We start from the raw sequence: 57,671 nt of genomic DNA, 5'->3' as shown, positions 1-57,671 counted from the left end.
CTGCCAGCCCGAGGTCCTTGGCCATCAGGGGTGCGGCGAAGCCTGGCCGGTAGTCGCGGCCCGCCGGGCTGGTGGGGACCGGGCCCGGCACGGGACAGTTGGTGGTCAGAGCCCAGCACTGGCCGGACGCGGTGGAGGCCACGTCGAACAGTGCCTGATGGGTGAGGCCGAGGCGCTCGCCGAGCACGAACGCCTCGCTGACGGCGATCATCGAGACACCCAGGATCATGTTGTTGCAGATCTTCGCGGCCTGCCCGGCGCCGGCGGCCCCGCAGTGCACGGTCTTCTTGCCCATGGCGGCGAACAGTGGCCCGGCGGCCGTGTACGCGTCGGCGTCGCCCCCGACCATGAAGGTCAGGGTGGCTGCCTCGGCTCCGGGGACGCCGCCGGAGACCGGTGCGTCCAGGGCCCGGTGGCCGGCGGCGGTCGCAGCCTCGTGTGCATGGCGTGCGTCGGCGACGTCGATGGTGGAGCAGTCGATGAACAGCGTTCCCGGCCGGGCCGCAGCCAGCGCCCCTTCCTCCCGGTAGAGGGCGAGCACCTGGCGGCCGGCCGGCAGCATGGTGATCACGACGTCTGCGCCGGCGACGGCGGCGGGCGCGGAGGTCGCCGCGCGAACGCCGGCCGCGGTCGCCGCGGCCAGGCTGGCTGCCGACAGGTCGAAGCCGGTCACCCGGTGTCCGGCCGCGACCAGGTTGGCGGCCATCGGGCCGCCCATATGGCCGAGCCCGATGAAGGCGATGTCCAGGCTCAGCTCGTCCAGGCCGCTCACCACGGCACCTCCTCGGTCTGCGGGTCGGCGGCGAGGCCGAGTTCCTGGTCGCCGAGCGGCGCGAAGTAGCGGGCCACGTCCGTCTCGGTCACCTCGGCGAGCGTTTCCGGACGCCAGTGCGGGGTGCGGTCCTTGTCGATGACCTGCGCCCGGATGCCTTCCACCAGGTCGTGCGAGGCCAGCGCCGCGCAAGAGACCCGGTACTCCTGGTCGAGCACCGCCTCCAGGGAGCCGAGGCCACGCGCCCGGCGCAGCGCCGCCAGGGTGACGGTCAGTGCGGTGGGCGACTTGGTGAGCAGCACCTCGGCGGTCTCTTTGGCCTCCGGGGCGCCGTGGGAGAGCAGCAGGTCGAGGATGTCGGGCACGGTCGGCGCGCCGTAGCAGGCGTCGATCCAGTGCCGCTGCGCGTCGAGCTCGCCGGGCGGGGCGTCCTGTACGTGCTGGGCGAGTACGTCGCGTACGGGGGCTTCGGCGAGTTGGTCGACGAGGGTGGGGAGGGCGGCGGCGGGTACGAAGTGGTCGGCGAGGCCACAGCGCAGTGCGTCGCCCGCGCCCAGTGCGGTGCCGGTGAGTGCCAGGTGGGTGCCGAGTTCGCCGGGGGCCAGGCCCAGCAGGTGGGTGCCGCCGACGTCGGGTACGAAGCCGATGCCGGTCTCCGGCATGGCCACCCGTGAACGTTCGGTCACCAGGCGAACGCTGCCGTGGGCGGCGATGCCGACGCCGCCGCCCATCACGATGCCGTCCAGGATCGCGACGTAGGGCTTGGGGTAGCGGGCGATGCGCGCGTTGAGGTGGTACTCGTCGCGCCAGAACGCCCGGGATGCCGCGCCGCCGGTGCGGGCGTCCGCGTGGATGGCCCGGATGTCGCCGCCGGCGCAGAGGCCGCGCTCGCCGGCTCCGGTGAGGACGACGGTCTCCACCGCGGGGTCGTCCTGCCAGTTCTGTAGGGCCAGGTCGATGGCGCGCACCATGGCGTGGGTGAGGGCGTTGAGCGCCTTGGGCCGGTTGAGGTGGATGTGGGCCGCCCGTCCATGGGTGCGCAGCAGGACGGCGGGCTCGGAGGCGGTCACCTGAGGGCTCCGGTCAGCTCTCGCGCCACGATCACGCGCATGATCTCGTTGGTTCCTTCCAGGATCTGGTGGACCCGGAGGTCCCGGACGATCTTTTCGATGCCGTACTCGCTGAGGTAGCCGTATCCGCCGTGGAGCTGGAGGGCCCGGTCGGCGACGGAGTATCCGGTGTCGGTGGCGAACTGCTTGGCCATGGCGCACAGTTGAGGAGCCGACGGGTCGGCCCGGTCGAGTGCGGCGGCTGCCTGGCGCACCAGGGCGCGGGCCGCGGCGAGTTCGGTGGCCATGTCCGCGAGGCGGAACTGGAGGGCCTGCGCTTCGATGAGCGGTTTGCCGAACGCCTGCCGGTCGGCGAGGTGGGTCAGGGCGCGGTGGAGTGCGTTCTGGGCGCCGCCGAGCGAGCAGGCGGCGATGCCGAGTCGGCCGCCGTTGAGGCCGTTCATGGCGATGCGGAAGCCCTCGCCCGGCGCGCCGATGAGCCGGTCGGCCGGCACTCGTACGCCGTCGAGTACGACCTGCCGGGTGGGTTGGGCGTTCCAGCCCATCTTCTGTTCGTTGGCGCCGAACGACAGCCCGGGGTCGTCCCGTTCGACCACGAAGGCGGAGACGCCGCCGGGCCCGGCGCCGCCGGTGCGGGCCATGACGAGGTAGAGGTGGCTGGCGCCGGCCCCGGAGATGAACTGTTTGACGCCGGTCAGCACGTAGTGGTCGCCGTCGCGGGTGGCCCGGGTGGTGAGCGCGGCTGCGTCCGAGCCGGCCGCGGGCTCGGTCAGGCAGTAGCTGCCCAGCGCCTGGGCGGTGCACAGGTCCGGCAGCCAGCGGGCGCGCTGGGTGTCGTCGCCGTACCGGTCGATCATCCAGCCGACCATGTTGTGGATCGACAGGTAGGCGGCGATGGAGGGGCAGCCGGTGGCCAGGGCCTCGAAGACCAGGACGCCGTCGGCGCGGCTGAGCGCCGAGCCGCCCCATTCCTCGCGTACGTACGCGCCGGCGAGGCCGACGGCGGCGGCCTTGCGGAGTACGTCGACGGGGAAGTGCTTGTCGCGGTCCCAGGCCAGGGCATGCGGGGTGAGGTGCTCCTCGGCGAAGTCCAATGTCACTTCTGCCAGGGCGAGTTGGTCCTTGGTGAGGGTGCCGTCCACGCCGCTCATCCCATCGTCGGGATCGTGAAGCTCGCGCCCTCCTTGGCCCCGGAGGGCCAGCGCGAGGTGACGGTCTTAGTGCGGGTGTAGAAGCGGACGGAGTCGGGCCCGTGCTGGCCGAGGTCGCCGAAGCCGGAGCGCTTCCAGCCGCCGAAGGTGTGGTAGGCGACGGGGACCGGGATCGGCACGTTGACGCCGACCATGCCGGTGTTCACGCGGCGGGTGAAGTCGCGTGCGGTGTCGCCGTCGCGGGTGAAGATCGCGACGCCGTTGCCGTACGGGTGCTCGCTGGGCAGCCGCAGCGCCTCGGCGTAGTCGGCGGCGCGCACCACGGTGAGGACGGGCCCGAAGATCTCCTCGCGGTAGATCCGCATGCGCGGGCTGACCCGGTCGAAGAGGGTGGCGCCGGCGAAGAACCCGTTCTCGTGGCCGGGAAGGGTGAAGTCACGCCCGTCGACGACGAGTTCGGCGCCTTCTCCGACGCCGATGTCCACATAGCGGCGGACCCGGTCGAGCGCGTCCCGGCTGACCAGCGGGCCGAAGTCGGCCTCGGGGTCGTCCGAGCGGCCGATGCGCAAGGTGGCGATGCGTTCCTTGAGGCGGGCCACGAGGGCGTCTGCGGTCTGTTCGCCCACCGGTACGGCGACCGCGATCGCCATGCAGCGTTCGCCTGCTGAACCGTATCCGGCGCCGATCAACGCGTCGACGGCCTGGTCGAGGTCGGCGTCGGGCATCACGATCATGTGGTTCTTGGCGCCGCCGAAGCACTGGGCGCGCTTGCCGTGGGCGGCTGCGGTGGCGTAGACGTGGGCGGCGATCGGGCTGGAGCCGACGAAGCCGAGCGCCTGTACCCGGGGGTCCTCAAGGAGGGTGGTCACCGCCTCCTCGCCGCCGTTGACGACGTTGAGAACGCCGGCCGGCAGTCCTGCCTCGTGGAAGAGTTCGGCGAGCCGCAGCGGTACGGACGGGTCGCGTTCGGACGGTTTGAGGATGAAGGCGTTACCGCAGGCGATGGCCGGGGCCGCCTTCCACAGCGGAATCATGGCGGGGAAGTTGAACGGGGTGATGCCGGCCACCACGCCGAGTGGCGAGCGCAGCGAGTGCACGTCGATGCCGCTGCCCGCGTTGTCGGTGAACTCGCCCTTGAGCAGGTGGGGGATGCCGGCGGCGAACTCGACTACGTCCAGGCCGCGTTGGAGGTCGCCGTGGGCGTCGGCGACTGTCTTGCCGTGTTCGGCGGAGAGGGTGCGGGCGAGCGAGTCGCGTTCCGCGTCGACGAGCTGGAGGAACTTGAGCAGGACGCGGGCGCGCCGCTGCGGGTTCCATTCGCCCCAGACGCGCTGTGCCTGTTCAGCGTCGGCGATGGCCGCTTCGGTCTCCGTGCGCCCGGCCAGTGGGACGCGGGACTGCACGGTGCCGGTGTTGGGGTCGTGGACGTCGGCAAACAGGCCGGAGGTGCCGGGTGTGCGCTTGCCGCCGATGAAGTGGGTGAGTTCGTGGACCATGGGAGGGTGCTCTCCTCAGGTGGGAACCGGGATGGCACGGCAGGCCGACCGACCGCCACCGGATGGGTGTGCGGCGTCGGATGCCGTGGGACGCGAAGGCCGAAGAGCCGTCACGGAACGTCAGGAAGTGGCGTGTCTACGCCGTGCGTTCCGCCGATTCGCCTGGGTCATGGGTAGCGACCGGTGCCATGCGTGTCTGCTCCATCCTCGTGGAAACACGGACCATCCCGCGGCCGGTATCCTGACTCCCGGATCAGCGCGCGCACCCCGCCTTCCCGACGGACGGTCCGTCAGTGGCGTTCCATCTGCTTGAGCACGCACTCCCCGGTCACAGTGGCGGGACCGCGCCGGAATCGCACCGGCTTCCCTGACACCGCGGGCCTTGGCCACGAACATATAGTTGGACGTCCAAGTAAGTCCACCCCCTACTCCCCCGGTTGCCGACCGGCTCACCCTGCCGGCCCACCCGGTGGCCCAGCCCCGCCCGGCCAACAGTTGGCGCGCCGCGCCAGGCCGTCGACCGTTCCTTGCCCGCCCCCGATGTACGGCTCTGACCTGCGCGGGCACCGAGTCCGACGGGTCTGCACGGGCCACCGGGGCACCCAGGCGGGAGGCGTCAGGCACCGCGGGGTGTGCCGGTCCGGCGCACCAGCCAGCGCCTCACCACAGGTGGCCCACCTCACCCACGCCGGCTGGATCACCCGTCCCACCGGCCGGCGTCTGCGGTTAGGCTGACCGGCGCAGCAGGTTCGCCCCGTCCGCCAGGCGGGAGGCGTCGCAAGAGGGAACCCGGTGGGAATCCGGGACTGCCCCGCAGCGGTGAGTGGGAACGACAGTCGTCATACGCACTGGGTCCAGGTGGCCCGGGAAGCGACGGCCAGTAGGTGTCTCGTACGTCAGGGACGCGCCCGCGAGTCCGAAGACCTGCCCGCTGCCCGCGCCCGGGCCACCGTGCGCGGTCGTTTCGGTGACCTCGCGGGAAGGTCGGCGTGCCCACCGGGTGAGCGGTTGTGCTGTCGTGGCGCAGGCGCGGCCATCCGGCTGTTCACTCCTTCGCCCGCCCGGTCTGCCGGGACCTCAGGGATTCATCTCGCGAAGGAGATCTCCGTGACAGCGAAGTCCGCAGCCGCGGCAGCACGGGCCACCGTGTACGGCTACCCCCGACAGGGGCAGGGCCGGGAGTTGAAGAAGGCGATCGAGGGTTACTGGAAGGGTCGGGTGGACGCCGACGCCCTCGCGGTCACCGGCGCCGGCCTGCGCGCCGACGCCTGGCGCCAACTCGCCGCAGCCGGCATCCACGAGGTGCCCACCGGCGACTTCTCGTACTACGACCACGTCCTGGACACCACCGTCATGCTCGGCGCGATCCCCGAGCGGCACCGGGCGGCCGTCGCGGCGCATCCGCTGGACGGCTACTTCGCCATGGCCCGCGGCACCCAGCAGGTGGCGCCGCTGGAGATGACGAAGTGGTTCGACACCAACTACCACTACCTCGTACCGGAGTTGGGGCCGGACACGGTCTTCTCCGCCGACTCGACCAAGCAGGTCGGCGAGTTGAAGGAAGCTCTTGCGCTCGGCCTGGCCGCCCGGCCGGTACTGGTGGGGCCCGTCACCTACCTGCTGCTGGCCAAGCCGGCGCCGGGGGTGGCGGCCGACTTCGAGCCGCTGACCCTGTTGGACCGGCTGCTGCCGGTGTACGCCGAGGTGATCGCCGACCTGCGGGCGGCCGGTGCCGAGTGGGTGCAGTTGGACGAGCCGGCCCTGGCGCAGGACCGGACGCCGGCCGAACTGAACGCGGCCGAGCGCGCCTACCGGGACCTCGGGGCCCTCACCGACCGGCCCAAGCTGCTCGTCGCCTCGTACTTCGACCGGCTCGGCGACGCCCTGCCCGTGCTGGCCAAGGCGCCCGTCGAGGGGCTGGCGTTGGACTTCACCGAGGCCGCCGCCGCCAACCTCGACGCGCTCGCCGCGGTCGGTGGGCTGCCCGGCAAGCGCCTGGTCGCCGGTGTCGTCAACGGCCGCAACATCTGGATCAACGACCTACAGAAGTCGCTGTCCACCCTCGGCACCCTGCTCGGGCTCGCCGACCGCGTCGACGTCGCCGCCTCCTGTTCGCTGCTGCACGTGCCACTGGACGCCGGCGCCGAACGCGACGTCGACCCGCAGATCCTGCGTTGGCTGGCGTTCGCGCGGCAGAAGACCGCCGAGGTCGTCACCCTCACCAAGGGGATCGCCCGGGGAACCGATGCCATCGCCGGCGAACTCGCCGCGAACCGGGCTGACTTGGCATCTCGCGTGAGCTCGCCGATCACCCGCGACCCGGCGGTACGGGCCCGTGCCGCGGCCGTGACGGACGCCGACGCGCGCCGCTCCCAGTCGTACGCCGAACGGACCGCAGCCCAGCGCGCCCACCTCGGGCTGCCGCTGCTGCCCACGACGACCATCGGTTCGTTCCCGCAGACCGCCGAACTGCGCACGGCCCGTGCTGACCTGCGGGCCGGGCGCATCGACCCGGGCGGGTACGAGGAGCGCATCAGGGCGGAGATCCAGCAGGTCATCTCCTTCCAGGAGCAGGCCGGCATCGACGTCCTGGTGCACGGCGAGGCCGAGCGCAACGACATGGTGCAGTACTTCGCCGAGCAACTCACCGGCTACCTCGCCACCCAGCACGGCTGGGTCCAGTCGTACGGCACCCGGTACGTGCGTCCACCGATCCTGGCCGGTGACATCTCGCGCCCCGAGCCGATGACGGTGCGCTGGACGACGTACGCACAGTCGCTGACCGGCCGCCCGGTCAAGGGCATGCTGACCGGCCCGGTGACGATGCTGGCCTGGTCCTTCGTCCGCGACGACCAGCCGCTGGGTGACACGGCCCGACAGGTGGCGCTGGCGTTGCGGGACGAGGTGGCCGACCTGGAGGCGGCCGGCACCGCGGTCATCCAGGTCGACGAGCCGGCGCTGCGCGAGACGCTGCCGCTGCGCGCCACCGACCACGCCGCCTACCTGGCGTGGGCGACCGAGGCGTTCCGCCTCACCACCTCCGGCGTGCGGCCCGGCACTCAGATCCACACCCACATGTGCTACGCGGAGTTCGGCGACATCGTGCAGGCCATCGACGACCTCGACGCTGACGTCATCTCGCTGGAGGCGGCCCGCTCGCACATGCAGGTGGCGCACGAGTTGGCCGCGCACGGCTATCCGCGGGAGGCGGGCCCCGGCGTGTACGACATCCACTCGCCACGGGTGCCGAGTGCCGATGAGGCCGCCGCGCTGCTGCGGACGGGCCTCGCGGCCATCCCCGCCGAGCGGCTGTGGGTCAACCCGGACTGCGGGCTGAAGACCCGGGGTTGGCCGGAGACCCGGGAATCGCTGGCGAACCTGGTCGCGGCGGCCCGTACGGTCCGCACTGAGCTCGCCGGTTCCTGAATCCTGAGCTCACCGCAGGTCAGCGGGGCGGGATCGTAGCCGCCGGGTCCGCGGCGGCGGTGATCGCCACCCGGGTGCGCCGAGCGCGCCCGGGTGTGCGGCCCCGGTGGGTGGCGGGCCGCCGGGGCCGTCGCGGAAGGCCGGGCGGCCGGGCCGGCGGCTCAGGCGTGTGGGCGTTCGGCTGCGCCGGTCGCGAGGGCGCGAAGGCAGGCGGCTGCGGGCCCGGGGCGCGGGAGGTTGGGGCTGGCGACGACGAGCCGTCGGGGTCGCGGAACCGCACCGGTTGACCGTCCGGGGACGCGGGGCCGGTGCCCCGTCAGGCGGCCGGTCAGGCGGGGCGGCGGTCCAGTGCGGTTTCCTTGGCGAAGGCGCCGGGCGTCCGGCCGAAGTGGCGGCGGAAGGCCAGGATGTAGCCGTTGGTGCTGACGAACCCCACCCGGGCGGCCACCACTCCCACCAGGTGACCCTGTTCCAGCAGGCCCAGTGAGTAATTGAGCCGCATTCTGGTGCGCCACTCCGAGAAGGCCATGCCGGTCTCGGCGCGGAAGGCCCGCCGCAGGCTGGTCGAGCTGGTGTAGAGAGCGGCGGCCCACTCGGTAGCGGTGCGCGCGTCGCTGGGGGCATGCGCCAACTCCCTGGCCACCGCCGCCGCGGCATGGCTGGTCGGCTGTGGCAACGGCAAGGCCGCCGGGTGCCCCGAGCGCAACGCCGCGAACACCTGCGGGTCGTTCTCCGGGACGTCGGCCGCGCGCATCCGGGCGAGCAGCAGCCGGCGCTGCGCGTCGGTGACGTTCAAGGTGGCGGCGTCGGAGTGCGGCAGCGCGAAGAGGTCGGCGTCGAAGGACTCGGCGAGGATCAGCGAGTCGCTGTCGAACCGGGCACTGTGCCACAGGCCCGCCGGTATCCACAGCGCGACCGAGGACGACAGTTCGTGCTCGCGCCCCTGGGCCGAGACCACGATCCGCCCCACCGGTACGTACAGGAACTGGTGGTAGTCGTGCACGTGGGGCGGGTGCCCGCCGGCGGCCACGAAGTCGTCGCCGGTCAGGGACACGACCCGGCTCGGGGCCTCGTCCTCACACACACGCCTCAGCGTCATCTCGGCCACAGCGTCCTCCCCTGGCCAGCCTGCGCACCTGACCCCTGATTGTGAACGGTTCGCCTCCGGCCTTGGACCGAGAGCATGCAGGTAAGGCTAGCCTAACTTTTGCGCTTGCCCAGGTGAGGAGCCCGGAAACACCCATGACACAGATCGCCCCGCCGCCCGTACCACCCCCGACGACCGCCAGGACGAAGTCCGCCCGGGCCGTTCCGGTCGTGGTGGTGGCCGGCCTGACCCTGATCGTTCTGCTGATCGCGAGCATCGGACTCGGTGCCCGCGACATCGCACCGCCGGAGGTCGTCAAGATCCTGCTGCACCCGAACGGGAGCGGCTACAACAGCGACGTCCTGTGGACCGAACGCATCCCGCGCACCTTCCTCGGCCTCGCCGTCGGGGCCGCGCTCGGCGCGTCCGGGCTGATCATGCAGGCGCTGACGATGAACCCGCTGTCCGACCCGGGCGTCCTCGGCGTCGAGCAGGGCGCCGCCCTCTTCGTCGTCCTCGGCATCCTGTACCTGGACGTGACGGGCGTCGCGGGCTACTTCTGGACGGCGCTGGTCGGGGCCGCGGTGACCGCCGCGCTGGTGTACCTCATCGGCACCCGCAGCAACGCGGGCAGTTCCACCATCGGGCTGGTCCTGGCCGGGGTCGCGGTCGCCGCCGCGATGTCGTCCGTCATCACGCTGCTTGTGGTGCGTGACGAGGCCGTCTACGCGCACCTGCGGTTCTGGTCGGTGGGGCAACTCACGGGCCGGGCCGGTGTCCTCGACGAGGTCGCCCCGTTCGCGGTCGTCGGCCTGCTGCTGGCGCTGCCGCTGGGGCGCACCCTGAACGTGCTGGGCCTGGGCGAAGAGACCGCGCTCGGGCTCGGGGTGCGCGTCGCGCGGGCCCGGCTGGTGTGCGCGGCCGTCGCCGTACTGCTGTGCGCCGCGGCGACCGCGGCCGTGGGCCCGGTGGCCTTCGTCGGGCTGGTCGCCGCGCACACCGCACGGCTTCTGGTGGGCGCCGACCACCGCTGGTCGCTGCCGCTTTCCATGGTCTGCGGGGCGGTGCTGCTGATCGGCGCGGACACCGCGGGCCGGCTGGTCCTGGACCACGGCGAGATCCAGGTGTCGGTGATGACCGCCGTCGTGGGCACCCCGTTCTTCGTGTGGCTGGCACGCCGCCGCGATCTGGTACGGGTGTGAGCCAGGTGACCCGTACTCCTGCCGTGTCACCCACCAGCGACTCGGGCACCACCGGCGGCCCCGGCACCGCCGGCCCGGGTGGAGCCACCCTGGTTGCCGCCAGCCCCCCGGACGCAACCACCACCAGCCTGAGCACAACCACCGACCCCGCCCTCACCGCACAGGCTGTGGCCGCCCGGCTGCGCGCCACGCACCGGGCCCGCGGCCGGCGCGCCGTGCTGGTCACGGCCGTCCTGGTGGTGCTGCTCGTGGCGCTGCTCGCGGCCTCGCTCCTGCTTGACCTGGGGGGCCGGATTCCGCCGGGCGAAGTGCTGCCCGCGGCGTTCGGGCTGCGCGACGGGCTGCCCGACTACGTCATCCACCGCATCCGACTGCCCAGGGCGCTGACCGCGCTGCTCGCCGGTGGCCTGTTCGGGCTCTCCGGTGCGCTCTACCAGCGCCTGATCCGCAACCCACTGGCCACCCCGGACATCGTGGGCATCTCGGCGGGCGCCGGAGCGGGGGCCGCGACCGTCCTGTTGTTCGTGCCGGCCTTTGCCTACGGCGTGCAGGTCGCGGCGGTGGGCGGGGCGGTCACGATGGTGACCCTGGTACTGGTGCTCAGCCGCACCCGCGACGGGGTCGACACCTACCGTCTGGTGCTCGTCGGCATCGGCATGAGCGCGGTGTGCGTCGCGTACGTCAACTACCTGTTCACCCTCGCCGGGCAGCAGAGCATCGCCCAGGTGATGCGCTGGCTGGTGGGCAGCACCAACGACGCGACCTGGGACGGCGTGCACGTCCTCACGGCCTCGTTGGCCGGCTGCGCGCTCTGTGCCGCGCTGCTCGGCAGGTCGCTGAACGGGCTGGCCCTCGGCGACCAGTTGGCCGCGGGCCTCGGCAACCGCGTGGCGTTCACCCGCACCGCGACGCTGTTGCTCGGCGCCGCAGCGGCTGCGCTGGCCACCAGCGTCACCGGCCCCATCGGCTTCGTCTCGCTGATCAGCGGTCCGATCGCGGTCCGATTGGTGGGGGCGGACCGGGCGGTGGCGCTCGCCGTGCCGACGGGTGCGGTCATCGTGCTCGGCGCCGACGTGTTGGCCCAGCACGCGCCGCTGGTCAGCCCGGTGCCGACCGGGGTCCTCACCGCGCTCATCGGCACCCCCTCCTTCATCTGGTTGCTCCTGCGCCGCCCGCGCGGAGCCCGTACCACTCCGGGAACCCGTCCATGAAGACCGTACGAGCGGCCTCCGACTCCGCCGCCACCACTGTCCCCGCCGTTGCCGCTGCCGCTGCCGAGGACGCCACAGCCGAGGCTGAGGCTGCCGCCGGCCGGGGGGCGCGGCTCGAAGCGCAGGGCATCACCGTCGGGTACGGCACCGATCCGGTCATCCGCGATCTGTCGCTCGCCGTCGAGCCCGGGCGGATCACCGCCCTGGTGGGTCCGAACGCCTGCGGCAAGTCGACGCTGCTCAAGTCGATCGCCCGGCTGCTGCCCCTCGCCTCCGGCTCGGTCCTCCTGGCGGGCCGGGACATCCATGCGCTGCCCACCCGCGAGGTCGCCCGCCGGCTCGGCATCCTGCCGCAGTCGCCGATCGCACCCGAGGGCATCACCGTGGGCGACCTGGTGTGGCGCGGCCGGCATCCGCACCGGCAGTTCGGGCAGCGCCGTACCGCCGCCGATGACGAGGTGATCGCCGCCGCGCTGCTGTCAACGGGAACGGCTGAACTCATCGACCGGCCCGTCGACCAGTTGTCGGGCGGGCAGCGGCAGCGGGTGTGGATCGCGCTGGCCCTGGCTCAGGACACCCCCACACTGCTGCTCGACGAGCCCACCACCTATCTCGACGTCGCCCACCAGATCGAAGTGCTCGACCTGCTCGCCGACCTCAACGAGCAGTCAGGCAAGACCATCGTGCTCGTCTCGCACGACCTCAACCAGGCCGCGCTCTACGCCTCCACGATCGTCGCGATGCGCGACGGACGCATCGTGCGCCAGGGCCCGCCCGAGGACGTGCTCACCGAGCAGACCGTGGCCGAAGTGTTCGGCCTGGCCTGCCTCGTCGTCCCCCATCCCCACACCGATCGGCCCCAGATCTTCCCCCTGGGCCGCCGTCACCGTCCGTAGGAGAGAACCGATGCACCACCCGACCACGTCTCGCCGTCCGGCCCGTGCCCTGGCCACCGTCGCCGCACTCGCCGCCTGTCTGGGACTGCTCACCGCCTGCGGCGGGGACGACACGAAGGACGACAAGGGCTCGCCCGCGGCCAGCGGCGGGCCGGCCACCGCCGGCTTCCCGGTCAAGCTGCCCAACGCCTGGGGCAGCACCGAGGTCAAGGAGAAGCCGGTGAAGGTCGCCACCGTCTCCGACGGTGACACCGCCATCGCCCTCGCGCTCGGCATTGTCCCGGTGATCACCCCGGACGTGGAGGACGGCGGCGAGGTCGCCGCGTTCAAGCAGCGCGCCATCGACAAGCTCGGCGCGGGCAAGCTCAAGACGTACGACGACACGGACGGCACCGCGTACGAGGACATCGCCGCCGAGGAGCCGGACGTCATCCTCGGCATGGGTTCCTGGTCGATGCAGGCCGACTACGCCAAGCTCACCCCCATCGCCCCGGTGGTCACCTTCACCGACAAGAAGCACGCGGACACCCTGACCTGGGAGGAGCGGCTGCGGATCGCGGCCAAGGCGCTGGGCCGTACCGGGGAGGCGGAGAAGGTGATCGCCGACAACGACAAGGCGACGAAGGCCGCCGCCGCGGCGCACCCCGAGTTCAAGGGCAAGACGTACACCTACGCGGTGGTCCACCCGGAGCAGGTCAGCTTCATGTCCTACGCCGACCAGGACCCGGGCCCCTTCGAGCGGCTTGGCTTCACCAAGACCACCAAGGCGCGCGGCTACGGACCGGACAAGAACGGCGTCAGCCTGGAGAACCTGGACCAGCTCGACGCCGACGTGCTGCTGGTGACGTACCCGTTCGGCGACAAGGGTGTGCTCAGCCCGAAGGAGTTGGAGGGCAACAAGCTCTTCCGCTCGCTGGGGGCGGTCAAGAACAAGCACTTCGCCGTCATTCCGTCCGAAAACTCGCTGGCCACGGCCATCGCCTACCCGGACGCGCTGAGCGCCCCGTGGGTCACCGAGCAGCTCACGCCGATCCTGGCGAAGGCGGTGGCGGGCGAATAGCGGCACACCCTGGTGGTCCGGCCGATGCGGCCGGACCACCACGGACACAGGACGGTGCGGGCCCGCCCGGAGGGGGGCGGGTCCGCACCGTCCTGTGTGCCCGGGGATGCGGAGGACACGGGGGGGGGCGCCGGCGGGACGCAGGGGATGCTGGGGACGCCGGCCCGGGGGCGGATCAGGCTGGGTCAGGTTGGGCCTGGGGCGGGTGGGGCTGGGTACGGCGTCCGGCCGGCCGGGGCGGGTGTCCGGTCGGCTGCGTGATGCGTCCCGTCGGCAAGGTCAGCAGGCGGTGGCCGCGGGCGATGGTGTCCGCCCGGTGGGCGATCACCACCAGGGCGCGGTCCTGTGCCGTCGCGGCGAGTGCCTCCTCGATCCGGGCCGCCGTGGCGTGGTCCACGCCGGCCGTCGCCTCGTCCAGGATGAGCACCGCCGGGTCGGTGAGCGCGGCCCGGGCGATGGCCACCAACTGCCGCTCCCCCGCCGACAGGCCCCGCGGCCCCACCGGGGTGTCCAACCCGCGCGGCAGCGAGTCGACCCACCCGGCGAGGCCGAGCCGGTCCAGGGTGTGGGTGAGACGGGCCCGGTCCGGGCGGCCGGCCACCAGGGCGAGGTTCTGCGCGAGGGTGGCGCGGACCAACACGACCTCCTGGGGAACGAGGACGATCCGGGCCCGCAATCGGGCCTCGTCGAGCGTGGCGAGGTCGTGGCCCGCGTAGCTGACGGTGCCCGCGTCCGGCCGGTAGAGCCCGGCCAGCAACTTGCCCAGGGTGGACTTCCCCGAGCCGGTCTCCCCGACGACGGCCAACCGGTCCCCGCGTTCCACGGTCAGCGACAGCCCGCCGATGACCGGCCGCCCGGCCCGGTAGCCGAACTCCAGCCCGGAGACCACGAGTTGACCGCGGCTTGGCAGGTCCGGGTGAGGTTGGGGACGAAGTTGGGCTTGGGGCTGGGAGCCGCGCTGGGGCTGGCCTTGCGATCGACGCCGGGTTTGGGCGGCTCGGGTCGGCGAGAAGCGCACGGGGAGCGGGGTGGCCGCTGGCATCGGGGTGGCCGCGGCGGGCGGAGCCGCTGTCGCGGGGGTGACTGCGGCCGGCGGGGTGGCCACTGCCCCGGGGGCGGTCGCGGCGGGCGAGGTGGTCGGGGTGGTCGGGGCGGTCGCGGCAATCAGGTCGAGCAGCCTGGCCAGCCGCACCTGGGCCTCACGCGCGTCGCCCAGCGCGCCCGCCAGGTCTTCGAACCGGTGCAGCACGTCCCGGGTGGCGAGCACGAACACCACGGCCACACCGACGGTCAGCGTGCCGCGCCCGACCAGTGCCGCGCTCACCACCAACAGCAGGGCCACGCACCCCGCCTGGAGGAGGGTGAGCCGGTTCAGGCGCAGTTCGGCGCGCACCTGGGCCTCGCGCGCGTGCAGCAGCCGCTCGTTGTCCCCGGCGAACAGCGCCAGCCAGCGCGGTACGGCCCCCGACGTCCGCAACTCCTCCTGCGCGGGTAGCGATTCGGTGAACCGCGCCGCCACCGCCGACTCGGCGGCGGCGACGGCCGCGTACGCCGGCCCGGCGCCACGGTGGAACCCCCGCACGATCACGTACGCGGCCGGCGCGAACGCCACGGTCAGCAGCAGCATCAGCGGCCACGCGTAGCCGGCCAGCATGACGGCCGTCAGGCCCAGTACGGCCACCGCGGTGACCAGGTCGGGCAGCGTGCCGCCGACGAACGCGGCGAGCCCTGCGACCTCGCCGGTCAGCCGGCGCAGCAGGTCACCGCCGCGGTGCGCCTCCACGAAGCGCAGCGGGGCGGCCCCGACCGCGGCCGTCGCCCGCTCCCGCAATCCGGCGAGCACCCGCTCGCCAACCCGCACCAGGCAGTAGCGCGACGCCCAGGCGGTGCCCCCGCTGACCACGACGCAGCACAGCAACAGCACCATCCAACGGACCAACCCAGCCCGGTCACCGCCGCCCGCCGCGTCGACGACCTGCCCGATGCAGGCCGTCACGCCGACCGCGAGCGCGGCGGCGGTGAGGTTGAGCAGGACGGTCAGCGCGAGCGCCATCCGGTGCCCCACCAGGAAGGGCAGCGCACGGCCGAACACACCTCGCCCGTCGGGCAGTTCGGCGAGCAGTACGGGCGACTGGGGGGTGTGCGGACGGCCGGTGGCCGGCCCTTCAGACGCGTACGGCGCGTCCGCTGCTGGAGCCTCACACGCGTACGGGCGATCCGCGACGGGCGCTCCGGGCACCTGCGGAACGTCGGGGACGGGCGCAGCGGGCACCGCGGACTCAGCAGACGCGGCGGGCGCAGCGGGCGCGTCGAGACGGTCAGCGGTCGAGGCAGGCCGGGCGTTCGGCCGCGGGTGGGTGGGGTCAGGCATGCCGGGGCTCCAGGGTGGGGTGGCTGGGTCGGGCGGCCGGGCCCGCGAGGGTGATCTCACGGTCGGCCAGGGCACGGACCGCGGGCGAGTGCGAGGCGAACACGACGACGTGGCCCGTGGTGGCGTCACGCAGCCGGGCCAGTACCTGCGCCTCGGTCGCGGCGTCCAGCGCCGAGGTCACGTCGTCGAGCAGCAGGACCGGGCAGCCGCGCAGCAACGTCCTTGTGAGGGCGACGAGTTGGCGCTGTCCGCCGGACAGGGCGCCGCCCCGCTCGCCCACCGGGGTGTCCAGGCCAGCCGGCAGCCCGGCCAGGGCCAGGTCGAGCCCGGCGACCTCGCAGGCCGCGGCCAACTCCTCGGCGTCCCGGTCCCCGCCGAGCAGCAGGTTGTCGACGACGGTGCCGTCAAGCAGCAGCGGGTGTTCGGGGACGAACCCCACCGTGCGGTACAGCGCGTCGGGATGGGGTGCGGCCAGGTCGTGCCCGCCGAAGTCGACCGTGCCCGCGGCCGGGACGAGGCGGGCCAGTGCACGCAGCAGGGTGCTCTTGCCGCAGCCGGTGGGCCCCGTCAGCACGATCCACTCGCCGGGCTCGGCCGTCAGGTCGAGCGGGCCGATCGGGGCCCGGCCCGCCCGGTGCACGGTGAGGCCGGTGGCGACCAACGTGCCCCGCCGCGGCAGCGTGGCCGAACCGTCGCCGGTGGGCGCCGGCAGGTCGAGCACCTCGCTGATCCGGCCGGCGGCGACCAGGGCATCGGCGCGGTCACCGAGCCGGTCGACCGTGACGCCGACGGCCACCGAGACCGTGCCCATCCACAGGGCGAAGGTGGTGAGCTGGCCGACGGTGATCCGGCCGTCGATCGCCGCGTGCCCGCCGAGGAGCAGCCCGGCGACCACGGCCAGCAGCGGCACCACGAAGGCGATCGCCTCCCAGGCCGCGCCGACCGAGGCGAGCCGCAGGGTACGCCGGGTGATCTGGGCGCTGTGCCGGTGGTGCCGTTCGACCAGCAGGTGGTCGGCGCCCACGCCACGCAGCGGCAGCAGCGCGGCGAGGAGTTCTTCGACGGTGCTGCCGCGCCGGCCGTGGGCCCGCGAAAGCGCCTCGGCCCGCCGCGCGTACAGCGGCGGGAAGACCCGGTTGACCAGCAGCAGTACGGGCACCGTGGCGAGTGCGACGAGTAGCAGGAGTGGATCGAGGCCGAACAGTGCGGGGCCGAGCAGCAGCCCGGTGAGGCCGATGACCACCCAGGTGGTCAGACCGTGCACCCAGGCCAGGACGGCGTCGACGTCGCGGGTGGCGCGCACCGCGAGGTCGCCGGTGCGGTCGGCGCCGCGCTCCAGGGTGTCGGTGTCGACGGTGAGCACGGACCCGAGCAACCGGGTGCGCAGCCGGGCGCCGGCGTGGGCCTCGGCGAGGTTGCTCCACTTCTGCCAGCCGCGCATGCCCGCGTACTCGGCGGTTGCGGCGCACAGGAAAACGGCCGCGTAGCCGGCGGCTGCGGTGGTGTCGCCGTCCTTGACGCCGTTGTCGACGGCGCGACCGAGCAGCCAGGGCAGGGCGAGGAAGGCGAGCTGACGGAGCGCCGCCCAGCAGGCGGAGCGCGCGAGGTACGGGCGGGCGTCGGCCAGGCACTGCCGCAGGAGCCGCGTGGCGGGGGTGGGGTTGGACACCGTGGTGACCGTAGGCGCGGGGCGGGGCGCGGCGTCGAAACGGGCGGGCCGGATCGTCGAACGCGGCGCCCGGATCGTACGCCGGGACCCCGCACCCGGGCCGTACGCCGAGACCGTGCACCGAGGCCCTACGCCGAGGCCGCATGTCCGGGCCACACCTGGACCGCCATCGGGGCCGGCGCACCGCATCGGACGTCCCCGTGCGGGGGAGCAGGCAGTGGCCAGCGCCGCAGCGGGTACCCCGCGCGCCGCGCCCCCGGGAGTGCCGCCTGTCCGGGGGCGCCGTCCGTCCGGAGTCGTCGCCCGGGGTGTCACCCGATGGGCCGCGCAGTGGGCAGGTCCTGATCCGCGGGTTGGATGCGCGGGGCGGTCGCCGCCCTAGCCTGGCCGGACCCGGCCGACCGAAGGAGTTCCGCAGATGTCCCGCCGCAGTCCCCGCACCGTCGTCACCTTCCCCATCGTGCTGCGGGAGTTGACGGTCCTACGGGCCTTCGACGTCACGCCGGGGATGCGCCGGGTGACGCTGGGCGGCCCACAGCTGCGGGCGTTCCACCGGGACGGTCTCGACCTGCCGGCGCTGCGTACCGACGGTTTTGACGACCACGTCAAGTTCTTCTTCGCCGAGCGACCCGGGCAGCCTCCGGCGCTCCCCGGGCAGAACGTGAGCAGCCTCGACTGGCCCACCGACGCACGGCCGCTGGCCAAGGACTACACGCCGGTCAGGTTCGACCCGGAGGCCGGCGAGATCGACTTCGACTTCGTACGCCACCCCGGCGGCGTCGCCTCCTCCTGGGCCGCGCGGGCCAGGCCCGGCGACCCCACCTGGATCGCCGGGCCGAAGATGTCGCACAGCGCGCCCGAAGGCGCGGACTGGCTGCTGGCCATCGGTGACGAGACCGCGTTGCCGGCGATCGGGCGCTGGCTGGCGGAGATGCCGGCCGGTACCCGCGCCCGGGTGTTCATCGAGGTCGGCGAGGAGAGCCACCGCCAGGAGCTGCCGACCGCCGCCGACGCCGAGGTCACGTGGCTGGTGCGGGACGGGGCGCCCGCCGGCAGCACCGACCTGTTGGAGCAGGCGGTGCGCGCCATGACGTGGCTCCCCGGCACGGTCTTCGTCTGGGCCGCAGGTGAGGCCGGCGTCCTCAAGGGCATCCGGCGCCACCTCGCGGTGGACCGCCAAGTGCCGCGGGAACACACCCACATCACCGGCTACTGGCGCCGCACCGACGCCCCGCACGGCGAGCACGTAGCGCCGGCCGCGCCGGCCCTTGCGGAAGAGCGGGCGGAAGAGCAGCAGGACGCCCACGACCGACTGCACGAACTGACCGACCTGGCGCCCGGCCTCGCCATCCGCACCGCCGTCACCCTGGGCCTGATCGACCTCGTCTACCAGGGGGTGGGTGACGGGGCGGAGTTGGCCCGGCGCTGCGGTGCGGACCTGCGCTCCCTGACCGCGCTCCTTGACTATCTGGTCGCCCTTGAGGTGTGTGCGAAGGACGCCGGTGGCTACCGGCTCGCCCCGGTGGGCGAGGAACTCGTCGAGGACGACCACTCCCTCCAGGAGTACGACCTGCGGGGCGCGCAAGCGGCGTTCGATCTGTCGCTCGCGGGCCTGGCACACACGGTGCGCACCGGCAGGCCGGCGGCGCGCACCCCGGCGGGCGAGCCGCTGGCCGACGCGTTGCGCACCGACGCGGCGGTCGGCGGCTCGGCCCGCTGGGCGGTGGAGGAGGAGGCCAGGTGGATCGCGTCGGGCGCGGTGCAGGCGTACGACTGGTCGCGGGTGCCAACGCTGACCGCGGCCGGACCCGGCGCGGGCACAGTGGTGAACGCCCTGGTGAAGGCGTTTCCCTCGCTACGGGTGCGGCTCGGCGCGCTCCCCTCGGAGCTGGCCGTGGTCGGCGAGCGGGTGCTCGACGCGGACGTGCTGCCCCGGGTGGAACTCCTCCCCCATGCGGGCCCGGTACCGCCCGGCGCCCAGGCGCTGTTGCTGTGCCGTCTGCTGGAGCGGCTGCCCGCGGCGGACGCCGTGCTGACGCTGCGCGACGCGGCGGCCGGGCTGGCGGCCGGCGGCGGGCTGGTGCTGGTGGAGCGGGTCGGGCGGATGGCGGGAGCGGGAGCCGCGGAGGCGGGGGCCGCCGGGGCGGGGGCCGTGGCGCCGGAGGGGTTCGCCGACCTCGATGACGCGCTGCACCATCTGCACTTGACGGCCGCGTTCGGCTCGGGGCTCCGTACCGAGGCGGAGGTGGCCGCGCTGGCGGCGGACGCGGGTTGCGCGGTCACGGACTGCCGCGACATCGGTTGGGACCACCGCCTGTGGGTGCTCGCGCCGACCCCCTGACACCCGCGCCGGGCCCACCTGGCCGTGTGACGCCGTCCGCCGGCGCGTACGACACCGTGCGCCGCCGGCCTGGTGGGCCCGGCACGCCCAGTGAGCCCGATGGGACCGGTGAGCCCCGCGCCTCCGGCGGACGCGGCGCGTCCCACGCATCCAAGGCGTCCAGTACATCCCGTACGTCCCATGCAGCCGGCGCGCCCGGTCGCCACGGCGCGTCGTGGTTCCGGCGCGCCAGGTAGCCCAGCCAAACCCCGTAGATCCGCACGAAAGCCCACGTCAGCACCGCGGTGGTAGCGTCGTTGCATGACCCCGGAAGAGCTCGCCGACCTGGCCCATCTGCGGCGCGCCCGGGACCTGATCGACCGGGAGTACGCCCGCCCGCTGGACGTGCCGACGATGGCGCGCCAGGCGCTGATGTCGCCCGCGCACTTCTCGCGCCGGTTCCGTGCGGCGTACGGCGAGACGCCGTACGGCTATCTCATGACCCGCCGGATCGAGCGGGCGATGGCGCTGCTGCGCGCCGGGATGAGCGTGACCGACGCGTGTCTGGCGGTGGGTGCCACCTCGCTCGGGTCCTTCAGCTCGCGATTCACCGAGATCGTGGGTGAGACACCCAGCGCGTACCGCAGTCGGGAACACCGGGCGGTGGTGGCGATGCCGGCCTGTGTGGCGAAGGTGACCACCAGGCCGCTGCGCGGCGCATCGAGCAGGATTCGAGAAGCGGGTCATGCGGCCCGCGCCTAGCGTGGGCCGCATGACCATCGCACTTCAGTACTGCCACATCACCGTCAACGACCCGGACGCTTCGCTCGGCTTCTACCGGGACGCGCTCGGCCTGGTCGTGCGCAACGACGTCGCATCGGACGGCTTCCGCTGGGTCACCCTCAGCAGCGACGACCAACCCGACCTCCAGATCGTGCTCTCGGAGCCGCACGCCGGCCGCTCCCAGGCGGACGGCGACACCTTGCAGGAGTTGCTCACCAAGGGTGTGCTGCCGATGACCGTGTTCCGCACCGACGACCTGGACGCCACCTTCGAACGGGTCCGGGCCTCGGGCGCCGAGGTGCTCCAGGAACCCATCGACCAACCCTGGGGGCCGCGCGACTGCGCGTTCCGCGACCCGTCGGGCAACATGATCCGCATCCAGCAGGCCGGCTAGCGCTCAGCCACCGGCCGGCAGGTCGGTGACCACCGCTCCGATCTGCCCCAACCGCTGGACCGCGTACTCCGGGTCGATCAGTGACTCGGGCGTGTGGAGGCCGGGCGGGGCGGCCGGGCCGCGCAGCCCCAGCAGGCGTTCGACGCCGAGGGCGATGCCGAGGGCGGTCAGCGGGCGCTGTCCTTCGGGGTGGACGAGCGCGCGGCTGACCCGCAGCGGCGCACCGCCCCGGCCCGCCCCGACGAGGTCGATCCGCACCTCGATGGACGGGCCCCCGCCGCCGCGCCGCCCGGCGGACTCGCCGACGGCGAAGGCGAAGCGGACGTCCGCGGCCCCGGTGGCCAGCGCGAGGCTCGGCACATCGAGGATGGCGACGTTCTGCCCGGTCAGTACGGTGCCGTCGATGCTGGTCAAAGGCGTTTGCGCGGCGTCTTCCGGGAGCCAGGTGAAGATGCCGTCGCGGCGCACCAGGCCCGCCGAGGTGGCGGTCGACCAGCGGGCCAGGTCGGCGATGCCGGCGGGCCCGCCGGTGTCCGCCTCGTCGAGTACGGCCCCGATGCGGACGCTGTCGACCCGCTCGAACGCGTCCGCCCATGCCAACGCTGCCAGCACGACGGTGCCCGCGCACCAGTGGCTGGCCAGCAGCAGCGGCGCGCCCGCTCCCTGAGCAGCGGCGACGACCTCGGGGGCGATGTCCGTCAGGCCGCTGGAGATGCTGAGGTAGGGCACCCGGTGGCGCTGTGCGTAGCGCAGGCCGTGCAGCCGGTCGTCCCACAGTGCGGCGACCACCGCCGTGTGTCCGCCGCCCGGCGGGGCAGCCGGCAGGCCCAGGTCGCCGCGGGTCAGGTCGACGGCGACCGCGGTGGCGGCCCCGAGCCCGGCCGCGACCCGCTCGGCGCGGGCCAGGTCGCGGCCCGCGATCGTCAGCGGCAGGTGTGGGTGCCAGCTCCGCAGCAGCGCGGCGGTGGCCGCGCCGGCCTGACCCGAGCCGCCCAGGATCAATACCGATGGTGCCTGTGTCACGCCGAGTTCCTCCCCTGACCATCAAGCTACATTTTGTAGCCTACGTTTTGTAGCATAACCTTGGCCGGTAGCCGCAGGGACGCCGCACCAGGGAGGACACACCAGCCGTGGCCCGCACCCCCACCCGCCTGTCCAGGCAGGCCAGGCGCGAGCAACTGCTCGACGCCGCCGCCGCGATCGTCCGTGCGCAGGGCGCCGACGGGCTGACCCTGGTCACCCTCGCCGAGGCAGCCGGAGTCAGCCGGCCCATCGCCTACGACCACTTCGGCACCCGCCCCGCGCTCCTGCTCGCGCTGCACCAACGGCTTGACGCCCGCCACCGCGCCGCGATCACCGAGGCCGTACGGGCCGCCCCGGCGACCGCGGGCGAGGTGGCCCGGGTGATCAGCACCGCGTACTTCGACTGTGCCACCGCCATGCCGGAGTTGGGCGCCGTCTCGGCCGCGCTGCGGGCCGGCCCCAAACCGGCCGCGGGCCCGCCCGAGACGCTGACCGGCTATCTGGACCTGCTGGTCACCAGCCTCCGCCCGTACGCCGAACTCCCCGCCGACGAACTGCGTTTGCGCTGCGTCGGGTTACTCGGCGCGGCTGAGGCGATCGCCGCCGAACGGCAGCGCGGGCAGCTCACGGACGCCGCGGCGGTGGCCGCGCTCAGCGCCCTGATCCTCGGGGCGCTGGCCGGCGCGGCCACGGCGGCGGAGTAACCCACCCGGGGCCGCGTCAGGCCCCGCTCCCGCCTGCCCGTGGGCCGCAGCCCGCCCGGGCCGGTTGCCCCCGCGCTGGTCCAGTTGGCGGGTGTCGGGGTTTGGGTGGGTGGGGGGTGAGTGATTCATGGAGGCGGAGACCGGTGCCACCGGGCGGCCCGCGCGGCGCGCCGACAGGCTCGTACGCTCCGGCCGCCGTACGGCGCGAGCCGCCCGGCCGGCCCCCGCCCCGTCAGCCCGCCCCCGTGGAGAGCCCCGTGAACACACCCGCACACCCGCGCGACGACGCCCGCCCGGTTCGGAGGCGGTGAGTCATGCCGGAGTTCGACCGCGGTCCCACCGACCAGTTCGCGGCCCTGTTCGCGCAGGTGCCGGCCGTGCCCGAGCCCACCGCCTTCTGGGCCGACTGGGGGCCGATCTTCTACCGCGGCCGGCTCGACGGCTCGGCCCGCGTCCTGGTCGTCGCCTCCGACCCGGGCCCCACCGAGCGGATCGCCGGCCGCACCCTGGTCGGCAACGCCGGCCAGCGCGTGCAGGGCTTCCTGGCCAAGCTCGGCCTCACCCGCTCCTACGTGTGCCTGAACGCCTGGGCCTACGCGGTCCACCCCGGGCAGGCGTTCGCGATGAAGGACCGACTCGCCGACCCGGACCAACTGGAGTGGCGCAACGCGGTCTTCGACCGGGCCACCGACGTCTCGCTCCAGGCCATCGTGCCGATGGGGTTCATGGCCAGGGAGGCGATCAGGCTGTGGAGCACCCGGCCGCACGCCCCGGTGGTCGACGTGCCCCACCCCTCAAGCCACGCCCCGGCCGCCCTGCTGACCGCCTGGCGCGCGGCCGTCACCCAACTGCGGGAGGTGGTGACCCCGGACCCGGACGGCGACGCCACGGGACCGAACTACGGCACCGAGTTCACCGAGGCCGACTACGCCCCGGTCCCCCGCCGCGACCTGCCCTTCGGCGTACCGGACTTCCTCGGTGACGACGCCTGGGTGCGCGCCCTGCCGGGCGACGCGCAGAACTCGGTCAGCCGACCGTCGCCCGACGACGAACACACCCTGGTCTGGAAGGCGCCGCGCTGATGGCGCTGGTGCTCCGCGGGACGGTCCTCACCTTCGACGCCGACCACCGGGTGCTCGACCCGGGCGCCGTCTACGTGGGTGACGACGGCCGGCTGGCCGCGGTGCGCGGCGCCGAACAGCGCCCGCCCGCCGGGTTCGCGAACGCGCCGGTCCTGGACACCGGCGCGCTGGTCCTGCCCGGCCTGATCGACCTGCACAACCACATCGCGTACAACACCCTGCCGCTGTGGGAGGCGCCCGGCGTGCCCTACGCCCACCACGACCGCTGGGTGGACGAGCGGCACCCACCCGACTACGCCACCTCCATCACCTGGCCGGCCAAGGTGCTCGGGCAGGCCGCACCCGCGGCGCTGCTGGCGTACGTGGCCGTCAAGGCCCTGGTCGGCGGGACCACCGCGATCCAGGGCGCGCCCGTGACGTCCCGACCCGTCGACGGCCGGCTGCTGCGCCTCATCGACCACGAGAAGCTGCCGGCCGGCACCGACCGGGTGCTGACCGCCGCGCTGCAACTCGACGCCGAGGTGCTGCGCACCGACCGGGCGGCGAAGCTGGACGGCACACGCGTCCTCATCTACCACGTCGCCGAGGGGAAGCCGGGCAGCGTCGTGCACCGGGAGTTCGAGGAGTTGGAGCCGTGTCTGCGGCCCGGGTTGATCGGGGTGCACGCCACCGCGCTGACCCCGCAGGACTTCGGGCACTGGCAGCATGCCGTCACAGGCGTCAACTCCGCCGAGCGCGGCACCGTGGTGTGGTCCCCGCTCTCCAACTACTGGCTGTACCACACGACCACCGACGTGGTCGCGGCCCACCAGCAGGGACTGCGGATCGCGCTCGGCTCCGACTGGTCCCCCTCGGGCACCAAGCACGTACTGGGTGAACTCAAGGTCGCCGACGCCGTCAACCAGCACCGGTTCGACGGTCACTTCAACGACCGCGAGCTGTGCGACATGGTCACCGCCAACCCCGGCGACGCGCTGGCCACCGCCTGGGGGCCGCAGGTGGGCCGGCTGCGGCAGGGCGGCCTCGCCGACCTGCTCGTCCTGGAGCGCCACGCGCCGCGTCTGGACCCGTACCGCAACCTGATCACCGCCACCGAGCGGCACGTGCGACTGGTGCTGGTGGACGGCCGGCCGCGGTACGGGACCCCGGCGCTGATGAAGGCGGCCGGCGCCACCCACACCAGCGCGCTGACCGTGGCCGGCCTCGCGCGCACCGTCGCGGTGCGCCAACCTGGCAGCGCAGACGCCGAGTTGGAATGGCCCGGGGTGCTGCGCGCGCTGGCCAAGGTGCGCCGCGATCCGGTGGCGGCCTGGCGCTCCGCGCAGGACGCGCTCGCGTCCTGGGGCGGCCCGCTGGATGACCCCGAGGCGCCGCTCGCCCTGTTCGGCGATCTGCCGGAGGGGGACGTGGGCGCCTTCGCCGCCGCCGGTGAGGTCCCGCCCGATCTGGTCGTCCCGCCGCTGGACGGGCTGGTGCACGACGCACGCTACTTCGCCGCGGTGGCCCGCAGCGCGGTGCCCGAGCTCCAGTTCCTCGCGGAGTACTACCGGTGAGCGCGGCCCGCGCCCGCCCGACAGGTACGGCGCGCGCCACTGGACCAACCCGCGCGACCCGCCCGACCCGCGCCACCGGACCAGCCAAGCCAGCCAGGCCGACGGGGTCGACCGGGCCGGCCAAGCCGCTGCCGGAGTCGGTCGGCCTGGCGGAGTTCCTCGCCCGGGCCGAGGCCGACCCGCTGCCGCTGGCCGCCCGGTACGAACTGGTCGCGGCGGCACGGGTGTTGCTCGCCGAGCTCTACGTCCACCTGCCGCTCAAGCGCGCCATGCACGCCATCGACCCGGTGCAGCGGCTGCGTCTGCTGGAGCGCCGACTGGCGCCGCTGAGCGAGCTCCAGTTCCACGCCGAACTCGCCGACACCTTCCGGGACCTGCGCGACCTGCACACCCTCTACCAGCTCCCGACCCCCTACCGCGGCCACGTCGCCACCCTCGGCTTCCTCGTCGAGCGCTACACCGACCCGGACGGCACGCCCCACCACCTCGTCTCCAAGGTGGAACCCACCCTGGTGCACGCCGGCTTCGACGCGGGTGTGGAGTTGGAGGCGTGGAACGGGGTGCCGATCGACCGGGCCATCGAGCGGCACGCCGCCGCACAGGCCGGCTCGCACCACGAAGCACGGCTGGCGCGCGGCCTCGAATCGTTGACGCTGCGCCCGCTGCGCACCATGCCGCCACCCGACGAACACTGGGTCCAGGTGTCCTACCGCACCCGCTCGGGACGCCGCCGCGAGACGCGCCTGCCCTGGCGGGTACGGGCCGCCGACCAGCAGGCCGGCCGGGCCCAGGACCCGGTCCCCACGCTGGCCACCGGGCTCGGCATCGACGCCGGCAACGAGGCAACCCGCCAGCTCAAGCGCCGCATGTTCGCACCGCCACCGGCCCGCCGGGCCGGCGCCAGGACGCTGCGCAGCGTGCTCGCCCACCGGACGGTGCGGCTGGGTGGGCGCGCCTACGGGCACCTGCGGATCTTCTCCTTCAACGTGGCCGGCGCACGGCCGTTCGCAGAGCAGGTGGCGCAGGTCGCGGCGCGTGCCCCGGCCGGCGGGCTGATCGTGGACGTCCGCGGCAACCCGGGCGGCCTGGTGCCGGCCGCCGAGTCCGCGTTGCAGGTGCTGAGTGGGGAGCCGATCGCGCCGGTAAGCTTCTCGCTCGCCACCACCGGGGCCGCGCTGGCGCTGGCCGGCGCGCACACCGGGTTCCGCACCTGGGCCGCCTCGATCCGCTCCGCCCTGGAGACCGGCGAGGTGTACTCGCAGGGGTTCGCGCTCACCGACCCGGCGGCGATCACTGCCGGGCTGACGCGCCACACCGGCCCCAAGGTGCTGATCACCGACGCGCTCTCGTACTCGGCCGCCGACGTCTTCGCCGCCGGCTTCCAGGACAACGGCCTCGGCCCGGTGCTTGGCACCGCGCCGCGCACCGGGGCCGGCGGCGCCAACGTGTGGACGCACGAACTGCTGCGGGTGTGGCTGCCCGAACTGCTCGCGCCGCTGCCGCGCGGCGCCGGGTTCCGCGTCGCGCTGCGCCGCGCCACCCGCGCCCGCGGCAACGTCGACGTCCCGTTGGAAGACCTCGGCGTACAGGCGGACGCGGTACACGCACTGACCCGGCGTGACCTCACCGGGAGCAACCGGGACCTGCTGACGGCCGCTGCGGCGCTGCTGGCGGGGTGAGGTGCTGGGGCACTGAGGTACCGGTACGCAAGCACCAGCACAGGTCTGCAAGGACGGCCCCCACCGCGGGGCCACTCGTCCGGGACCAAAGGCCCTGACCTGCGGGTGTCCGGGTTTGCGATGATGATCACCGGGGCAGCCGCCCTGTCACTGCCCGTCCGATTCTTCTGGAGGCCGACCATGACTCGTCCGATCACTGTGGGCGTCGACGGCTCGCCCGAGAGCCTGGCCGCCGCCGACTGGGCCGCCGATGAGGCGCTGCGGCGCGGGCTGCCGCTGCGCGTGGTGCACGCCTGGCACTGGGAGCCGATGACGGCGCCGGTGGTCGACGACCAGGACGAGCAGGTGCAGTGGGCCCGTACGGTGGTCAGCGACGCGCAGCGGCAGCTCGTCGAGCGCCACCCGGAGCTGTCCGTCGTCGCCGAGGTGCTGTCGGCCGAGCCGGTGACCGCGCTGGTGGAGGCCAATGAGAGCGCCGAACTGCTGGTGCTCGGCTCCCGCGGGCACGGGGCACTGCTCGGCTTCCTGCTCGGCTCGCACGCCCAGCAGGTGATCGCCCGGGTCAGCCGGCCGGTGGTCTCGGTGCGCGCCCCGGAGGAGCCGGCCGGGGCGGAGGCCGCCGCCCGCCCGGCGGACGAGATCGTGGTGGGCCAGCAGGGTTCGGCCGAGGACAGCGCGCCGGTGCTGGGCTTCGCCTTCGAGGCCGCAGCCGCCCGTGGCCTGCCGGTGCGCGCGGTCCGGGCGTGGAGCCTGCCGCCGGTCTTCGCCTACAGCCCCGGCTCGCTGCGCCTCGCCGATGAGGCCGGTGGCCTCGAACCGTACGAGCGGCAGCAACTGAGCGAGGCGCTGGCCCCGTGGCGGGAGAAGTTCCCGCAGGTGCCGGTGGAGGAGCACGTGGAGATCGGCTCCGGCGGTCAGGTGCTGCTCGCGCAGACCGGGCGGGCGGCCCTGTTGGTGGTCGGCCGGCGGGTGCGCCGCTCCCCCATCGGTTCGCGCATCGGCTCGGTGGCGCACGCCGCGCTGCACCACGCCCGGTGCCCGGTGGCCGTGGTCCCGCACGTCTGAGGAGTACGCGCCCGAGGGGCGGGGCACGGGCCGGGCCTCACATCGCCATGCCGCCGTCGACGCAGATGACCTGGCCGGTGACGTACGAACTCTCGTCGCTGGCGAGGAAGGCCACCAGGTTGGCGACCTCGTCGGGGCGACCGAAGCGGCCCATCGGCACCGGGCCAAGACGCTGGGTGTCGTCCTGCATGTGCTCGGTCATGTCGGTGCTGATCAGCCCCGGCGCAACCGCGTTGCAGCGTACGTTGCGCTCGCCGAGCTCCTTGGCGATCGTCTTGGTCAGGCCGATCAGACCGGCCTTGGCCGAGGCGTAGTTGGCCTGACCCGCGCTGCCGAAGACGCCGGCGACCGAGGAGATGTTGATGATCGAGCCGCTGCGCCGGCGGATGAACCCGAAGTAGCACGCCTTGATGAAGTAGAAGGCGCCCTTGAGACTCGTGTTCACGACCGCGTCGAAGTCCTCGTCCTTGATGGACACGGCCAGCCCGTCGCGGATGATGCCGGCGTTGTTGACCAGGATGTCGACCGGGCCGAGTTCGCCCGTTATCGCCTTCACCGTCTGGGTGACCTGCTCCGAGTCGGAGACGTCGCAGCGGTAGATCTGGGCCGAGCCGCCCAGCGCTTCGGCCTCGCGTTGGGTCTGCTTCGCGCTGGCCTCGTCGTTGGCGTACACGATGGCGACCGTCGCCCCGCCCTTGGCCAGGCGCAGCACGGTGGCCCGACCCAGGCCGCGGGAGCCGCCGGTGACGACGGCGACCTTGCCGCTGAGCGGCCCGCTCACGAGCGGGCCCCGTCGATGATGCGGACGATGTCACCGATGCTCTGCGCCTCGGCGAAGCTGACCATCGGCAGCGAGACGCCCGCGTGCTCCATCGTCTCGGTGATGATGTCGGCCCGGTCGATGGAGTTGGCGCCCAGCTCCTTCAGGCTGTCGTCGAAGGTGGCAGCGCTGAGGTCGACCTCGGGGATGATGTCCGCGAAGGTTGCCAGCAGGGCCTTGAAGATCTCGTCCTGGGTCATGCTTCTCTTCTCTTTCTTCTCTTGCTTGTCTCTCGCGTGCCGCTCGCGCGGCTAGGCACCGTAGCGGCTCAGGAGGAGTTCCTTGACCTCGGGTTGGTGGAAGGTGATCGAGTGCATCGCCAGCTCCTTCTCGATCACCGTGGGAAGCTGCTCGCGCAACTCCCCCACGAGGTGTTCCTTGAGCAGCACCAGGGAGCGTCGGGGCTTCTCGGCCAGGCTCTCGGCGAGCTCAAGCGCGGTCGGCAGGACGTCCTTGCGGGGACGGACCGGGAACGGCACGCCCCGCTCGGCCAGCTCCGCGCCCCGGAAGGTGCGGCCGGTGAGCAGGAACTCCTGGGCCAGCGGCAGGCCCAGCTTGGTCGGGAAGACGCGGGTCGACCCGAAGCCGGGAGTGAAACCGTACTTCATGAAGTTCGCGGTGTAGATGCTCTCCCGCGACAAGATCACGAAGTCGGCGAACAGCCCCATGGACAGGCCGCCGCCGATGGCGTGGCCCTGCATGGCGGAGATGACCGGGATCGGGCACTCCAGCGGCAGCGAGTAGGCGTTCGGCAGCCCGTCGCCGGCGGCCTGGAAGGTGAACTCGCCGGCGTGGATGTCGAGCAGCACCTCGCGGGTGCCGCCCGAGCAGAAGAAGCTGCCGTAGCCGGTGAGGATCAGCGCCTTGTACCGCTCATCCGCGCTGACCTGCTCGAACGCCGCGCCCAGGCCGATCAGCAGCTCACCGGTGAAGGTGTTCTTGTGCTCCCGGTCGGCCATGGTGATCTGGGCGACGCCGGGGCTCGGCTCGGTCAGCGTGACGACCTCGGTCACACCCATACGTACTCCCGGTGGAACTCGTTGACCCGCTTGAGGAAGAGCCGGCCGCGGCCGGTGACGGTGTCCAGGACCTCCGGGATGACGTCGAGTTGCAGCTCCACGTTGCGGGTGCCGAACTCGATGACCTCGTTCTCCTTGGTCAGCCGCAGGTACTGCTCGATGCTCAGCTCGTAGCGGTCGTCCAGCACCTTGTCGGTGGCCACCGCGCGCACCCGGTCCTGGCTGTCCTGGGTGACGACGCCGGAGTAGAACTCCGAGCAGCAGCCCGAGCCGTAGGAGAAGATGCCCACCCGCTTGGGTGTGCTGAAGTCGCCGCGGGCGATGGTGCCGAGCAGGTTGAGGAAGACGGTGCCGCCGAAGACGTTGCCGACTCGCTGGCAGTAGGTGAGTCCGGGCAGCACCCGGCGCTCGAAGTCGGCCTCGATGGCGGGGTTCTTCGCCTTGCACATGCGGCGCATCATCGTGCGGTGCGCGCCCTTGACCATGCCGCCGAAGGGGGTGTGGAAGGACAGGTAGTCGAAGGTGGTGGCGTAGTCGACGCCGTCGACCTTCTTGGCGTACGCCCGATAGGCGGCCTCGCAGCAGTCCAGGTAGGACATGAGCGACAGGTCGGCGTTGCCTGCCTCGCTGTCGGGTACCGGGCGGCAGGTGTCCATCACCTCGTACCCGTAGTAGCCGTTGGCGCCGACGTCGACGCTGAAGATGTGCGGGGTGTCGCTGACCAGGATGGCCATCGAGCCGGCGCCGCCGCTGGGCTCGGCGAACGACCAGTCCTCCTGGAGCGCCTCGCCGCCCTCGGTGGCCTTGAAGCGGGAGATGTCGGTGGTCACCACCAGGCCCTTGGCGCCGGGCGAGACCTGCGAGAGGACGAAGTTGACGGCGTTCTGGAAGCCGGCGGTCCCCGCGTAGCAGGCGTTCTTCACCTCGAACAGCCGGCAGTTGCGGCTCAGGCCCAGGTAGTCGTGGACGTAGGTGCTGAGCGACTTGCCGAAGTCGATGCCGGACTCGGTGCAGGTGATGAGCACCTCGATGCGGTCGCGCTCCTCCTGGCTGAGCGCGTCCACCAGCGGCTTGGCGGCGTTGACCGCGAACGAGACCGGGTCCTCGAAGGGCAGGGCCACCGACTTCTCGTGCATGAGCAGGTTCTCGAACCGCTCGTTGTCCAGGCCCCGGTACTGGGCCAGGGTCTTGACGTCGAGGTAGGCGGAGCCGCCGTAGAAGTTGATCGCCTCGATACCGGCCGAGCGCGGTTGCATACTGTCTCTCCTTGTGTTCACGTACCCGTCACTTCTGCCGCTCACGACTGGCCCACCGCGCTCAGCAGCTCCTGCTTGATGATGGCCAGCAGCCTGGCCTGTGACTGGTGCGCGTCGATGAACTGGTGGTCGCCCGCCATGGTGTGCAGGCGGAAGGGACCGCTGGTCAGTCCCTCCCACAGCTTGACCTCCTCCGATGCCACCCAGTCGTCCACGCCGTGGAAGGCCGTGATCGGGGTGGTGAAGGTCTCCGCCGGGTCGTAGGTGTACCGGTCGATGAGGCTACAGGCGGCGAGCAGCTGCGGCAGCGTGGCCCGCGTCTCCACCTCGCCGTAGTCCCACGCCTCGCCGTAGGCGCGGACGACGACCTCGACGGCGTCCGCGTCGTGCCGGATCTCCTCGTAGGTGGGGATCCGCTTCATGCCGTTCTGTACGAGCACGTCCAGGATGTTCTGGATGCTGGGGTTCGGGCCGCTGGGGGCGGCGAAGCCCGAGACGAACGTCTTGACCAGGTCGACGCCCGGGTTGAGGCCGAGCCGGTGTGAGAGCCGGAACGAGAAGAGCGCGCCCCAACTGTGCCCGAAGGTGGCGCAGGGGATGTCGAACAGGCCCGGGTCCACGACGCGTTCCATGGTCCGCATGAAGGCGTCGAGGTCGGACGGCGCCCGCTCGTCCAGCCGCTTGGTGTCCATGCCGGGCAGCTTGACCGCGCACACGTCGACCTCGGGGCCGAGTTGGTCGCGCCAACTGTCGAAGAGGTCGGCGTCCCGGTAGCCGTTGGGGAAGCAGAACAGCCGCACCTTGGCGTCGGGCCGCGGCTCGTAGGCGTGGATCCAGTGCGCCGGGGTGAGGTCGTCGTCGTACGGCTTGGTCTGCGTGGCGCGCTGACCGCTGCCGCCGGGGAGCAGGTCCATCAGGTTGGTGGCGAGGTCGCGCAGGGTGTCGCTCTGCACCAGGTCCGCGAAGGAGATGTCCACCGAGAGCAGCGTGCCGGTCTTGTGGAAGAAGCGCAGGCCGGTCATCGAGTCCAGGCCGAAGTCGCCCATCGGCTGGTCCGGGTCCACCTCGTCCGGCTCCATCTCCAGGATGTGCGCCAGCAGCCGGCCCAGATACTCCATGATCATTTCCTGCTTGCGCTCGGCACCCGCGTAGCCGTAGCGCTGGAGGAAGTCCCGGTCCTCGCCCTCCTTCTCCAGGGTGGCGGCGTCCATCATGGCCTTGAGTTCGCCGAGCTTCTTCTCGTCGAACTCCTTCAGCCTGATGTGACCGACCGAGGCCACGGTGGCGCCGGAGCGGGCCACCACCCGGAAGCTGCCGGTGACCTCCTTGCGGTCCGCGTCGAAGTCGGGCATCGAGACCGAGGCGAACAGCCCGTCGGGGCCGGGTCCCGGCCGCAGCACGACCTCGTCCATCTCGGCCACCATGTACTTGCGCCCGCTCGGGGTGCGCTCCAGGACCACGTAGTTGCAGGTCTGGGCACAACTGTCCAGGACGCCGGGGTGGAAGCCGAGCGCGTAGTCGCGGCGGCCGGTCTCGCCCTCGGGTCCCGCGAAGTTGACGAGCACTTCGGTCTTGTCCCGCCACCAGGCGCCGTCCACGTAGCGCACGGCGGGGCCGAAGTAGAAGCCGCGGTCCTGCTCCAGCGGCTCGTAGAACTCCTCGCGCGGCACCTTGCGCTCGCTGGCGCGCTGGATGGCCGGTACGTCCAGCGGGGCGGCGTCGGGGAGCGCGGCGGCGTCCACCGGGGCGACGACGCCGTGCACGTTCAGGCTCCACTGGGCGGCGTCGGCGGCCTTGCTGTGGAACTGGAAGTCGAAGGAGCCCTCGCCGTCCTCGCGCGGGTCGAGGACGAGCAGCACCTCCTTGGTCTCCTCGGCGAAGACCATGATGGGCGTGGAGAAGCGCATCTCACGGATGCGGCACAGCGCGCCCGGGTGCCGCTCGGCCAGTACGGCGCGCAGCATCTCCAGGTAGTAACCCACGTGCACCACGCCGGAGTTGTCGACCAGCTCGGGGAAGTTCTGGTGCGCGAAGGTGTAGCGGTACTGCTTCTGCTTGACGGGCAGGCCCAGCTCCTCGCCGTGCAGCCCCTCCCGGCTGAGCCGGCCGGCCAGCCCGTCGGTCGCCGGGTCGGCGGTGGTGTGGGCGAGCCAGTGGCGGGTCTGCTCGAAGGGGTAGTTGGGCAGCATGACCTTGCGCCGGCCCTGGTCCGCGTAGTGCTGCTGCCAGGACAGTTCGGAGCCGAGGCAGGAGAGCCTGGCCAGTGCGTGCAGCAGGGTCGGCAGGGCGGGTCCTTCTTCGGCCAGCCGCAGCACCACCACGTCCTGGCGCTCCAGCACCTCCGCGGTGCGGGGCGCGCCGAACTCCACGAAGAAGCGGTAGCCCTGGTCGTACAGCTCGCGCAGGCCCTCCTCGTAGCGGATCGGCGCGGTCAGCGCGTTGTCGCGGAAGTCGGCGCGCAGGGCCTCCGGATTGTGGCTGGTCTGAAGGGTGTGCGGCGACTGGTAGCGGCTGCCGGGCTGCTGGTACGCGGCGGCGGTGACGGTCTGCTGCCAGGCGGCGGCCCGCGTCGCGTAGCCGGCCGATGGCCAGGTGCCGTCCCGCTCCTCGGTGATCTCGGCGCCGGCGCCGGCGAGTGCCTCGGTGACCTGCTTGAGCGCGCCCGGGGCGCCGGAGAGCACCCGCTCGGTGGGCCCGTAGACGGCCGAGAGGTGGGCCTGGCCCTGCCAGTCCCGCATGACGCCGTCGAACTGTTCGCGGCCGAGCACCACCCGGGCGAAGGCGACCGGTTCGCCGGAGCGGCGGGCGGCGTCCAGGGCCAGGTGGTGCGCGACGGCCGCGTCCAGGGTGAGGACGCCGGAGACCACGGCGGCCACCAGGGAACCGGTGCGCTCGCCGAAGGTGATCTCGGGGAGCACGCCGTAGGAGGCGAGCAGCTTGCTCAGCGCGTACTCGGCGGCGAACAGCCACGCCTCGCCCGCCCGGGCGTCGGCCGGCTCGGCGCCCGGCCGGGTGAGCTCGGCGAGTTGCGGGCCGCAGACCGCGTCGAAGTGGGCCAGGCACTCGGCGAGCGCCGCGTGGAAGACCGGGAAGGAGGCGGCCAGGCTGCGGGCGACGGCGAAGGTGTGCCCGGCGTCGCCGTGGAAGAGGAAGGCCAACTTGGGTTGGATCTTCTCGTCCGTCTGGGCGGCGAAGGCCCGCCCGTCGGCGTGCGTGGTGAACAGGGTGCGCTTGGCGTTCCATCGGTCCCGGCCGTGGCTGCTGCCGAGGATCACCGAGGTGTCCGAGTAGAGCGTCCGGTCCTTCTCGTACGCCGTGAGCACCGCGTCGAAGCCGGCGCGCAGTTCGGCCACCGTGCTACCGAGGAAGACCGCGCGGTGGGTGAAGGCGGTGCGGCAGGCGTTGGCCGTGTAGCTCAGGTCCTCCACCGACAGGTCGGGGTGGTCGGCGAGGTGGGCGTCGAACCGGCGGATCTGCCGGACCAGCTTCTCCTCGTCGGTGGCGCTGACGGTGAACAGCGAGGCGTCGTGCGCCGGGCGGCCGTCGGCGGCTGCCGGGGCCGGCGCGGGCTGCGGGGCCTCGCCGAGCACCAGGTGCGCGTTGGTGCCGCTGAAGCCGAAGGAGCTGATGGCGGCGTACCGCGGCCGGTCCGGGGTGGCCGGCCAGTCGGTGAGGGCCTGCGGGAAGGTGAACGAGTCCTTGAGCGGCAGCAGCCGCGGGTTGAGCTCACTCAGCCCGGCGATGGGCGGTATCTGGCCGTGGTGCAGGCACAGCACGGTCTTGATCAGGCTGGCGATGCCGGCGCCGGCCTCCAGGTGGCCGATGTTGGCCTTGACCGCGCCGAGCGTCAGCGGCCGGGACGCGTGCCCGTACACGTGGTGGATGGCGTCGATCTCGATCGGGTCGCCGAGCAGGGTGCCGGTGCCGTGCGTCTCCAGGTAGTCGACGCTCTCGGCACTCACCCCGGCGTTCTCCAACGCGCGGGCCAGGACGGCCTTTTGGGCGCGGCCGTTGGGCATGGTCAGCCCGGTGCTCTCGCCGTCGTTGTTGACCGCGCCGCCGCGGATGACGGCGTAGACGGTGTCGCCGTCGCGCTGGGCGTCGGCGAGTCGCTTGAGGACGACCATGCCGACGCCCTCGCCGCGCCCGTAGCCGTCGGCCGAGGCGTCGAAGGGCTTGGACCTGCCGTCCGCGGCCAGGGCGTTCATCATGCACAGCGACGCCATCACACCCGGCGCGAGCATCATGTTCACGCCGCCGGCCAGCGCCGTGTCGCACTCGCCGCGGCGCAGCGCGTCGACCGCGAGCTGCGGGCCGACCAGCGAGGAGGAGCAGGCGGTGTCCACCGAGAGGGCCGGGCCGTTCCAACCGAAGGCGTAGGAGACGCGCCCGGAGGCGATGCTGGAGGTGGTGCCGGTGCCGATGTACTCGTTCACATCGGCGGAGTCGCGGACCAGTTGGGCGTACTCGGAGTTGCTGGAGATGCCGATGTACACACCCGTCGCGCTGCCGCGCATCTGCTCCGGGTGTTGGCCGGCGTTCTCCAGCGCCTCCCAGCAGACCTCAAGCAGTTGCCGCTGCTGGGGGTCCATGGCATTGGCTTCCAGCGGCGAGATCTTGAAGAAGCGGGCGTCGAAGGAGGCCACGTCGCGGTCGAGGAAGTTGCTCTGCCGGATGTACATCTTGCCGGGCTTGCCGGGTGTGGGGTCGTAGTGCTCCTGGACCGGCCAGCGGTCATCCGGCACCTCGCGGACCCCGATGCCCGCCTCGCACAGGAAGTCCCAGAACCGCTCGGGGGTGTCGCAGCCGCCGGGGAAGCGGCAGGCCATGCCGACCACGGCGATGGGCTCCTGGGCCGACTTGCGGGCCCGGTCCAACTGGCGGCGCAGGTTCTGGATCGTCAGGACTGACTGTTTCAGTACCTCGGTGGTGCTGTTCTTGTGCTCACTCATGAAACATCCAGCCCCTCGTTCTCACTCAGCTCGATTTCCTTCCGCAGCAGGGCGACGAGGTCGTCCTCGCCCATGCCGTCGAGGTCGGACGGTGCGTCGCCAACGTCACCGAGGTCGCCCAGGGCCACGACGGCGGACGCCACGTCGGCCACGGTGTCCGCCCCCGCGGGGGCGGCGTCGCCGGACGCGTCCGGTACCCGCGCGCCGGCCGGCACCGCGGCGGGCTGCACGGCCACCCGGCCGATCGGCAGCGTCGCCGCGATGTCGCCTTCCGGGACGCCCAGCATGCGGGTGACCTTCGCGATGTCGCCCTTGACCGTGACGACCTGCGGGTGGGCCAGGCCGACGCTGGTACGCAGCGCCTGCCAGCCCTCGGGGCCGTCGAGGACGACGGTGCCCAGTGTGTTGCGCATCCAGGTCAGCACGGTCTCGCTGGTCTCCATGCCGCCGGTGCGCCAGAAGGACCAGTTCAGCGAGAGCGTGTGACCGGGGCGCTCGCCGCGTTCGCACTGCTTGGTGCGGTACTCGGCGAAGGCGTCCAGATAGCTGTTGGCGAAGCAGTAGTCGCTCTGCCCGAAGTTGCCGAGCACGGCCGCCAGCGAGGAGAACATCACGAAGCACTCCAGCGGCTCCGTGCGCAGCGCCTCGTCCAGGTAGCGGGTGCCGAGCACCTTGGCCCGGAAGACCTCGGCCATCTCCTCGGGCCGCTTGTGCTGGAGGGCCCCGTCGCGCAGCGCGCCGGCCGAGTGGATCAGTCCGGTGATCGGGCCGAACCGCTCGCGCACCGTGTCGACCAGGTCGGCGACGGCCCGCCGGTCGCCGATGTCGGCCCGCAGGTAGACCGCCTCGGCGCCGTCCCGGCTCCAGGAGGCGAGCTCGGCGAGCTTGTCCTGATCGGCCTCGCGCCGGCCGACCAGGACCACCTTGGCCCCGAACTCCTCGCACAGGTAGCGGCCGAAGATGCCGGCCAGGCCGCCGGGGCCGCCGGTGATGAGGTAGACCCCTCCGGTACGGAACCTGGGCTCGGCCCGCTCGATCTCGCCGGCCGGCACCGGGTGGAAGCAGCGGGTCCAGCGGCGCTTGCCGTTGTGCCGCAGCTCCACGTCCTGGTCGGGCTGGGTGAACTCGGCCAGCAGCGCTGCGGCCACCCGGGCCCGGCTGAGGTTGGCGCGGGTGAACTCGACGGTCTTGTAGACCAGCAGCGGGTTCTCCATCCGGGCGGCCCGCATGAAGCCACCGACGCCCTGGTGCTCGGGGGCTGCGGCCCCGTTGCGCGAGGAGTAGGCGGACACCAGGCGGACCTGCTGCCCGGCCAGCTTGGCCAGGACGGCCTGGCTGAGGGCGGTCAGCGCGTACACGCCCTGCTGGAGGCCGGCCTCGACGCGGCCCGGGTCGGTCTCGGCGTTGCCTGCCGACCAGTGGTGGATGATGCGGTCGACGGTGAGGCCGCGCTCGGCGAGGGTGTCGAGCAGTTGCTCGTAGTCGGCGCGCTCGCCGGGGGCGAGTTCGAACTCGTCCTTGCCGACGGCGCGGAACCCGCTGCCCGGGCGGACCAGCACCACCCGGGCGGGGCGGCGGCTGGCCGGCAGGGCGAGCAGGGCGGCGCGCAGCTTGTCGCCGGTGTCCAGGAGGACGACGGTGCCGCCGGCGGTGACCGTCGCGGTGCTGGTGGTCTCGGCCCAGTCGCGGGTGAACAGCCACACCGGGGCGTCCGTGTCGGCCTCGGCCTGCGGGGCGGGCGCGGGTGCCTGGCCGGCGTCCACCCGGATCGCGCCGTCCTGGTCGAGCAGGCCGAGCACGTACGCGGCGACGTCCTGGATCGTTGGGTAGTTGAAGATGAGTTGCAGGTCCAGGCTCTGCCCGAAGAGCTGCTCCAGCAGGTTGTGGAGCTGGGTGGAGGTGATGGAGTCCATGCCGAGCTCGAAGAAGCCCCGGTCGGTCTCGGGCAGTTGGCCGTCGGCGAAGCCGAGCAGGGTGGCCACCCGGTGCTGGAGGTACTCCGTCATCAGGCCCTGGCGCTCGTTGGGGAACGCCTCGGCGAGTTGGCCGATGAACGCCCGGTCCACGCCGCCGGTCTCGGCCGCGGCTTCGGCCGGCGCGGCGGTCTGCGGTGCCGTCGCGGTGACGCGCACCGCGCCGGAGTAGAGCCAGTGGGTGTCGCGCTCGAACGGGTAGCCGGGCAGCGGGACGCGGCGCCCCCGGCCCTGCGTCCACAGCGCCGCGAGGTCGTCGTCCTCGCCGCTGAGCCAGCGCCGGCCGGCCGCGTCCAACCGGTCCAGCGCGGCGGTGCCCGCGCCGTCGGCGAGGAACGCCTTGAGCTGGTCGGCCAGGTCGGCGTGGGTGGCGGCGCGGAAGGCGATCCGCTCCCGCAGCGGCCGGCGGCCGGTGTGCAGCGTGAAGGCCAGGTCGGCGAGGGCGGGCAGGTCGCCGGGGGCCGTGCCGTCCACGAAGGCGTGCAGGGCGCTGGCGTAGCGGGTCAGGGCCTCGGGGGTACGGGCGGAGAGCGGGACCAGCCACGGGCCGTGGCCAGCGGTGGGCGCCGCCGGCTGGGCCGCGTACTCCTCAAGGACCAGGTGGACGTTGACGCCGCCGACGCCGAAGGAGCTGATGCCGGCGCGGCGCGGCTGGCCCTGCGGGGGTTGCCAGGGTGCGCCGTCGAGCTGCACCCGGAAGGGGGTGCGGTCGAAGTCGATCTCCGGGTTGAGGCGTTCGGAGTTGAGTCGGCTGGGGAAGAGCTGGCCCGTGCGCATCTGGAGCAGCACCTTGGTGAGCTGCGAGATGCCGGCGGCGGCCTCCAAGTGGCCGATGTTGGACTTCACCGAGCCGATGGCGCAGTGCCGGCCGTCCTCGGGGAAGCCGTCGAACGCGGTGGCCAGCGCCTCGATCTCGATGCTGTCGCCGAGCGAGGTGCCGGTGCCGTGCGCCTCCAGGTAGCTGATGCTGCCGGGTTCGACGCCGGCCCGGGTGAGCGCGGTGCGCACCACCTCGGCCTGGGCGACCGGGTTGGGCACCGTGTAGCCGTTGGTCTTGCCGCCGTGGTTGACGGCGGTGCCCTTGATGACGCCGTGGATGTGGTCGCCGTCGGCCTCGGCCTTGGCGAGCGGCTTGAGGAGGACGGCGCCGACGCCCTCGCCCGGTACGTAGCCGTTGCCGCCCTCGCCGAAGCTCTTGCAGTGCCCGTCGACGGAGAGGAAGTTGAACATGCCGAGCGTCAGGTACTTGCTCGGGTGCAGGCTGAGGTTGACCCCGCCCGCGATGGCGGCGTCGCACTCGCCGTGCCGCAGCGCCTCGCAGGCCAGGTGGATGGCGTACAGCGAGGAGGAGCAGGCGGTGTCCACGACCAGGCTGGGGCCGCGCAGGTTGAGCAGGTAGGAGACGCGGTTGGCGACCGAGTAGAGCTGGGAGTCGATCGGCACGTCCTTGCCGGCGGCCAGGTCGGCTGCGCCGTACAGGCCGTACTCGTTGAAGGTGACGCCCGCGAAGACGGCGACGTTGCCGCGCCGGTCGCCCGCGTTCGGGTCGGCGAAGGACTCGGGGGTGTAGCCGGCGTCCTCCAGGCAGTGCCAGACGGCCTCCACGAACAGCCGCTCCTGCGGGTCCATGTAGGCGGCGGCGTTGGGCGCCAGGTTGAAGAATCCGGGGTCGAAGGCGAGCGCGTCATCGAGGAAGCCGCCCCAGCGGCAGGCCAGGTCGGGGTAGTCCCGGTGGTCCCAGCGCTCGGTGGGGATCTCGGTGATGGCGTCCCGGCCCGCGGCCAGGTTGGCGGCGAACTCCGCCAGCGTGGGCGCCTGCGGGTACCGGCCGCTCAGGCCCACGATGGCGATGTCACCGACCGCGGTCGGGATGGGCGCTGCGGCAGCCGCGACGGGGGCTGCCGCGGCCTGGGCGCCGGGCGCGGGGTGGACCGTCGCCGCGGGCCGGGCCGGTGTGCTCGGGGCCGGCGCGCTCTGGGCCGTCGCGGGCGCGCCCTTCGTCGCGGCCAGGTGCCGGGCCAGCGACTCCAGGTCCTTGTAGGTGAACAGCAGTGAGGTGGGCAGCGGCCCGTAGTGCGCTTCCAGTGCCCGGTTGAGCTGGGTGATGCGCACCGAGTCGACGCCGTAGTCCTCGAACGTGGTCTGCGGCTTCAGCCGGCCGACCGGGATCTTCAGCACGTCCGAGAAGCAGCGCTTGACGTCGTCGAGCACGGCGACGTACAGGGCGTCGCCGGTGAGCTGTGCGGCCGGGGCGGGCGCCGGGGCGGCGGCCAGTGCGGGGGCGGCGGGGGCTGCCGGCAGCGCGGGGGCGGCGGCCGGTGCGAGGGCCGGCCGGCCCGTCGCGGCGCCCGGCGTGGCGGTCTGCACCAGCGGGTCCTGCGGGCCGACGGGGACGATCCAGTGCACCTCGCGCGCGAAGGCGTAGGTCGGCAGCGGCACCCGGCGGCGCCGCTGCCCCTCCCACAGCGCGGACCAGTCGGCCTCGGCGCCCATGACCCACATGTCGGCGGTCTCGTCCAGCCGGCCCTCGGTCAGCAACTGCCGGGTGTACTTGAGCGTCACGTCGTGCCGCAGCAACGAGTTGAGGCGACGGTCGTGGTTCTCGGTGGAGCCGAACCACACGCCGGGCGCGTCCGTGCGCCGCTCCAGGTAGGCGCGCAGCCCCCGGCGCAGTTCGGCCAGGTCGGCGGCGCGCACCGCCAGGCGTTCGGCCATCGCCTCGCGCCCGGTCTGGAGGGTGCACGCCAGGTCGGCGAGGGAGATCTCGGCGGCGGGGGTCGCCGTGGCGGGGGCGGTCGCGGTGGGCGCCGCGGCGGCCGGCTGCGGGCCGTGGAGCGCGGCCAGGTGGGCGGCGGTGCGGGCGACGGTGGGCTGCTCGTGCAGCACCTCGGCCGGGAAGGCGAACCCGAGCTCCTCCTGCAACTGCTCGTGGCAGGCGGCCAGTTCGTAGGCGCCAAGGCCCTGGTCGGCGTACGGCTCGTCGTCGTCGATGTCGGCCGGCCGCAGTCCGAGCGCGGCGGCGACGGCAGCCCGGGTGTGGGCGTACGCGCTGTCGCGGCTGATCTGCGGGCCGCCCGCGGCGGCGGGGGCCGCCCCGGTCGCGGGCCGCTCCTCGTCGCCGGCCGGGCCCTGCTCCAGGTGGGCCAGCAGCCGCCCGGCGGCCTCCGTCAGGCCCTCTTCCTGCTGGGCGGAGAGGACGAAGAGGTGTTCCCGGGTGGGCTCGACCGCGGGCTCACCGGCCGCGGGCGCCTCCTCGATGATGAGGTGGGCGTTGGTGCCGCCGGCGCCGAAGGCGCTGATGCCGGCGCGGCGCGGCAGCTCCCGGCCGTCCGCGGCGCGCGGCGGCTGCCAGTCGGCGAGCTGCCGTTGCACGACGAACGGGGTCTGGTCGAAGTCGATCAGCGGGTTGAGCGGGGTGGCGTGCAGCGAGGGCACCAGCTTGCGGTGGCGCAGTTGCAGGATGACCTTGGTGAGCGCGGCGATGCCGGCCGCGGACTCCAGGTGCCCGATGTTGGACTTGACCGAGCCGATCGCGCAGAACTGCCGGTCCGCGGTGGCCTGCCGGTACGCCCTGGTCAGACCGGTGATCTCGATGGGGTCGCCGAGCGCGGTGCCGGTGCCGTGCGCCTCCACGTAGGAGATGGTGCGCGGGTCGACCTGCGCCCGGGCCAGCGCGTCGCCGATCACCTCGGCCTGCGCCTGCGGGTTGGGCACCGAATAGCCGCTGGTGCGCCCGCCCGCGTTGACGGCCGAGCCCTTGATGACGGCGTGCACGTGGTCGCCGTCGGCGATCGCCTTCGCCAGCGGCTTGAGCAGCACCGCGCCGACGCCCTCGCCCGGCACGTAGCCGTCGCCGCCCTCGCCGAACGCCCGGCAGCGGCCGTCGCTGGAGAGGAAGCCGCCCTGGGCGAGCTGGAGGTACTTGGCCGGGTGGGACATCACGTTGACGCCGCCGGCCAGGGCCAGTTCGCACTCGCCGCTGCGGATGGCGGCGCACGCCTGGTGCACGGCGACCAGCGAGGAGGAGCACATGGTGTCGACGGTGACGCTCGGCCCGTGGAAGTCGTAGAAGTAGGAGACGCGGTTGGCGACCGAGGCGTACGAGGAGTTGCCGTTGAGCCAGCCGCCGTACTTGTCGGTGGCCAGGAGCTGGTAGAGGCCGAACATGACGCCGGCGTAGACGCCGACCTTCTTGCCGGCCAGCGAGCCGGGGGCGTAGCCGGCGTCCTCGATGACCTGCCAGGAGGTTTCGAGGAACAGCCGCTCCTGCGGGTCGAGGAACTCCGCCTCGACCGGCGGGATGTTGAAGAACAGCGGGTCGAAGAGCTCCACGCCCTCCACGAAGCCGCCCCACTTGCCGTACGAGGCGCCGGGCTTGCCCTTCTCCGGATCGTAGAGCGGGCCGTGGTCCCAGCGGCGGGGCGGGACCTCGGTGACCGCGTCGACGCCGTCGCGCAGGTTCTCCCAGAACGCGGCCAGGTCGGCGGCCTGCGGGTAGCGGCCGGCCAGGCCGATGATGGCGATGTCCTGGTCGGCGGCGGGCTGCACGGGGGCGCCGGGCTGCACCGCGCCGGTGCCCTGCGGGTGCTCGACGCGGGCAGCGGGCTGCTGGGCGACCGGCTGCTGGGCGGCAGGGGCCGGCAGGCCGGCGGGGGGCCGCTCGGCCCGGCCGCGCGCCTGGAGCAGCGCCCACTTGCCCGAGAGCTGCTTGCCGGCCGCGGCGGGCTCGGGTGCGGTGGCGGCCGGCTGCTGGGCCGGCAGGTCGGCGGGGGCCGCCGGAAGCGCCGGGGCCGCCGCCTGGGTCGGCGCGCCGGGGGCCGCGAGGCCGAAGTGGGCACGGAGTTCGGCGCCCTTGGTGCGCACCAGGTGCGCGGTCAGCTCGTCGACGCTGTCGTACTCGAAGAACAGCGTCTTGGACAGCGCCCCGACCTGCTCCTCAAGCTCCTGGGTCATGCTGATGATGAGGATGGACTCCACGCCGTAGCGGCCGAAGGAGGTGTCCGTCCTGATCTCGGAGGCGGGCAGCTTGGTGAAGCGGGCGACCAGGCGCACCAGGTGGTCCCGGGCGCGGCTGCGCAGCACCGGGTCGTCCTCGGCACCGGAGGCGGCTGAGGCACCGGAGGCGCCAGGGGCAGTGGGCGTCGCTCCGGGCGCGGCGGCCGGCGCGGGCTGCGGCGCTGGGGACGCCTGGGTTGCCTGGCCCGCGGGCCAGGACGCCAACAGCTCCCAGGTGCGCGGCTCGCCCTTGACCACCACCACCTGCGGCGCGTCGCCGGCCAGGGCGGTGAAGAAGGCGGCGACGCCGTCGCTGGCGGTCAGCGGGTGCAGCCCGAGTTCGGCCCTGGCCCGCTCCGCCGCGCCGTCGGCGGCGTGCATGGCGCCGCCCTCGCGCCACAGCGGCCAGCCGAGCGAGAGGGTGCGGCCGGCGCGCAGACCGCGCCCGCGCAGCGCCTCGCGCCGGTGGGCGTAGTGGTCCAGATAGGCGTTGGCGAAGCCGTAGTCGGCCTGTCCGAGGTTGCCGAGCGTGCCGGCCAGCGAGGAGAAGAGGACGAAGAAGTCCAACGGTTCGCCGCGCAGCGCCTCGTCCAGCAGGGCCGTGCCGCGCACCTTGGCGGCGAGCACGGCGGTCGCCTCCTCGCGGGTCTTCCTCAACAGGAAGGAGTCCCGGATCACGCCGGCGGAGTGGATGACGCCACTCAGCGGCCCGAACGCGCTGCGGGCCTGGCTGACGAGGGTGGCCACCCCGTCGGCGGTGCTCACGTCGGCCGTCACGTACTGGGCCTGCGCCCCGGCGTCGGCCAGTTCGGCGAGCGCGGCGCGACCCTGCGGGTCCAGCGGGCGGCGCCCCGAAAGGACCAGCCGCACCCGCTCCCGGCGGGCCAGCTCCCGGGCGAAGACCAGCCCGAGGCCGCCGAGACCACCGGTGATCAGGTACGTGCCGCCGGCGCGCAGCGGGCCCGGGCCCACCTGGGCCGCGGCCGGGTCGGGCAGCGCGGCGAGGCGCCGTACGGTACGGCGCTCGCCGTCGTAGCGGATCTCGGCCGCGGCGTCCGACCGGTCGAACTCGGCCAGCAGCAGGGCGGCTGTGGCGTCGGCCGGGCGCGGGGTGAGGGTGATGCCGCGGTAGCGGAAGGCGGGCTGTTCCTGGCCGACGACGCGGGCGAAGGTGCCGACGGCCGCGTACTCGGGGCGCGGGCCTTCCGGCTGCTCGACCGCGGCGTGCAGCAGGCGGACGCCGCCGCTGGGGCGCTCGCCCAGCAGGGCCTGGGTGACCTCCTGGAGCAGGAAGTACTCCTGCTCGGCGGCCCGGGCACCGGCCAGGTCGCCGCCGTCGGCCGCCGGGCCGCGCCAGATCAGGACGCGCTCGGGGAGGCGGCCGGCGCGCAGCGCGGGCACCAGGTCATCGGCGGCGCGCACCACGTGCAGTTCGGCCTGCGCGTCGTGGTGCGCCACGGCCCGGCGGAGCGCCCTTTCGGCCTCGTCATCCGGGGTGAGGGCGAGGATGCGGCCACCCCTGGGGGCGTCGTTCCGCGCGTCGTGCGGTTCGTGGGCGGGCTGCCACTGCGGGGTCCAGTACCGGACGTGCTCGGTCATATCCTCATTCACCTGTTCTCAGCCCCGGTCACGAAGGACTTGAGGGCGTAGTCCTTGACGACCACGAGCGCCTTGCCCGTCAGGTCGGTCAGGGTGATGTCGAAGCGGTCGATCGCGCTGTGGGCCTGGGCCCCGTCGCCGCTGCGGCGCAGGTAGGCCACGCACTCGGCGGGCAGTGGCCCGCGGACGTCCAGGGCGGCCACCGAGAAGGGCAGCAGCAGCCTGGTGCCGGCGGCCGGCTTGGTCGGGCCGCCCATGAGCGCGATCACGGCCTGGAAGGCGCCGTTGACCAGGGCCGGTTGCAGGACGTCGAGCGGGTGCCGGTCGGTCGCCTGGGGCAGTGCGAGTTGGGCGATGGCCTCGCCGTCCCGGAACAGCACCTCCTCGATCACCTGGAACGCGGGCCCGTTGTCCAGGCCGGCGGCGGCCAGCGCCGCGTAGCCCGCGGTCCCGGCGAGCTTGCCCTCGCAGCCGGCGATGACGCCGGACAGGTCGAGCGGCTGCGCCGAGCCGTCCAGGGCGGCGGGCCCGGCGGGCCCGGCGGCGATGTCGATGCGCGCCTCCATGCACACCCGGGCCGCCTGCGGGCCCTCGTCCAGGCCGATCTGGACCAGGACGGAGTCCTCTTCGGGGAAGAGCCGCACCGTCACCTCGACGGGCGCCTCGCCCACCTCGATGGGGTGCCGCCACATCACGTCCCGTACCGAGCGCACCTCCTGTTCCAGGCTGAGCGCCCCGGCCAGCCGCGCCATCTCCAGCGTCACCGAGCCGGGCAGCACCTTCCGGCTGCCGACGCGGTGGCCGTCCAGGAAGGGTTCGCGGCCGGTGAAGGTGGTGGTGTAGCGCTGCTCGAACAGGGACGAGCGGTTGTGGTGCAGCAGCGGGGTGAGGCCGGCCGCGGTGGGCTGGGCCGCGGTGGCGGCCAGCGGGGTGGCCGCGTCGCGGGGGGGCATCCAGTGCCGGGGGCGGGCGAACGGGTAGGTCGGCAGGCTGATCCGGCGCCGTCCCGCGCCGGCGGTCAGCGCCTCCCAGTCCAGGTCCTGGCCGCTCACCCAGGCGGTGAGCAGCGGTTCCAGGTCACCGGCCGCGTACTGGGCGCGTACCGCTTCGGCCGCGGTTCCGCGCTGCGGCGGTACGGGCGTGGTGACGGTGCCGCGGTGGCCGGCCGGGCGGCCGGCCAGGTAGTCGGCCAGGCCCGCTTCGAGGGCGTCCTGGCTGGCGACGACGAAGCCGAGGCGCTCCTCGTGGGCGTCGCGGCCGACCTGGAGGGTGTGGGCGACGTCGGCCAACTCGGCTGCGGTCAGCCGGTGCCGCTGCAACCAGCCGAGCAACCGCTCAGCGACGGTGTGCAGTTGGTCCTCGCGGCGGGCCGACAGCGGCACCAGGACGGGGCCTGCCGCGACCTCGTCCCGGGCCGGCTGGTGCGGCGCCTGGTGTTCGGCGATGACCACGTGGGCGTTGGTGCCGCCGGCGCCGAAGCTGGAGATGCCGGCGACCCGGGGCCCTGCGGCCGGCGCCTGCCAGGGGATGACCTGCTGCGGCACCGTGAAGGGGGTGGCGGCGAAGTCGATCTCCGGGCTGAGCTCCGTCGAGTGCAGTGAGGGCACGATCTCCCGGTGCCGCATCTGGAGCAGCACCTTGCTGATCCCGGCCATGCCGGCGGCGCTCTCGCAGTGGCCGATGTTCGACTTCACCGAGCCCAGGTAGCAGCGGTGCGCGGGATCGGCGCCGAACGCCTTGGTCAGCGCGGAGACCTCGATCGGGTCGCCGAGCCGGGTGCCGGTGCCGTGCGCCTCCACGTAGGAGACCTGTTCCGGTGCCACTCCGGCGCGCTCAAGCGCGCGCTGGATGACGGCGGTCTGGGCGTGCGGGTTGGGCACCGTGTAGCCGTTGGTCTTGCCGTCGTGGCTGACCGCGGTGCCCTTGATGACGCCGTAGACGTGGTCGCCGTCGGCGATCGCCTTCGCCAGCGGCTTGAGCAGGACGGCGCCCACGCCCTCACCGGGCACGTAGCCGTCGCCGCCGGTGCCGAAGGACTCGCAGCGTCCGCGGGTGGAGGCGAAGTGGTGCTTGCCCAGCATCAGGAACTTGTTGGGGTGCAGGGACAGGTTGACGCCACCGGCCACGGCCAGTTCGCACTCGCCCGAGGTGAGGCTCTGGGCGGCCAGGTGCAGGGCGACCAGCGACGAGGAGCACATGGTGTCGACGGCCAGGCTGGGCCCGTGGAAGCCGTACTGGTAGGAGACCCGGTTGGCGATGGAGGCGGCGCTGCCGTTGAGGGTGATCATCTCGCCGCGCAGTTGCTGCTGGGCCGCGTAGAGCTGGTACTCCTCGTACATCACACCCACGTACACGCCCACCGGCCGCCCGGTCAGCGACCGCTTGCTGTAGCCGGCGTCCTCCAGGCTGTGGTGGACGCACTCCAGGAAGATCCGCTCCTGGGGGTCCATCACCTCGGCCTCGCCGGGCGAGATGTTGAAGAACAGCGAGTCGAAGGCGGTCGCCTCGTCGACGAAGCCGCCCCAGCGGGCGTAGGTGCGGTCCCCGCGGCCGTGCTCGGGGTTGAGGTAGGGCGCGTGGTCCCAGCGGTCGGCGGGGATCTCGGTGATGGAGTCCCGGCCCTGGCGCAGGTTGGTCCACAGTTCGGCGATGTCGCCGGCCTGTGCGTAGCGGCCGGCGAGCCCGATGATGGCGACGTCCAGGGCGCCGGTGTCGGCCGCCGGCCGGTCCTGGCCCACCGGTTGCGCGGTGGCGCGGCCCCAGCCGGCGGGCCAGGTGGCCGGCAGACTGACGCCCTGCGCCGCGCCGGCGGCCCTCGCGCCGGTGGCCGCTGCGGTGGCGGCCGGTGCGGGGACGGCCGGTGCGGGGACGGCGGGGGCCGCCGCGACGGGCGCGACGAGCTGCGCGACCTGCTGGGGGTGGCTGGCCGTGAGGGACTCGGCCAGCTCCTGCACCGTCTGGTTCTCGAAGAAGATCGTCTTCGGCAGCGGGCCGAAGTGCTGTTCCAACTGCTGGGTGAGGTTGATGATCAGCACCGAGTCGATGCCGTAGTTCTCCAGCGGTACGTACGCGTCCACGCGGGCCGCGTCGAGCTTGATCTCCTCGGCGACGACGCCCTTGAGGAAGGCGGCCAGCGCTTCGGTGTGGTCGCCGGTGTCGGCCGCGGTCGGCTCCGGCGCGGTGGCGGGCTCGGGTGCGGTCTGCGGGGTGTTGGCGGTCTGGGCCCGCAGGTAGCCGCGGAGCTTGTCGGCGTCGCCGACCAGCGGCAGCACCTGGCTCTCGCCGGTGGCCACGCACGCGGCGAGGACGGCGAGGCCGGTGGCCCGGTCCAGGACGGCGAGGCCCGCGGCGTCGGCCGCGACCTGGGTCTGCTGGGCGCTGAGCGCCATGCCGCCGTCCTGCCAGAGCTGCCAGTTGATCGACAGCGTCCGGCCCTGGCGTTCGCCGCGGGCCACCCGTTCGGCGCGGCGGGCCGCGAAGTGGTCCATGAAGGCGTTGCCGGCCGCGTAGTCGGCCTGCCCCGCGTTGCCCAGGGCGCCGGCCGCGGACGAGAAGAGCAGGAAGAACTCCAGCGGCGCGGTGCTGGTGGCCTCGTCGATGGCGAGCAGCCCGGCCGTCTTGGCCGGCAGCACGGCCCGTACGTCATCGGCGCTCTTGCCGGTGAGCAACCGGTCACGGGTGACGCCCGCGCAGTGCAGGACGCCGTGCAGCGCGCCGTGCGCCGCGGTGGTACGGGCCACCAGGTCGCGGCAGGCCGCCGCGTCGCTGACGTCGGTCTGCGCGTACTCGACCAGCGCGCCGCGGGCCCGTAGCCGCTCGACGGCGGCTTCGGTACGGGCGCCGGGCGCCGAGCGGCCGGTGAGGACCAGGCGCGGTGCGGTGACGCTGCCGGCGATCTCCTCGGCGAGCAGCAGGCCGAGCCCGCCGGCGCCGCCGGTGATCAGGTAGACCCCGCCGTCGCGCCACAGCGGGGCTTCGGTGCGGGCCGGGGTGGCCAGTTCGGTCCACTCGCGGACGGCGCGCCGGGCGCCTGCGGTGTGCCGGACGATCTGGTCGGTGGGCCAGGCGCGTTCGGCGCGCAGCCGCTCGGCGAGGGCGGCCGGCTGCGGCCGGTCGGTGGACCACAGGAGTTGCACGCTGGCGGCCGGGTGCTCGCTGCCGAGCGTCTGGAGCAGCCCGGCGAGGCCGAGCGCCGCCTCGTCCGCCCCGGTGTCGTCGGCCACGACCTGCACCAGCAGGCGCTGCTTGCGGCCGTCGTGCAGGAGAGTGGCCGCCTCGGCGACCAGCGCGATGACGTGGTCCTGGTAGCGGTCGGCGGGCAGGGCCGCGTCCGAGGTGAGGGCGCGCACCTCGGCATCGGGCAACAGCCTTGCCAGGTCGGTGAGTTGGCCGGCCGCGGGGTCGCGTACCAGCACCACCCACCGGTCGAAGTGGGCCCGTTCCCGCGACGCCGACAGCTCCTGCGGGCGCCAGCGGGGGGCGAACAGCAGCCGCGCGGGGGCGCCGCCGGCCGCCGTCTCAAAGGTGAAGCGCTTGAACGCCACCTGGTCCAGGCGGACCGCGACGCGCCCGGCCTCGTCGCACAGCGTGATGTCGACCTTCTTCAGCCGGTCCCCGCCGCCGGTGGCGGTGGCGGGCCGCAGGTGGGCCCACATCACCGGGGCCAGCGCGCCGCTGACGGTGACGTCCTGGACGGCGAAGGGCAGTTCGGCCGAGTCGCCCGCGGTCTGCGGCAGGGTGTCGGGGTCGTCCGGCAGGGAGAGCGCCAGGGTCGCCTGGAGCGCGGCGTCCAGCAGCGCCGGGTGCAGCGCGTACCGTTCGGCGTCGGCGGCGACGACGGCCGGCAGCCGCAGTGCCACCAGCACCTCGTCGGTGCCCCGGTGGACCGATTCGATGGCCTGGTGGGCGGGCCCGTAGTCGATGCCCATGCGGGTGAACGCGCCGTAGCACCAGGCGCCTTCGACCGCGGGGCGGGTGCAGCGGGCCCGTACCGCGGCCAGGTCGAGCGTGTCGGCCGCCGGCGCGGTTGCGCCGGTGAGGTGGACGCTGCCCTGGCAGTGCACCTCGTCGCTGTGGATGCGGAAGGCGATGGCGTCGGCGTGCTCGCCCGGGGTGAGCGTGACGTGCACGGTGCGCGGCTGGTCGCCGACGGTGCACGGGCGCAGCCACACCACGTCGCGTACCCGCAGGTCGGCCGCGCGGGCCGGCTCGGGCAGGGCGGCGCGCACCGCGGCGAGCGCCATCTCCAGGTAGGCCACGGCGGGCAGCAGCTTCTGACCGCCGACCCGGTGGTCGGTGAGGAAGAACTCGCGGCCGGTGAAGGTGGCGGAGAAGCGCAGCCCCTCCAGCGTGGAGCTGTTGCGGTGCAGCAGCGGGTGGAGCTGGTCGACGGCGGCGCCGGCCGGCCGCGGGTTGGCCGGCCCGGTGACCCAGCAGCGTTCCTTGGCGAACGCGTAGCCGGGCAGCGGCACCCGGCGCAGCGGCCGGCCCTCGTGCAGCAGCGACCAGTCCAGGGCGATGCCCTGGGCCCACAGTTCGGCCACCTTGTCCAGGCGCCGTTCGCGCAGCAGCCCCGCCATCATGTCGGAGTCCTCGAAGAGGCCGACGAGCAGCTTCGACTGACCCTTGGCGCCGCGGCTGTTGCCGGTGTGCACGCGCGGCGAGCCGGTGCCGGCCAGGTACGCCTCCAGGGCGCCGATCAGCCCGCCGAGGTCGTCGGCGACGATCGCGAGCCGCTGTTCCATGGCCTCGCGGCCCTGTTGCAGGGTGTGTGCGACGGCGTCGAGGTCGGCGCCGTCGAAGCGGTCCCTGGCCGCGGCCAGGTGGTGGCCGGCGAGCTCGCGCAGCCGCTCCTCGTCGCGCGCCGAGTAGACGAACAGGTACGGGCCCGCGGGTGCCGCGGCCGGCCGCCGGCGCCGCTCCACGTACTCCTCGACGATCAGGTGGGCGTTGGCGCCGCCGGCGCCGAAGGAGCTGATGCCGGCGCGTCGCGGCTGGTCACCCGGCACCTCCCAGGCGGCCAGTTCCTGCTGGACCACGAAGGGGCTGCGGGCGAAGTCGATGTACGGGTTGAGCGTGGTCGAGTGCAGGGAGGGCGCCAGTTGGCGGTGCTTGAACTGCAACAGGACCTTGGTCAGCGCGGCGACGCCGGCCGCGGACTCCAGGTGGCCGATGTTCGACTTGAGCGAGCCGATCGCGCAGAACCCGGTGTCCTTGGTGTGGTTGCGGAAGGCGTTGGTGAGCGCGGTGATCTCGATCGGGTCGCCGAGCGAGGTGCCGGTGCCGTGCGCCTCGATGTAGGAGAGGGTGCGGGCGTCGACGCCGGCGTCGGCGAGGCCGGCGCGGACCAGGTCGGCCTGCGCGTTGGGATTGGGCACGGTGAAGCCGGTGGTCTTGCCGCCGGCGTTGATCGCGCTGCCCTTGATGACGCCGTAGATGTGGTCGCCGTCGGCGATGGCCCGCTCCAGCGACTTGAGCACGACCGCGCCGACGCCCTCGCCTGGCACGTAGCCGTCGCCGCCCTCGCCGAAGCTGCGGCAGCGGCCGTCGCTGGCGGCGAAGTTGCCCTGGCTGAGCAGGATCAGCTTGTTGGGGTGGATGGTGAGGTTGACGCCGCCGGCGATGACGACGTCGCTCTCCCCGCGGCGGATGCTCTCGCAGCCCAGGTGGATGGTGGTCAGCGACGAGGAGCACATGGTGTCGACGGCCATGCTCGGGCCGTGCAGGTTCATGAAGTACGAGACCCGGTTGGCGATCGCCGCGAACGAGGACGGCACCGGGACCGGCTCGCCCTTGACCTCGCCCTGGAACAGCTCGTACATGCCGTACATGACGCCGACGTAGACGCCGACGCTCTGGTCGGCGAGGCCGGCGCGGGTGTAGCCGGCGTCCTCCACGGCGCGCCAGGCGGTCTGGAGGAAGAGCCTGGCCTGCGGGTCGAGGAAGTCGGCCTCGCCCGGGGAGATGTTGAAGAACAGCGGGTCGAACTGGTCTACGTCGCGCAGGAACCCGCCCCACTTGGCGTACGCCTTGCCGGGGGTGCGGCCCTCGGGCGCGTAGTACTGGCTGTGGTCCCAGCGCTCGCCGGGGACCTCGCGGATGGAGTCGGTGCCGGCGGCCAGGTTGGCCCAGAACTCCTTCAGGGTGTCGGCGTCCGGGTAGCGGCCGTCGACGCCGATGATGGCGATGTCCTGGGCGGCGGGGGCCGGCGCCGGGCGGGTCTGCGCGGCCTGCTGCCAGAAGCGGGCGGGCGCGGGGCGCTCGGCCGCGGGGGCCGGGTTGGCGGCCCCGGGGTGAGCGGTCGCATCCGCTACCGGCTCCGGCGCGGTGTCATCGGCCACTGCGACGGCCGGTCCGCCGAAGAGGCGCTGGACGTCGTCGGCGCGGTCGGCGACGAACCAGTCGGCGAGTTCCTCGATCGTGCCGTACTCGAAGAACAGGGTCTTCGGGAGCTCCCCGAAGTCCTCCTCCATCCGCCGGGTGAGGCTGATCATGATGATCGAGTCGATCCCGAACATCTCGAACTCGTCGCTCGGGTCGATCTTGTCGGCGTCGCTCTTGGTGCGCTCGCTGATGACCTGCGTGAGGTAGCCGATCACCGCCGCGCGGTGGTCGGCGCCGGACGCCGCTCCGCCGTCCGCGGCGCTCGCGGGGCCGGCGGCCGGCGGCTGCCCTGCCGGTGCGCTCTCCCCCGCGGTGTCCTGCCGCGCCCCGTCGGCCGCCGGCTGCGGCACGCCGAAGGTGCGGCGGATGGTCGCCGCATCGCCCGACGCGTAGATCAGGTGCGGGTCCGGCAGGCGCAACGCCTGTTCCAGGGCCCGGCAGCCTTCGGCCGCCGGCAGCGGTGCGATGCCCAGTTGTTCGCGCAGTTGGCGGGCGGCGTCGGGCTCGATGGTCATGCCGCCATCGGCCCAGAACGGCCAGCCGACGGAGACGGTGCGGCCCGAGCGCTGCCCCTGCTGCCGCTGCTGCTCACGCCGGGCCGCGAAGGCGTCCTGGTAGGCGTTGGCGTAGCAGTAGTCGCTCTGGCCGACGTTGCCGAGCACGGCCGACATGGACGAGCAGAGCACGAACAGGTCGAGCTGTTCGTCGCGCAGCGCCTCGTCCAGGTGGCGGGTGCCGTCGATCTTGGGGGCGAGTACGGCGGCCACGTCGGCGGCGGTCTTGTTGCGGATGAAGGCGTCGCGCAGGGTGCCCGCGGCGTGGATCACGCCGTCGATGCGGCCGAAGCGCTCCTTGGCGCGGGCCACCAGCGCGTCGACATCCGCCCGGCGGGAGACGTCGGCCTGTACGTAGAGCGTGTGCGCGCCGGGGAGCGGGGTGTCGCCGAGTTCCCGGCGCCCGGCGAGCACCAGGCGCGCGTCGTAGCGGCGGGCGAGGTGGTCGGCGAAGATCAGGCCGAGCCCGCCGAGGCCACCGGTGATCAGGTAGGTGCCGCCGGTGCGGAAGGCCGGCCCCTCCCCCGCCGCGTCGGCCGTGCGCTGCACGGTGCGCAGCGCCCGCCGGCCGGTGCCGTCCCACCACAGGTCGGTGCTGTCGGCCGGGTCCGCGGCCAACTCCTGGCGCAGCGCGGCGCCGGCGTCGCCGCCGACCGCCAGGCCCACGGTGCGGACCGTGCTGAACCGGTCCTCGCGGGCCAGGCCGCGCAGATAGCCGCCCATGGCGCGGTGCTCGGGCCGCGGCTGCCCGTCGGCGACCGGGTACGCGTACACCAGGTCGACCTGCCACCTGGGAGTGGCGGCGGTCAGCGCGCGGGCCAGGGCGTGCACCGCGTACGGGCCGCTTTCGGCGTCGGTGTCGAGCACCACGATCCGGTCGGGGAGCCGGTCGCGCAGCCGCAGTGCCGCCAACAGCCGTGCGTAGTCGTCCTGTTCGGTCGGGCGGAGGGTGAAGCGGCGCGCGTCGGCGTCGGCGGTGAACTCGCCGCCCACGGTGCCGACGGCGTCGGCATCGGCCAGCAGCGCCGCGAGGCCCGTGAGACCTGCGTCGGCGACGGCTGCGTCACCTGCGGCGTCGGTGCGCAGGACCAGGGTGCGGGCCGGTTCCGCGCCGGTACGGGGCAGGGCCGGGGCGTCCTCCCAGCGCTGGGCGAGGTAGACGGGTTCGGGCCGCTCGGGGCGGCCGACGGAGCGGACGGTGAAGCCGGTGATCTCGGCGACCACCGCCCCGTCCGGGTCGGTGACGGTGACGTCGAAGGAGCGGCTGCCGGGCACGTCGGTGCCGGTCGGGCGCAGGTGCGCGCGGGCCGCTGCGGGCAGCGGCCCGAAGCAGCGGATGCAGTCCACGGCGAACGGCAGGTACACCTCGTCGCCGGTCAGGAACGGCCGGATGGCCTGCCAGGCGCCGTCCAGCAGCGCCGGGTGGAGCACAAACCCCGGGAGGTCCTGGCCGAGTTCGAGGGTGGCGAGCGCGTCGGCCGGCCCGTACGCGATCTCGTGCAGGGTGCGGAAGGCCGGGCCGTAGTGGACGCCGGAGTCCGCGTCCGCGTCCGCGCCCTGCGGGTAGAGCTCGGCGCGGTCGATGCGGGCGGTGCAGCGGGCCCGTACGGCGGCGAGGTCCAGCGGCGGCGGGGTGGTGAGCGGTTCGAAGCCGAGCGTGCCGGTGGCGCACGGGGTGCCGTCGGGGCCTGCGACGTCGAAGCCGGCCGTGTCCCCGGCCGCCGGGAACAGCGTGACCTGCACGGTGTGGTCGATCACCGGGCGGGCCCACAGGACCTCGCTGACCTCGGTGACCTGGCGGCCTGCGGAGAGTTCGCCGGCGGCCCTGGCCAGCTCGACGACCGCGGCGCCCGGCAGCACCGGGCGGCCGTCGACGCGGTGGTCGGCGAGGAAGAACTCGGCGCCGTCGAAGGTGGACCGGAAGCGCTGGTGGGTGAAGTCGGAGACGTTCTGGTGCACCAGCGGGTGCAGCGCGGTGGCCGCCGGGGCCGCGGCCCGCGCCGGCCCTTCGACGAGCGCGCCAGGGCCGGTGGTGGTGACAGCGCCGTCGGTGGTGGCGTCCGGCTGGGCGTACCAGTGGCGCTTCTTCTCGAACGGGTAGGTCGGCAGCGGAATGCGGCGCGGCTGGGAGCCCTGCCAGCTCTGCTCCCAGTCCGTCCTGGCACCGTCCACCCAGGCGTCGCTGGTGGGCTTCTTGGTGGCGCGCCCGCGCGCGGTGTGCGCGCCGGCCTCGCCGACCTGGGCGAAGTGGTCGAGCGCGTCGATGAGCTGCGCCCGGTCCGCGGTGGTGACGGCGAGGCGTTCGCGCAGCGCGTCCCGGCCGGTTTGCAGGGTGTACGCGACGTCGTCCAGGTCCGCTTCGGGGTGGGCGGTGAGGTGGGCGGCGAGGCGGCGGGCCGCGTCCCGCAGTTGCGGCTCGGCCTTGGCGGACAGCACGAAGGTGCGTTCTCGGCCGGCGCCGCGGCCGGGGCGCGCGGGCCGGGCCGTGGTGGGGACGTACTCGTCGACGACGACGTGCGCGTTGGTGCCGCTGAAGCCGAAGGCGCTCAGGCAGGCGCGCAGCGGCGCGCCGGGGGCCGGCTCCCAGGGGCGCGGCTCGGTGCCGACGCGGAACGGGGAGCGCTCGAAGTCGAAGTGCTCGTTGGGCGACTGGACGTGCAGCGTCGGAACCAGCTTGCGGTGCCGCATGGACAGCAGGATCTTGTGCAGCCCGGCGACGCCGGCCGCGGCCGACATGTGGCCCACGTTGGACTTGACCGAGCCGATCGAGCAGAAGTTCCGCTGGTCGGTCCAGGTACGGAAGGCGCTGGCCAGTGCTTCGAGCTCGATCGGGTCGCCGAGCTTGGTGCCGGTGCCGTGCAGTTCGGCGTAGCTGATGGTCGCCGGGTCGATGCCGTGCCGCTCGTAGGCGGCGCGGACCAGTTCGATCTGGCTGCCGAGGTTGGGGGCGGTGATGCCGTTGGTGCGGCCGTCCTGGTTGATGCCGCTGGCGGTGATGACGCCGTGGATCTGGTCGCCCTCGCGCTCGGCGTCGGCCAGCCGCTTGAGGACCACGGCCCCGGCGCCTTCGCCGGGCACGAAGCCGTCGGCGCCGTTGTCGAAGGTCTTGCAGCGGCCGTCCGGGGAGAGCATGCCGGCCGCGCACATGTGCATGTACGACTCGGGGCTCAGGTAGAGCGAGGCGCCGCCGGCCAGCGCCATGTCGATCTCGCCGCGTTGCAGGGCCTGGACGGCCAGGTGCACGCCGACCAGCGAGGACGAGCAGGCCGTGTCGACCGTGAGGGCGGGGCCCTTGAGGTTGAGGAAGTAGGCGAGCCGGCCGGCGGCGATGGCGTTGCTGACGCTGGTGACGCTCGGCAGGTCCTCGCCTTCCTGGAGCGCGTCGTGGCACAGCGTGTAGTAGTCGCTGCTGGCGAGGCCGAGGTAGACGCCGCAGTTGCTGCCGTCCAGGCGCTGGCGCGAGTAGCCGGCGTCTTCGAACGCGCGGTACGCCTCCTCCAGGAAGATGCGGTGCTGCGGGTCCATCATCTCCGCCTCGGAGGGGGAGATCTCGAAGAAGAACGAGTCGAACGCGTCGATGTCGTCGAGCAGCCCCATCCACCGGCAGTAGATGGAGCCCTCCTGACCCACCTTGGGGTCGTAGTAGCGCTCCATGTCCCAGCGGTGCGCGGGGATCTCGCGTACGCCGTCCCGCCCCTGGTCCAGCAACTCCCAGTACTGGTCCAGGTCTTGGGCGGTGGCGTAGCGGCCCGACATGCCGACGACGGCGATCGGGGACGGCCGGGCCGCATCGGCCGCGGGTGCGGGCTGGGTGGGTGCAGGCTGCTGCGCGGAGGCGGCGGCCTGCTGGGTGGGTACGGGCCGCGCCGGCGCGGGCTGCGGGGTCGCGGGGGCCTGCTCGGCGCGGGCGGGCTGCGGTGCGGCGGCGGCCTCGCCCCGCAGCAGCCTGCGGGCCTCGTCGGGGGTCAGCCGCTTCGCACGCAGCGCGGCCAGAATGTCCTGGCGGTTCATCGGCTCATGCCTCCTTGCCCTGGGCGGAAAGGCGGGCCTCGGCCTGCCAGACATCGATCTCGCCCTCGTAGACCTTGGCGAGGACCTCATCGAGGTCGTCGTCGTCCGACGCGGGGAGCTCACCGGCGAGGTAGTCGGCGAACTCCGCGACGTTCGGGTACTGGTAGATCTTCGTCGTACTCACCGACGTCCCGAACTCCGCGTTCACCGCACGAATCCACTCCACGCCGACGACCGAGTCGAGACCGAGCTCGGTGAAGCTGCGGCTCGGGTCGATCTCCTCGACCTCCACGAACAACTCACGCGCCAAGCTCTCCTGCAACGCCTCAAGCAACCCTTCGGCGGCAGCCACGGGGACCTGCCGGACGGCCGGCGCGGGGGCGGGAGCCGGTACGGGCGCCGGCGCCGGCGTTGGTGCGGCGGGTGCAGCCGCCGGCCGGGGTGCCGGGGCGGCCACCGGAGCCGGGGCCGGCGCGGGGGCAGGCGCCGGCTGGGCGGCCGGTGCGACAGCGGCGAGTTCGGCGGCGAGGAAGGCCGCGAACTCCCTGACGTTCGGGTACTGGTAGATCTTCGTCGTACTCACCGAGGTGCCGAACTCGGAGTTGACGGCGCGCACCCACTCCACGCCGACGACCGAGTCCAGACCGAGTTCGGTGAAGCTGCGGTCCGCGTCGATCTCCTCGACCTCCACGAACAACTCACGCGCCAGGCTCTCCTGCAACGCCTCAAGCAACCCTTCCGGCGCACCTTCAGCGGCCGGTCGCGCGTCCGGGGCCGGGGCGACAGGTGTGACGGGGGCGGCCGGCGCGGGGGCCGGTGCGGTTGCTTGCGGGGCCACCCGTGCGACCTCGGGCGCGGCCGGCTCGGGGGCCGGTCGGGTGGCCGGCTGGGCCGCCGGCGCGGAAGCCGCGCCGGCCAGCGGGCGCAGGGTGACTCGCGGTTCGACGGCGAAGGTGGCCGTGTCGGTGCGCGCCATGTCGGCGGCCATCTCGGCCACCGGGCGCAGGCTCACCGAGCCGGCCCGCACCTCGGCCGGGCCTGCCGGCGCTGCCGGTCCCGCCGGCAGGGTGGTCGGAACGGGGCGCGGTCCGGCCG

Annotated in this window: 29 protein-coding genes and 2 riboswitches (1 of these 31 running past the window's edge); of the genes, 13 read left to right on the top strand and 16 right to left on the bottom strand. The window is 73.4% G+C overall.

Going from position 1 to position 57,671, the window contains the following annotated elements:
* The 4 genes in view from mmsB to ACMA1D_RS26200 are tightly spaced (at most 14 nt apart) and all read right to left on the bottom strand, a layout consistent with a single transcriptional unit that may run on beyond the window.
* A protein-coding gene (mmsB, locus tag ACMA1D_RS26215; protein ID WP_414726506.1) for a 3-hydroxyisobutyrate dehydrogenase crosses the window boundary here: on the bottom strand, window positions 1-754 show its 5' portion. It extends 287 nt beyond the left edge of the window; only the first 754 of its 1,041 coding nucleotides appear in the window; its start codon is at window positions 752-754; the stop codon falls past the left edge of the window.
* 14 nt (window positions 755-768) lie between these two features.
* A complete protein-coding gene (locus ACMA1D_RS26210; protein WP_414726470.1) occupies window positions 769-1,842 on the bottom strand; it encodes an enoyl-CoA hydratase/isomerase family protein in 1,074 nt (357 codons plus the stop codon).
* Entirely contained in the window at window positions 1,839-2,993 is a 1,155-nt protein-coding gene (locus tag ACMA1D_RS26205) for an acyl-CoA dehydrogenase family protein (protein ID WP_414726469.1), read from the bottom strand. Before ACMA1D_RS26205 ends, ACMA1D_RS26210 begins: the two co-directional genes overlap by 4 nt.
* On the bottom strand, window positions 2,990-4,489 hold the full coding sequence (locus ACMA1D_RS26200) for a CoA-acylating methylmalonate-semialdehyde dehydrogenase (protein WP_414726468.1): 1,500 nt from the start codon (window positions 4,487-4,489) through the stop codon (window positions 2,990-2,992). The genes ACMA1D_RS26205 and ACMA1D_RS26200 overlap by 4 nt, the downstream gene beginning before the upstream one ends.
* 213 nt (window positions 4,490-4,702) lie before the next feature.
* Window positions 4,703-4,895: riboswitch (cobalamin riboswitch) on the bottom strand.
* Window positions 4,896-5,268: 373 nt separating this feature from the next.
* Window positions 5,269-5,415, top strand: a riboswitch (cobalamin riboswitch).
* Window positions 5,416-5,596: 181 nt separating this feature from the next.
* On the opposite strand from ACMA1D_RS26200, the gene metE reads away from it, so the two are divergent.
* On the top strand, window positions 5,597-7,915 hold the full coding sequence (metE, locus tag ACMA1D_RS26195) for a 5-methyltetrahydropteroyltriglutamate--homocysteine S-methyltransferase (RefSeq protein ID WP_414726467.1): 2,319 nt from the start codon (window positions 5,597-5,599) through the stop codon (window positions 7,913-7,915).
* Between the two features lie 328 nt (window positions 7,916-8,243).
* On the opposite strand, the gene ACMA1D_RS26190 is transcribed toward metE, so the two are convergent.
* Entirely contained in the window at window positions 8,244-9,014 is a 771-nt protein-coding gene (locus ACMA1D_RS26190) for an AraC family transcriptional regulator (protein WP_414726466.1), read from the bottom strand.
* A 143-nt stretch (window positions 9,015-9,157) separates the two neighbouring features.
* Between ACMA1D_RS26190 and ACMA1D_RS26185 the strand changes: the two genes are divergently transcribed.
* The 4 genes from ACMA1D_RS26185 to ACMA1D_RS26170 are packed head-to-tail and all read left to right on the top strand — an operon-like array spanning window position 9,158 to window position 13,371.
* On the top strand, window positions 9,158-10,204 hold the full coding sequence (locus ACMA1D_RS26185; protein ID WP_414726465.1) for a FecCD family ABC transporter permease: 1,047 nt from the start codon (window positions 9,158-9,160) through the stop codon (window positions 10,202-10,204).
* 23 nt (window positions 10,205-10,227) lie between these two features.
* A complete protein-coding gene (locus tag ACMA1D_RS26180; RefSeq protein WP_414726464.1) occupies window positions 10,228-11,415 on the top strand; it encodes a FecCD family ABC transporter permease in 1,188 nt (395 codons plus the stop codon).
* Window positions 11,412-12,311 (top strand): ABC transporter ATP-binding protein, encoded by a 900-nt coding sequence (locus ACMA1D_RS26175; RefSeq protein ID WP_414726463.1) that lies wholly within the window; start codon window positions 11,412-11,414, stop codon window positions 12,309-12,311. Before ACMA1D_RS26180 ends, ACMA1D_RS26175 begins: the two co-directional genes overlap by 4 nt.
* A 10-nt stretch (window positions 12,312-12,321) precedes the next feature.
* Window positions 12,322-13,371 carry an ABC transporter substrate-binding protein gene (locus ACMA1D_RS26170; RefSeq protein WP_414726462.1) on the top strand — a complete coding sequence of 350 codons (1,050 nt, stop codon included), beginning with the start codon at window positions 12,322-12,324 and terminating at the stop codon, window positions 13,369-13,371.
* 175 nt (window positions 13,372-13,546) lie between these two features.
* On the opposite strand, the gene ACMA1D_RS26165 is transcribed toward ACMA1D_RS26170, so the two are convergent.
* Window positions 13,547-15,742: an ABC transporter ATP-binding protein gene (locus ACMA1D_RS26165; RefSeq protein WP_414726461.1), complete on the bottom strand. Its 2,196-nt coding sequence runs from the start codon at window positions 15,740-15,742 to the stop codon at window positions 13,547-13,549.
* Window positions 15,735-17,411, bottom strand: a complete 1,677-nt coding sequence (locus tag ACMA1D_RS26160; protein WP_414726460.1) for an ATP-binding cassette domain-containing protein — start codon at window positions 17,409-17,411, stop codon at window positions 15,735-15,737. Before ACMA1D_RS26160 ends, ACMA1D_RS26165 begins: the two co-directional genes overlap by 8 nt.
* Window positions 17,412-17,829: 418 nt before the next feature.
* On the opposite strand from ACMA1D_RS26160, the gene ACMA1D_RS26155 reads away from it, so the two are divergent.
* From ACMA1D_RS26155 to ACMA1D_RS26145, 3 genes are all read left to right on the top strand, one after another.
* Entirely contained in the window at window positions 17,830-19,752 is a 1,923-nt protein-coding gene (locus ACMA1D_RS26155; RefSeq protein ID WP_414726459.1) for an SIP domain-containing protein, read from the top strand.
* A gap of 300 nt (window positions 19,753-20,052) precedes the next feature.
* Complete coding sequence (locus ACMA1D_RS26150) at window positions 20,053-20,493, top strand: helix-turn-helix transcriptional regulator (RefSeq protein WP_414726458.1); 441 nt, start codon at window positions 20,053-20,055, stop codon at window positions 20,491-20,493.
* 10 nt (window positions 20,494-20,503) lie between these two features.
* Window positions 20,504-20,908 carry a VOC family protein gene (locus ACMA1D_RS26145; RefSeq protein WP_414726457.1) on the top strand — a complete coding sequence of 135 codons (405 nt, stop codon included), beginning with the start codon at window positions 20,504-20,506 and terminating at the stop codon, window positions 20,906-20,908.
* A 3-nt stretch (window positions 20,909-20,911) separates the two neighbouring features.
* On the opposite strand, the gene ACMA1D_RS26140 is transcribed toward ACMA1D_RS26145, so the two are convergent.
* Window positions 20,912-21,931: a saccharopine dehydrogenase gene (locus tag ACMA1D_RS26140; protein ID WP_414726456.1), complete on the bottom strand. Its 1,020-nt coding sequence runs from the start codon at window positions 21,929-21,931 to the stop codon at window positions 20,912-20,914.
* A 107-nt stretch (window positions 21,932-22,038) separates the two neighbouring features.
* On the opposite strand from ACMA1D_RS26140, the gene ACMA1D_RS26135 reads away from it, so the two are divergent.
* From ACMA1D_RS26135 to ACMA1D_RS26115, 5 genes are all read left to right on the top strand, one after another.
* Complete coding sequence (locus ACMA1D_RS26135) at window positions 22,039-22,635, top strand: TetR/AcrR family transcriptional regulator (RefSeq protein ID WP_414726455.1); 597 nt, start codon at window positions 22,039-22,041, stop codon at window positions 22,633-22,635.
* Window positions 22,636-22,949: 314 nt separating this feature from the next.
* Window positions 22,950-23,717, top strand: a complete 768-nt coding sequence (locus ACMA1D_RS26130; RefSeq protein ID WP_414726454.1) for a hypothetical protein — start codon at window positions 22,950-22,952, stop codon at window positions 23,715-23,717.
* Window positions 23,717-25,270, top strand: a complete 1,554-nt coding sequence (locus tag ACMA1D_RS26125; RefSeq protein ID WP_414726453.1) for a hypothetical protein — start codon at window positions 23,717-23,719, stop codon at window positions 25,268-25,270. The genes ACMA1D_RS26130 and ACMA1D_RS26125 overlap by 1 nt, the downstream gene beginning before the upstream one ends.
* A complete protein-coding gene (locus ACMA1D_RS26120) occupies window positions 25,267-26,949 on the top strand; it encodes a S41 family peptidase (protein ID WP_414726452.1) in 1,683 nt (560 codons plus the stop codon). The genes ACMA1D_RS26125 and ACMA1D_RS26120 overlap by 4 nt, the downstream gene beginning before the upstream one ends.
* Window positions 26,950-27,129: 180 nt before the next feature.
* Entirely contained in the window at window positions 27,130-28,014 is an 885-nt protein-coding gene (locus tag ACMA1D_RS26115) for a universal stress protein (RefSeq protein WP_414726451.1), read from the top strand.
* A 37-nt stretch (window positions 28,015-28,051) separates the two neighbouring features.
* Here the strand turns inward: ACMA1D_RS26115 and fabG are convergent, their stop codons facing one another.
* From fabG to ACMA1D_RS26075, 8 genes are all read right to left on the bottom strand, one after another.
* The gene (gene fabG / locus ACMA1D_RS26110) at window positions 28,052-28,795 is read right to left on the bottom strand and encodes a 3-oxoacyl-[acyl-carrier-protein] reductase (protein WP_414726450.1); all 744 of its coding nucleotides are present in this window, start codon (window positions 28,793-28,795) and stop codon (window positions 28,052-28,054) included.
* The gene (locus ACMA1D_RS26105; RefSeq protein WP_349991977.1) at window positions 28,792-29,034 is read right to left on the bottom strand and encodes a phosphopantetheine-binding protein; all 243 of its coding nucleotides are present in this window, start codon (window positions 29,032-29,034) and stop codon (window positions 28,792-28,794) included. Before ACMA1D_RS26105 ends, fabG begins: the two co-directional genes overlap by 4 nt.
* 51 nt (window positions 29,035-29,085) lie before the next feature.
* On the bottom strand, window positions 29,086-29,853 hold the full coding sequence (locus ACMA1D_RS26100) for a polyketide synthase (protein WP_414726449.1): 768 nt from the start codon (window positions 29,851-29,853) through the stop codon (window positions 29,086-29,088).
* Entirely contained in the window at window positions 29,844-31,109 is a 1,266-nt protein-coding gene (locus ACMA1D_RS26095) for a hydroxymethylglutaryl-CoA synthase family protein (protein WP_414726448.1), read from the bottom strand. Before ACMA1D_RS26095 ends, ACMA1D_RS26100 begins: the two co-directional genes overlap by 10 nt.
* Window positions 31,110-31,150: 41 nt before the next feature.
* A complete protein-coding gene (locus ACMA1D_RS26090) occupies window positions 31,151-36,061 on the bottom strand; it encodes a beta-ketoacyl synthase N-terminal-like domain-containing protein (protein WP_414726447.1) in 4,911 nt (1,636 codons plus the stop codon).
* Window positions 36,058-44,628, bottom strand: coding sequence for an SDR family NAD(P)-dependent oxidoreductase (locus ACMA1D_RS26085; RefSeq protein ID WP_414726446.1), 8,571 nt, complete (start codon window positions 44,626-44,628; stop codon window positions 36,058-36,060). Before ACMA1D_RS26085 ends, ACMA1D_RS26090 begins: the two co-directional genes overlap by 4 nt.
* An 8-nt stretch (window positions 44,629-44,636) precedes the next feature.
* Window positions 44,637-56,576 carry an SDR family NAD(P)-dependent oxidoreductase gene (locus tag ACMA1D_RS26080; RefSeq protein WP_414726445.1) on the bottom strand — a complete coding sequence of 3,980 codons (11,940 nt, stop codon included), beginning with the start codon at window positions 56,574-56,576 and terminating at the stop codon, window positions 44,637-44,639.
* A gap of 4 nt (window positions 56,577-56,580) precedes the next feature.
* The coding region (locus ACMA1D_RS26075) for a phosphopantetheine-binding protein (protein ID WP_414726444.1) at window positions 56,581-57,671 on the bottom strand (1,091 nt) is incomplete at its 5' end.

The sequence above is a fragment of the Streptomyces sp. 796.1 genome, assembly GCF_047525675.1.
Classification (GTDB): Bacteria; Actinomycetota; Actinomycetes; order Streptomycetales; family Streptomycetaceae; genus Streptomyces.
This window is presented reverse-complemented; position numbering and strand designations above follow the sequence as displayed.

Bases quoted from the DNA above. Each gene is read 5' to 3' on its own strand.
- ACMA1D_RS26080 (WP_414726445.1), bottom strand. From the start codon at position 56,576: ATGAACCGCCAGGACATTCTGGCCGCGCTGCGTGCGAAGCGGCTGACC.
- ACMA1D_RS26155 (WP_414726459.1), top strand. From the start codon at position 17,830: ATGTCCCGCCGCAGTCCCCGCACCGTCGTCACCTTCCCCATCGTGCTG.
- ACMA1D_RS26100 (WP_414726449.1), bottom strand. From the start codon at position 29,853: ATGGGTGTGACCGAGGTCGTCACGCTGACCGAGCCGAGCCCCGGCGTC.
- ACMA1D_RS26190 (WP_414726466.1), bottom strand. From the start codon at position 9,014: ATGACGCTGAGGCGTGTGTGTGAGGACGAGGCCCCGAGCCGGGTCGTG.
- ACMA1D_RS26170 (WP_414726462.1), top strand. From the start codon at position 12,322: ATGCACCACCCGACCACGTCTCGCCGTCCGGCCCGTGCCCTGGCCACC.
- ACMA1D_RS26175 (WP_414726463.1), top strand. From the start codon at position 11,412: ATGAAGACCGTACGAGCGGCCTCCGACTCCGCCGCCACCACTGTCCCC.
- ACMA1D_RS26115 (WP_414726451.1), top strand. From the start codon at position 27,130: ATGACTCGTCCGATCACTGTGGGCGTCGACGGCTCGCCCGAGAGCCTG.
- ACMA1D_RS26205 (WP_414726469.1), bottom strand. From the start codon at position 2,993: ATGAGCGGCGTGGACGGCACCCTCACCAAGGACCAACTCGCCCTGGCA.
- ACMA1D_RS26095 (WP_414726448.1), bottom strand. From the start codon at position 31,109: ATGCAACCGCGCTCGGCCGGTATCGAGGCGATCAACTTCTACGGCGGC.
- ACMA1D_RS26150 (WP_414726458.1), top strand. From the start codon at position 20,053: ATGACCCCGGAAGAGCTCGCCGACCTGGCCCATCTGCGGCGCGCCCGG.
- ACMA1D_RS26185 (WP_414726465.1), top strand. From the start codon at position 9,158: ATGACACAGATCGCCCCGCCGCCCGTACCACCCCCGACGACCGCCAGG.
- ACMA1D_RS26165 (WP_414726461.1), bottom strand. From the start codon at position 15,742: ATGCCTGACCCCACCCACCCGCGGCCGAACGCCCGGCCTGCCTCGACC.
- ACMA1D_RS26125 (WP_414726453.1), top strand. From the start codon at position 23,717: ATGGCGCTGGTGCTCCGCGGGACGGTCCTCACCTTCGACGCCGACCAC.
- ACMA1D_RS26105 (WP_349991977.1), bottom strand. From the start codon at position 29,034: ATGACCCAGGACGAGATCTTCAAGGCCCTGCTGGCAACCTTCGCGGAC.
- ACMA1D_RS26145 (WP_414726457.1), top strand. From the start codon at position 20,504: ATGACCATCGCACTTCAGTACTGCCACATCACCGTCAACGACCCGGAC.
- ACMA1D_RS26085 (WP_414726446.1), bottom strand. From the start codon at position 44,628: ATGACCGAGCACGTCCGGTACTGGACCCCGCAGTGGCAGCCCGCCCAC.
- ACMA1D_RS26090 (WP_414726447.1), bottom strand. From the start codon at position 36,061: ATGAGTGAGCACAAGAACAGCACCACCGAGGTACTGAAACAGTCAGTC.
- ACMA1D_RS26130 (WP_414726454.1), top strand. From the start codon at position 22,950: ATGCCGGAGTTCGACCGCGGTCCCACCGACCAGTTCGCGGCCCTGTTC.
- ACMA1D_RS26200 (WP_414726468.1), bottom strand. From the start codon at position 4,489: ATGGTCCACGAACTCACCCACTTCATCGGCGGCAAGCGCACACCCGGC.